The sequence below is a fragment of the Acinetobacter sp. C26M genome (genome assembly GCF_023702675.1).
Lineage (GTDB): Bacteria > Pseudomonadota > Gammaproteobacteria > Pseudomonadales > Moraxellaceae > Acinetobacter.
Genome location: NZ_CP098478.1, coordinates 288,358 through 346,028 on the forward strand (window position 1 = coordinate 288,358; position 57,671 = coordinate 346,028).

At 39.8% G+C, this 57,671-nt stretch carries 47 protein-coding genes and 1 pseudogene (2 of these 48 only partly in view); 39 read left to right on the forward strand and 9 right to left on the reverse strand.

What is annotated here, in order from left to right; all coding sequences use genetic code 11:
- The 7 genes and pseudogenes from rsmH to NDN11_RS01400 form a co-directional block, all read left to right on the forward strand.
- On the forward strand, positions 1-417 hold the 3' portion of the coding sequence (gene rsmH / locus NDN11_RS01370) for a 16S rRNA (cytosine(1402)-N(4))-methyltransferase RsmH (RefSeq protein ID WP_167248598.1). 504 nt of this gene lie to the left of the window's left edge; the window shows 417 of its 921 coding nt (coding positions 505-921); the start codon falls outside the window, past its left edge; it ends in the stop codon at positions 415-417.
- Between the two features lie 2 nt (positions 418-419).
- Positions 420-761: a cell division protein FtsL gene (gene ftsL, locus NDN11_RS01375; protein WP_167248599.1), complete on the forward strand. Its 342-nt coding sequence runs from the start codon at positions 420-422 to the stop codon at positions 759-761.
- Between the two features lie 10 nt (positions 762-771).
- Positions 772-2,605: pseudogene (gene ftsI / locus NDN11_RS01380) on the forward strand (penicillin-binding protein PBP3).
- A gap of 3 nt (positions 2,606-2,608) precedes the next feature.
- The gene (locus NDN11_RS01385; RefSeq protein WP_251110562.1) at positions 2,609-4,108 is read left to right on the forward strand and encodes a UDP-N-acetylmuramoyl-L-alanyl-D-glutamate--2,6-diaminopimelate ligase; all 1,500 of its coding nucleotides are present in this window, start codon (positions 2,609-2,611) and stop codon (positions 4,106-4,108) included.
- A 23-nt stretch (positions 4,109-4,131) separates the two neighbouring features.
- On the forward strand, positions 4,132-5,529 hold the full coding sequence (locus NDN11_RS01390) for a UDP-N-acetylmuramoyl-tripeptide--D-alanyl-D-alanine ligase (RefSeq protein WP_251110563.1): 1,398 nt from the start codon (positions 4,132-4,134) through the stop codon (positions 5,527-5,529).
- A complete protein-coding gene (mraY, locus tag NDN11_RS01395) occupies positions 5,530-6,648 on the forward strand; it encodes a phospho-N-acetylmuramoyl-pentapeptide-transferase (RefSeq protein WP_251110564.1) in 1,119 nt (372 codons plus the stop codon). It abuts the gene before it with no gap.
- 59 nt (positions 6,649-6,707) lie between these two features.
- Positions 6,708-7,526, forward strand: a complete 819-nt coding sequence (locus tag NDN11_RS01400) for a putative RNA methyltransferase (protein WP_251110565.1) — start codon at positions 6,708-6,710, stop codon at positions 7,524-7,526.
- A 15-nt stretch (positions 7,527-7,541) separates the two neighbouring features.
- On the opposite strand, the gene ponA is transcribed toward NDN11_RS01400, so the two are convergent.
- Positions 7,542-10,142 carry a penicillin-binding protein PBP1a gene (gene ponA, locus NDN11_RS01405; protein ID WP_251110566.1) on the reverse strand — a complete coding sequence of 867 codons (2,601 nt, stop codon included), beginning with the start codon at positions 10,140-10,142 and terminating at the stop codon, positions 7,542-7,544.
- Positions 10,143-10,304: 162 nt separating this feature from the next.
- On the opposite strand from ponA, the gene NDN11_RS01410 reads away from it, so the two are divergent.
- The 18 genes from NDN11_RS01410 (at position 10,305) to NDN11_RS01495 (ending at position 32,831) form a co-directional block, all read left to right on the forward strand.
- The gene (locus tag NDN11_RS01410) at positions 10,305-11,363 is read left to right on the forward strand and encodes a pilus assembly protein PilM (protein WP_004803903.1); all 1,059 of its coding nucleotides are present in this window, start codon (positions 10,305-10,307) and stop codon (positions 11,361-11,363) included.
- Complete coding sequence (locus NDN11_RS01415) at positions 11,363-12,013, forward strand: PilN domain-containing protein (RefSeq protein ID WP_251110567.1); 651 nt, start codon at positions 11,363-11,365, stop codon at positions 12,011-12,013. Before NDN11_RS01410 ends, NDN11_RS01415 begins: the two co-directional genes overlap by 1 nt.
- Entirely contained in the window at positions 12,010-12,744 is a 735-nt protein-coding gene (locus tag NDN11_RS01420) for a type IV pilus inner membrane component PilO (protein ID WP_251110568.1), read from the forward strand. Before NDN11_RS01415 ends, NDN11_RS01420 begins: the two co-directional genes overlap by 4 nt.
- A 2-nt stretch (positions 12,745-12,746) precedes the next feature.
- Entirely contained in the window at positions 12,747-13,274 is a 528-nt protein-coding gene (locus NDN11_RS01425; RefSeq protein ID WP_167248608.1) for a pilus assembly protein PilP, read from the forward strand.
- 61 nt (positions 13,275-13,335) lie between these two features.
- Complete coding sequence (locus tag NDN11_RS01430; protein WP_251111463.1) at positions 13,336-15,471, forward strand: type IV pilus secretin PilQ; 2,136 nt, start codon at positions 13,336-13,338, stop codon at positions 15,469-15,471.
- 19 nt (positions 15,472-15,490) lie between these two features.
- Positions 15,491-16,051 carry a shikimate kinase AroK gene (aroK, locus tag NDN11_RS01435; RefSeq protein ID WP_251110569.1) on the forward strand — a complete coding sequence of 187 codons (561 nt, stop codon included), beginning with the start codon at positions 15,491-15,493 and terminating at the stop codon, positions 16,049-16,051.
- Between the two features lie 20 nt (positions 16,052-16,071).
- The gene (gene aroB, locus NDN11_RS01440; RefSeq protein ID WP_167248609.1) at positions 16,072-17,154 is read left to right on the forward strand and encodes a 3-dehydroquinate synthase; all 1,083 of its coding nucleotides are present in this window, start codon (positions 16,072-16,074) and stop codon (positions 17,152-17,154) included.
- Positions 17,155-17,173: 19 nt separating this feature from the next.
- Positions 17,174-18,040 (forward strand): hypothetical protein, encoded by an 867-nt coding sequence (locus NDN11_RS01445; RefSeq protein ID WP_251110570.1) that lies wholly within the window; start codon positions 17,174-17,176, stop codon positions 18,038-18,040.
- A gap of 453 nt (positions 18,041-18,493) precedes the next feature.
- Positions 18,494-22,972, forward strand: a complete 4,479-nt coding sequence (gene gltB, locus NDN11_RS01450) for a glutamate synthase large subunit (protein WP_251110571.1) — start codon at positions 18,494-18,496, stop codon at positions 22,970-22,972.
- 71 nt (positions 22,973-23,043) lie between these two features.
- Entirely contained in the window at positions 23,044-24,465 is a 1,422-nt protein-coding gene (locus NDN11_RS01455; protein WP_251110572.1) for a glutamate synthase small subunit GltD family protein, read from the forward strand.
- 183 nt (positions 24,466-24,648) lie between these two features.
- Entirely contained in the window at positions 24,649-26,055 is a 1,407-nt protein-coding gene (locus tag NDN11_RS01460) for an MFS transporter (RefSeq protein WP_251110573.1), read from the forward strand.
- Between the two features lie 117 nt (positions 26,056-26,172).
- Entirely contained in the window at positions 26,173-27,063 is an 891-nt protein-coding gene (locus NDN11_RS01465) for a metal-dependent hydrolase (RefSeq protein ID WP_251110574.1), read from the forward strand.
- A gap of 172 nt (positions 27,064-27,235) precedes the next feature.
- A complete protein-coding gene (locus NDN11_RS01470) occupies positions 27,236-27,826 on the forward strand; it encodes a LemA family protein (protein WP_033132630.1) in 591 nt (196 codons plus the stop codon).
- Positions 27,827-27,862: 36 nt separating this feature from the next.
- A complete protein-coding gene (locus NDN11_RS01475) occupies positions 27,863-28,921 on the forward strand; it encodes a TPM domain-containing protein (protein ID WP_251110575.1) in 1,059 nt (352 codons plus the stop codon).
- The gene (locus NDN11_RS01480) at positions 28,915-29,475 is read left to right on the forward strand and encodes a TPM domain-containing protein (protein WP_251110576.1); all 561 of its coding nucleotides are present in this window, start codon (positions 28,915-28,917) and stop codon (positions 29,473-29,475) included. The genes NDN11_RS01475 and NDN11_RS01480 overlap by 7 nt, the downstream gene beginning before the upstream one ends.
- A 422-nt stretch (positions 29,476-29,897) precedes the next feature.
- Positions 29,898-30,332: a pilin gene (locus tag NDN11_RS01485; protein ID WP_502801363.1), complete on the forward strand. Its 435-nt coding sequence runs from the start codon at positions 29,898-29,900 to the stop codon at positions 30,330-30,332.
- Positions 30,333-30,386: 54 nt separating this feature from the next.
- The gene (locus NDN11_RS01490; RefSeq protein ID WP_251110578.1) at positions 30,387-32,243 is read left to right on the forward strand and encodes a hypothetical protein; all 1,857 of its coding nucleotides are present in this window, start codon (positions 30,387-30,389) and stop codon (positions 32,241-32,243) included.
- 159 nt (positions 32,244-32,402) lie between these two features.
- The gene (locus NDN11_RS01495; RefSeq protein ID WP_251110579.1) at positions 32,403-32,831 is read left to right on the forward strand and encodes a pilin; all 429 of its coding nucleotides are present in this window, start codon (positions 32,403-32,405) and stop codon (positions 32,829-32,831) included.
- Between the two features lie 5 nt (positions 32,832-32,836).
- Here the strand turns inward: NDN11_RS01495 and NDN11_RS01500 are convergent, their stop codons facing one another.
- Both NDN11_RS01500 and NDN11_RS01505 read right to left on the reverse strand, forming a co-directional pair.
- Complete coding sequence (locus tag NDN11_RS01500; RefSeq protein WP_251110580.1) at positions 32,837-34,459, reverse strand: hypothetical protein; 1,623 nt, start codon at positions 34,457-34,459, stop codon at positions 32,837-32,839.
- Positions 34,460-34,752: 293 nt separating this feature from the next.
- On the reverse strand, positions 34,753-35,607 hold the full coding sequence (locus NDN11_RS01505; protein WP_251110581.1) for a decaprenyl-phosphate phosphoribosyltransferase: 855 nt from the start codon (positions 35,605-35,607) through the stop codon (positions 34,753-34,755).
- Between the two features lie 793 nt (positions 35,608-36,400).
- On the opposite strand from NDN11_RS01505, the gene NDN11_RS01510 reads away from it, so the two are divergent.
- On the forward strand, positions 36,401-38,041 hold the full coding sequence (locus NDN11_RS01510; protein WP_251110582.1) for a PglL family O-oligosaccharyltransferase: 1,641 nt from the start codon (positions 36,401-36,403) through the stop codon (positions 38,039-38,041).
- A 51-nt stretch (positions 38,042-38,092) separates the two neighbouring features.
- On the opposite strand, the gene bfr is transcribed toward NDN11_RS01510, so the two are convergent.
- From bfr to gmk, 6 genes are all read right to left on the reverse strand, one after another.
- The gene (gene bfr / locus NDN11_RS01515) at positions 38,093-38,557 is read right to left on the reverse strand and encodes a heteropolymeric bacterioferritin subunit Bfr (protein ID WP_004657459.1); all 465 of its coding nucleotides are present in this window, start codon (positions 38,555-38,557) and stop codon (positions 38,093-38,095) included.
- Between the two features lie 245 nt (positions 38,558-38,802).
- The gene (locus tag NDN11_RS01520; protein WP_004776027.1) at positions 38,803-38,997 is read right to left on the reverse strand and encodes a bacterioferritin-associated ferredoxin; all 195 of its coding nucleotides are present in this window, start codon (positions 38,995-38,997) and stop codon (positions 38,803-38,805) included.
- A 171-nt stretch (positions 38,998-39,168) separates the two neighbouring features.
- The gene (gene ridA / locus NDN11_RS01525) at positions 39,169-39,549 is read right to left on the reverse strand and encodes a deaminase RidA (protein ID WP_004657462.1); all 381 of its coding nucleotides are present in this window, start codon (positions 39,547-39,549) and stop codon (positions 39,169-39,171) included.
- 165 nt (positions 39,550-39,714) lie between these two features.
- Positions 39,715-41,832 (reverse strand): RelA/SpoT family protein, encoded by a 2,118-nt coding sequence (locus NDN11_RS01530; protein WP_251110583.1) that lies wholly within the window; start codon positions 41,830-41,832, stop codon positions 39,715-39,717.
- Between the two features lie 328 nt (positions 41,833-42,160).
- On the reverse strand, positions 42,161-42,439 hold the full coding sequence (gene rpoZ, locus NDN11_RS01535) for a DNA-directed RNA polymerase subunit omega (protein ID WP_004803954.1): 279 nt from the start codon (positions 42,437-42,439) through the stop codon (positions 42,161-42,163).
- 73 nt (positions 42,440-42,512) lie between these two features.
- Entirely contained in the window at positions 42,513-43,136 is a 624-nt protein-coding gene (gene gmk, locus NDN11_RS01540) for a guanylate kinase (RefSeq protein ID WP_167248623.1), read from the reverse strand.
- Positions 43,137-43,239: 103 nt separating this feature from the next.
- Between gmk and ispH the strand changes: the two genes are divergently transcribed.
- The 13 genes from ispH to NDN11_RS01605 all read left to right on the forward strand — a co-directional run.
- Entirely contained in the window at positions 43,240-44,190 is a 951-nt protein-coding gene (gene ispH, locus NDN11_RS01545) for a 4-hydroxy-3-methylbut-2-enyl diphosphate reductase (RefSeq protein ID WP_251110584.1), read from the forward strand.
- A gap of 140 nt (positions 44,191-44,330) precedes the next feature.
- The gene (locus tag NDN11_RS01550; RefSeq protein WP_251110585.1) at positions 44,331-44,894 is read left to right on the forward strand and encodes a pilus assembly FimT family protein; all 564 of its coding nucleotides are present in this window, start codon (positions 44,331-44,333) and stop codon (positions 44,892-44,894) included.
- Complete coding sequence (gene pilV, locus NDN11_RS01555; protein WP_251110586.1) at positions 44,891-45,430, forward strand: type IV pilus modification protein PilV; 540 nt, start codon at positions 44,891-44,893, stop codon at positions 45,428-45,430. The genes NDN11_RS01550 and pilV (NDN11_RS01555) overlap by 4 nt, the downstream gene beginning before the upstream one ends.
- Positions 45,431-45,554: 124 nt before the next feature.
- Positions 45,555-46,481, forward strand: a complete 927-nt coding sequence (locus tag NDN11_RS01560) for a PilW family protein (protein ID WP_251111464.1) — start codon at positions 45,555-45,557, stop codon at positions 46,479-46,481.
- Positions 46,482-46,491: 10 nt separating this feature from the next.
- Positions 46,492-47,244, forward strand: coding sequence for a pilus assembly PilX family protein (locus NDN11_RS01565; protein ID WP_251110587.1), 753 nt, complete (start codon positions 46,492-46,494; stop codon positions 47,242-47,244).
- A 16-nt stretch (positions 47,245-47,260) separates the two neighbouring features.
- The gene (locus tag NDN11_RS01570; protein WP_251119299.1) at positions 47,261-51,742 is read left to right on the forward strand and encodes a pilus assembly protein; all 4,482 of its coding nucleotides are present in this window, start codon (positions 47,261-47,263) and stop codon (positions 51,740-51,742) included.
- 1 nt (position 51,743) lies between these two features.
- Complete coding sequence (locus NDN11_RS01575; RefSeq protein ID WP_285292130.1) at positions 51,744-52,289, forward strand: type IV pilin protein; 546 nt, start codon at positions 51,744-51,746, stop codon at positions 52,287-52,289.
- Positions 52,290-52,324: 35 nt separating this feature from the next.
- Positions 52,325-52,741, forward strand: a complete 417-nt coding sequence (locus tag NDN11_RS01580; protein ID WP_502801364.1) for a type IV pilin protein — start codon at positions 52,325-52,327, stop codon at positions 52,739-52,741.
- Between the two features lie 382 nt (positions 52,742-53,123).
- Entirely contained in the window at positions 53,124-53,750 is a 627-nt protein-coding gene (locus NDN11_RS01585; RefSeq protein WP_251110589.1) for a GspH/FimT family pseudopilin, read from the forward strand.
- Positions 53,747-54,235 carry a type IV pilus modification protein PilV gene (pilV, locus tag NDN11_RS01590; RefSeq protein ID WP_251110590.1) on the forward strand — a complete coding sequence of 163 codons (489 nt, stop codon included), beginning with the start codon at positions 53,747-53,749 and terminating at the stop codon, positions 54,233-54,235. Before NDN11_RS01585 ends, pilV (NDN11_RS01590) begins: the two co-directional genes overlap by 4 nt.
- Before the next feature lies 1 nt (position 54,236).
- Entirely contained in the window at positions 54,237-55,262 is a 1,026-nt protein-coding gene (locus NDN11_RS01595) for a PilW family protein (protein ID WP_251110591.1), read from the forward strand.
- Entirely contained in the window at positions 55,259-56,011 is a 753-nt protein-coding gene (locus NDN11_RS01600) for a pilus assembly PilX family protein (protein ID WP_251110592.1), read from the forward strand. Before NDN11_RS01595 ends, NDN11_RS01600 begins: the two co-directional genes overlap by 4 nt.
- A 12-nt stretch (positions 56,012-56,023) precedes the next feature.
- On the forward strand, positions 56,024-57,671 hold the start of the coding sequence (locus tag NDN11_RS01605; protein WP_251110593.1) for a pilus assembly protein. The gene runs 2,861 nt beyond the window's last position; only the first 1,648 of its 4,509 coding nucleotides appear in the window; the start codon lies at positions 56,024-56,026; its stop codon lies beyond the right edge, outside the window.

A 57,671-nucleotide genomic window follows, 5' to 3' on the forward strand; every position in this document is an offset into this window, starting at 1 on the left:
GCGGGTGAAATGACCACAACAGCACAATTGGCAGAAGTGGTTAAAACAGCACATCCAAAGTGGGAAAAGCATAAGCATCCTGCGACGCGTACCTTCCAAGCGATTCGCATAGCGATTAACAAAGAACTTGATGATATCGAGACTTTTTTGCCGCAAGCTGTAGACCTATTAAAGGCAACAGGGCAGTTGGCAGTGATTAGCTTTCACTCTTTGGAAGATCGTTTAATTAAGCAGTTTATTCAAAAAGAATCGAGTTTGCCTGAAGATTCAGGCTGGGGTATGCCCCAAGCACAGGTTGATACTCGACGTTTAAAGAAAGTTTCTCGTATTCGTGCGAGTGAAGCAGAAGTAAAAGCAAATCCTCGTTCACGTAGTGCATGGTTGCGTGTGGCAGAGCGTTTAGAGCAAAAAGGCTAACAATGAATAACAACAATGATGATGGCGATGTAGTAGCAAGCAGCAAAAAAGGTCTGAAAAAGCTTGCTGTCTATGCTGTACTTGTTGCACTGGTGTTCACAAGTGCAATGATGGTGGTATTTCAGGTATTTGAATATCGTCATGATTATCGTGACTTGAGTGCATATATGCGTGAAAGAGATGATCTAAACGCAGAATGGGGGCGTTTATTGATTGAGCAGCAAACCTTTGGTGCAACTGCACAGATTGGTTCGCGTGCAGTAACGCAACTCCGTATGTTCTCACCACCAGCGACGCAGACGGTCGTGATTTCTTTACCTATGACTTCAAAGCAAGATAAATAAGGCATGCTGTATGGCAGATAAGCGAAGCAAACCAATACGGAAAAAAAAGCAGTCCATTTCTGAAAGACCCACCCTTGCTTTAGATATGTGGCGATTTTATTTGCTTTGGGGCACAGTACTGCTGTGCTTTGTTGTGCTGATTGCGCGTGCTTTCTATGTGCAGGTAGTCAATAAAGACTTCTTACAAAATAAAGCCAATGCCAACATTTTAAGGACTGAGCGACTTGAGGCGATGCGTGGCGTGATTAGTGATCGCCACGGTGTTCCTTTGGCGATTAGCACCCCGATTATGAAAATCGTGATTGACCCACGAGATTATTGGGAAACCAAACAGCAGTTTGATGACATCACAGCAGAACTCAAAAAAGATCCGAATAATCGTAAATTAAAACGTCAATTGCCCGATAAGAATCTGAACCTAGATGAATTGGCAGATGTTGTTGGTGTTGATCGTGCAGATTTAAAGAAACAAATGCAGGCGCGTCCGCGTTCACGCTATTTGGTGTTGCAAAAAGAAATTCCACCGCAGCAAGCAGACTTAATTACCAAACGCAATTTCCAAGGTGTTTACGCCGAGAAAAGTTATAAACGCTACTACCCGCAACCGCAACCGAATGCCCAGATTATTGGTTTGACCAATAGTGAAGGGATGGGGATTGAAGGTCTGGAAATGCAACTGAATAAACAGTTGTCAGGCGTTGATGGTGAGCAAAAAATTATCCGAGATAAAAAAGGGAATCGCCTTAAAGTCTCGGAAGTAATTAAAGAAGTTGAATCTGGTGAGAATGTCACCCTGAGTATCGACTCTCGTTTGCAATATATTATGTATCGGGAGTTAACCGCTGCGGGTGTTGCCAACAATGCACGTTCAGCAACGGCCATTGCAGTGGATGTTAAAACGGGTGAAATCTTGGCGATGACCAGTTGGCCGTCGTATAACCCGAATGATAAAAATGGTCTTGGTAATAAAGATGCGATGCGTAACCGTGGCGCGATTGACATGTTTGAGCCTGGTTCAACCATGAAACCATTTACTGTGGCTGCTGCTTTGGAAAGCGGTAAATATACACCTAATACTATTGTGAATACATCACCGGGTTCAATGCGCTTAGGCTGGCATACTATTCGTGATACCCATAACTACGGTGCATTAACAGTTTCAGGCGTCATTATTAAATCTTCGAACGTCGGCTCAGCAAAAATTGCCTTGTCTCTACCAAAAGATACTGTGCCTTCATTCTTTAGACGTGCAGGCTTTGGTCATCGTTCAGCGGTGAAATTCCCGGGTGAAAGTGCTGGTTTGCTTTATTCTGGCAATAAACTGAACCCATCTCAGTTGGGAACCATGGCTTATGGTTATGGTTTGAATGCAACCATTCTGCAGGTTGCACAAGGTTATGCCATGTTGGCCAATCATGGTGTACAAATGCCATTGAGCTTGCGTAAGTTAGACAAGGCCCCTGAGGGTACGCAAGTATTAGCACCTAAAATTGCTGATCAAGTTCTGACTATGCTTGAACAAGTGACCATGCCAGGTGGAACCGCGAAACAAGCTGTAATCCCAGGTTATCGTGTTGGCGGTAAAACAGGGACGGCACATAAATTACGTGCAGACCGTAAAGGCTATTCAAATAGTGAATATCGTGCACTGTTTGCAGGCGTCGCCCCGATCAGTGATCCGCGTTTGGCTATGATTGTGGTGGTTGAAAACCCACAAGGTCGCTACTACGGTGGTTTGGTAGCAGCGCCTGTGTTTGCACGCATCATGCAAGAGTCCTTACGGTTACTGAATGTGCCTTTAGATAAGCCACTAGATACTTCTATAAAATCCAATCCGTAGGTAGATTATGTCGATTAGTTTTCAACAGATACATCCGATCAACATCGATGCGGTTTGGTATACACAGCCTTTTCAGGGTTTTTGTCTAGACAGTCGTAAGGTTGAGAAAGGGCAAATTTTTATTGCTCTGAGTAGTTATAGCCAACCTGAAAAAACACGTCAATTTGCCCAGAATGCTATAGATGCTGAGGCATTGGCGATCATTAGTGAGACTGCTTTAGGTTTCGAGAATGAATGGGTGTGTCCAGATGTGCGTTATTTGATGGGCCGATGGCAAAAGCAATTTTTGCAAGCAGTTGATCCTGTACAGCCCTTACGCGGTATTGCAGTGACGGGAACCAATGGTAAAACCACGATTTCGCGTCTGATTGCTGAATTGCTTAGTTCACAAGGTAAAGGTTGCGCTGTGATGGGGACCACGGGGAATGGGATTCTGCCGAATTTAACCCCATCAACACATACCACTTTAGACGCTTTACAATTACAACAAGCCCTACATGACTATGCCAAACAGGGGGCGAGCTTTGTCGCATTGGAAGCCAGCTCACATGGTTTAGAACAAGGCCGTTTGAACGGCTGCGACCTTGAAATCGCGGTTTATAGTAATTTAAGTCGTGATCATCTGGATTATCACGGTACTTTGGAGGCTTATGCTGAAGCCAAGGCCTTATTATTCAAATTCACGACCTTAAAAGCCGTAGTGATTAACTTGGATGATGCACATGCATATCTAATGGTAGATGCTGCGAAGGCTAATCCCGCACAACCTAAAATTTTGACTTATTCTTTAACTCAAACGACAGCGGATTATTATATTGAGGATTTGCAGTATCGTCTCAGTGGGGCAAGTTTTACACTGACCAGTCCGACTGGTACATATACAGTACAAAGCCCATTACTTGGGCACTTTAATGTTGAGAACTTATTGGCGAGCTTGATTGCAGCAGAGTATGCCGGCTTTGCCTTGGCTGATTTAGTTCAGTTTGTACCTCAGCTCATAGGTGCACCGGGTCGTATGCAAGTGATCCAAGACGCAGATCGTTTATTTGTAGTGGATTATGCACATACCCCTGATGCTTTAATTCAAGTATTGACGACCTTAAAGCGTCATGTCACAGGACAGCTTTGGGCGGTGTTTGGGTGTGGTGGAGATCGTGATCGCGGTAAGCGTCCATTGATGACGCAAGCTGCTTTAGATCATGCCAATCCTATCATTTTAACTTCAGACAATCCACGCACTGAAAATCCTGAACAGATTTTTGCAGACATGAAACAAGGGATTCATTTTGCGGAACATGTGATGCATGAAATTCATGATCGTCGTGAAGCGATTAAATTTGTAGTGGCTCAGGCTCAAGCAGGTGATATTGTGGTGATTGCAGGCAAAGGTCATGAAAACTATCAAGAAATTGATGGAGTTCGCCACTGGTTTGATGATGTAGTTGAAGTACAGTCTGCGATTGATGCACAACCACATTCTGTCGATTCAGCTTATCTTGCGCAATAATAAGGTTAAAAGGTAAATAGCGTATGCATACTTCAACCACCAGTACCGTTCCATTACAAGCTTGGAGCGCAGAACAATTACAACAAGCGACCCAAGGTGAGTGGTTTCAGCAAAATGTTCCACAAGGTGAAATTAAACGTATTTTAACTGACTCACGTCATGCAGAAGCAGGCGATGCTTTCCTTGCCTTAAAAGGTGAGCGTTTTGATGCGCATAATTTTGTCGCGCAAGTTGCAACGCAAGGTTGTCAGATCGCTATTGTTGAACATCCAATCGATGCAGATATTGCACAACTGATTGTAAAAGATACCCGTTTGGCTTTGGGGCAACTCGGTGCTTACCGTCGTCAGCAGAATCCGCAACTTAAGGTGATTGCTTTAACAGGCAGTAGTGGCAAAACCACGACCAAAGAAATGTTGGGCAGTATTTTATCTGGTTTGGCACCCACCTTAATTACCCGTGGTAACTTGAATAACGATTTGGGCGTGCCAATGATGTTGCTAGAGCTGCGCCCAGAACATCAATATGCTGTGATGGAGCTGGGTGCCAGCCATCAAGGTGAAATTGATTACACCTCGAATTTGGTGCAACCACATGTGGCAGGGATTTTGAATATCGGCACCGCACACTTGGGTGAGTTTGGTGGGCGCGAAGGCATTTCCCGTGCTAAATCGGAAATCTATGCGCATATTTTGCCTCAAGGCACTGCAATCGTCCCTGCACAAGATGATTTTAGTGAGACCATTCGTCAAAATGCACAAGCACATCCGATCTTGAGTTTTGGTGAAGGTGGTGATGTTTATGCAACAGAGTTGCAGTTACACCCACAATCGGCACAATTTAATTTGCATACACCACAAGGTATACGTGCGGTGAATTTGCCATTTGCAGGGGCACATAATGTGCAGAATGCAGCGGCAGCGACCGCATTTGCGCTCGCGCTTGGTATTGCTTTGGATGACATTGTGCAAGGTTTGGAGCAAGCGCAAGGTGCTAAAGGGCGTTTGAACTTTATCCAACATCAAAATCACCTTTTTATTGATGATACTTATAATGCCAATCCGACTTCGATGCGTGCAGCGGCACAGGTTTTGTTGCAGCAACAAGGCTTAAAAGTCATGGTGATGGGAGATATTGGTGAGCTAGGTGATAGTAGCTGGCAAGAACATCATGATCTTGGACAAGACTTGGCGAATATGCCGCTTGATCAATTGGTTGTGGTGGGGGAGTTTGCTGAAGCAGCGCAACAAGGTTCATCGCACTCAGAAAAGTTACATGCCTTTGTAACACAGGCAGAAGCATTGCCATTTTTAATTAATTTAGTCCAAACACATCAACCCCAGTCAATGAGTTTCCTGTTTAAAGGGTCTCGTTATACCCATATGGAAACGTTGATGGCTGACTTGATGGAGAAAATTTAAATGTTGTTATGGTTATTTGAGCAATTGGCGGACTATAACAGTTCGTTTCAGGTTGTTCGTTATTTAACATTGCGCTCTTTATTGAGTTTACTGACGGCCTTGACGATCGGACTGGTTTTAGGTCCAGTCATGATTCGTAAATTACAGGCATTAAAATATGGTCAGGCGGTGAGCTCTTTTGCGCCAGAAAACCATGCCAAAAAAATGGGAACCCCAACCATGGGTGGGATTCTTATTTTGCTCTCCATTGGGATTAGCACCTTGCTCTGGGCTGATTTATCAAATCCATATGTCTGGATCGTGCTTGGAGTGATGGTCGTATTTGGTGCTGTTGGTTGGGCGGATGACTGGATTAAAGTCCGTTATAAGGACAATGCAGGCTTACCCGCACGCAAGAAATTTTTCTGGACATCGGTGGCTTCTTTAGGTGCAGGTATTGCCCTTTACGTAATTGCAAAACAACAAGATAGCATTGAACATACAGCCAATATGCTGGATTTGTTGATTCCATTCTTTAAAAATCTTTCTATTCCACTTTCAGCTGTACCATTAGGTTTTGCATTTATTGTATTTACCTATCTGGTGATTAATGGCGCATCCAATGCGGTTAACTTGACGGATGGTTTGGATGGTTTGGCGATTATGCCAATTGTCATGGTCGCAGCGGGATTAGGCGTATTTGCTTATTTATCTGGTGATATTCGTTTTGCCAATTATTTGCATATTCCTTATGTAAAATATACTTCTGAACTGGTGGTGATCTGTTCTGCCATGGTTGGTGCTGGTTTGGCCTTCCTTTGGTACAATGCCCATCCTGCCCAAGTGTTTATGGGGGATGTTGGTGCGTTGGCACTTGGCGCGATGTTGGGTACGATTGCGGTCATGGTTCGTCAAGAAATCGTATTTGCGATTATGGGCGGTGTCTTTGTGATGGAAGCGATCTCTGTATTCTTGCAGATCGGTTCATTACGAATGCGTAACAAGCGTGTGTTCTTGATGGCACCGTTACATCATCATTATGAAAAGCAAGGCTGGAAAGAAACACAAGTAGTGATCCGTTTCTGGATTATTACCATCTTCCTCGTTGTATTAGGCTTAATGACGCTAAAATTACGTTAAACCATGATTCAAGAAAGAAGCTGGTGATGACCAGCTTTTTTTATGTTTGGAGAAAATAGATGAGTTTGTTGATGTGTCCTGTTTGTCGCCAATCCTTGAATTTGGTTGAAAACTCATGGCAATGTGAAAAAGGGCATCTCTATGATGTAGCTAAACAAGGCTATGTCAATTTGCATGTGGTGCAGCATAAGCACAGCAAAAGCCCAGGTGATACCGCAGAGTCGGTGCTGGCGCGTCGTGAATTTTTGCAAGCAGGTTTTTATCAGCCCTTGCAGCAAGCCGTGGTTGAAATTCTACAGCAACTTAAACCTCAAGCAGTTTTAGATATTGGTTGTGGTGAGGGTTATTACACCAGTGCTATGCAAGCACATACCCAGCAGTGTATTGGGGTGGATATTGCCAAAACAGCGGTACAGCGCGCAGCAAAATTAAATTCAAAAGTCACATGGGTGGTTGGAACAGGTGCAACCTTACCTGTGCAGGATCACTCACTGGATATCTGTACCAGCTTATTTAGTCCAATTCCTCAAGATGAAATCTTCAGAGTCTTGCGTGACGATGGATATTTAATTGTTGTGACCCCTGCACCGAAACATCTCTATGATTTGCGTGAAGCCCTATTTGAGCAAGTCAATTTACATGAGCCAGAGAAGTTTGTGCAGCAGCTGGATGCTCAGTTTGAGTTAAAGCAAGCACAGATCGTTGAAGCACCAATGCAGTTGGATCAGCAAGCGTTAAAGAATTTGATTGCAATGACCCCTTACGCCTACAAAGCCAATCCTGAGCGACGTAAAGCCTTGGAACAAGCGCAGATTTTTGAGGCCACAGCAGCCTTTCAAATTTATCTGTTTCAGAAAAGAAAGAAGCCATCAATGTGATGGCTTCATTTTTATTTACTGGATTTGATTGATCAAATGCTCAATCCCATCCTTTTCTTTCGGTGGTGGATTCTGCGAATTTGAACCCATTGCAGGTGGCTGCTTTTTCGCTGGGACAATCGGTTGTTCATCAGTTACTGGAGTGGTTCCAGGTAAATCTGAAAAATCATTTTGTGTTGAGCGAACTGGTGCAGGTGGTGCAGGGCGATAAAGCGGGCGCGCCAATGGTGGAGAAGCACGATACTCTTTTTTATCTTCGCTTTGCTGGATTTGTAACTTATCACGAGAGATAGGATCTTTCGCTTCTTTATCCAAACGGACCCATGCAGATGGTGTATCTTTTAAAGATTTGCCCATGAAGTTGGTCCAGATTGGAAGTGCAGCCACACCACCGTATTCACGACGACCCAGTGTACGTGGCTGATCAAAGCCAACCCAAGCAATCGCAACTAAGTTGCCATTGAAACCTGCGAACCAAGCATCTTTGGCATCATTGGTTGTTCCTGTTTTTCCGCCTAAATCATCACGACCAATTTTAAGTGCAGCTCGTCCTGTACCATGCTGGATGACATCACGTAAGATGTTAGCCATGTCATAGGCTGAGCTTGATTTTAAGATACGTTGTGCTTGACGATAATCACTATTGGCTTTTGCTGTCTGTACAGCATCAGCGGTCAATATTGGCGCTTCAGAAGCAGCTGTCACGTCATCTAAAGTCTGATTGCTAACTTCGGTTACTTGGTCTTTAGATTTATCTTTTTCTGCTTCAGCAGTTTGCTGTTCTTTACTTGCGTTTGGATTACTAATACATGGGATACATGCATAGTCAGGTTTTGCTTCATAAATAACTTTACCAGCGGCATCTTCAATACGTTTAATGAAGTGTGGTTGAATGCGATAGCCGCCATTGGCAAAAGTGGCATAACCTGTCGCCATTTGAATTGGTAGTACCTGTGGTGTACCTAAAGCGATAGTATAGTTACGCGGGATCTGATCTTCTTGTAAACCAAAGTCCATAAACAATTGACGAGTACGTTCAATCCCAACATTTTGTAATAAACGGACAGAAACTGTATTTCGGGATAAATAAAGCGCACGGCGTAATGGGATCATACCCAAATAGCGGCCATCAGAGTTTCTTGGAGACCACTTGCCAATAGTGATTGGACTGTCATTGACCATACTGTATGGGGTCATACCGCGTTCCAAAGCCAGCGCATAGACAAAAGGCTTAATGGTGGAACCTGGCTGTCTCCAACCTTGTATTGCACGATTAAACTTCGATTGATAAAAGTTATAACCGCCCACAACGGCTTCAATTGCACCATCATTGGGATTAATTGCAATAAGCTGTCCTTGGACTTTCGGCACTTGGACCAAAGACCAAACCGTTTTGCCTTCATTTGGACGTAGACGAATAATATCTTTGACTTTGACAATTTGTGAGGCGTTCGACGGTGCTCCACCGACGCTATTGGCATTACGGTACGGGCGAACCCATGACATTCCAGACCAGTTGACCGTTACTGTTGAGCCATCTTGCATCAAGGCATCAAAAGAATTGTTATTGACCTTGATTACTTGGGCAGGATAAGTGTTTGCATAAGCAATAAATTGTTTGAGTGGTTTGTCATGTGCTTCAGGACCACGCCAGCCATGACGACGATCATAAGCCTCTAAGCCATCTTGAATGGATTGCTCTGCATAACGTTGACGATTACTGTCAATCGTCGTGTATACCTTATAACCTGAGTCAACAGCCTGTTCACCAAAATGTTCAACCAGTTCTGAGCGAACCATTTCACCTACATAGGGAAAGACGTTGCTGACTGAGCGATCAATCATATTTAAGTTGATGGATTCTGCAACTGCTTGTTGATATTGGGTTTGGTTGATATAGCCCAGCTGTAACATACGCCCTAAAATCCAGTTACGACGTTCAAGCGCACGCTCTGGATTAACTACGGGGTTATATTTTGAAGGTGCTTTAGGTAGACCTGCAATCATTGCCATTTGTGCTATGGTTAGCTCGCCAATATTTTTGTTGTAATAGACACGTGCAGCGGCAGCAATACCATAGGCATTTTTACCTAAGAAAATTTTATTGACATATGCAGCTAGAATTTCTTGTTTAGTTAAGTTTTGCTCGATTTTTCGTGCCAAAAACACTTCAGTTAGTTTGCGACGAAGTGTTCGATCTGGACTTAAATAATAGTTCTTTGCAACCTGCATGGTAATGGTTGAGCCCCCAGTTTGGACATCAGACCCTGTAACAGATTCAGTTAGCGCTCGCCCAAGCCCTTTAAAACTAATACCGTTATGTTCAAAAAAGGATGAGTCTTCCGCTGCTAAAAAAGCATGAATAAATGTTGGTGGAATCTGCTCATACTTAACTGGTATTGATAATTTTCCGCCATATTCCGCAATTAACTGATTATCTGCTGTATAAACTTGCAAAGGTTTTAGTAAAGGCGCTTTTTTGAGTGAACTCATATCTGGCAGTGAAGGTGCGAGATAGAGATACATGCCATAAAATCCCATTGGAAGTGAGACTAAGATAATAATAACGATCAAAAAAAATGGGCGAACAATACCAGAACTGGATAGCTTTTTCATAATAAGTAAGTTTTAATAAGAGCGAATGGCAAACTAATTGTGGTCAGTATATCCTTTAGACATGCGGATTGTTAGATGAGTTATTGTATCCGTAGCAATTAAAGACCAAAACAAATTAGTGTGTTGTATTTTTGGGGATAAAAAAATAAATAGGAAAGTACTGTGCTCAGGTTATATCGTAAACCAAATAAGGGGTTAACGGGTGTCGATATTAGTTCGACAACTGTTAAATTATTGGAGCTCTCTGTAAAGAACGGTAGATATTGGGTTGAAAGTTATGCAGTGATGCCATTGCCTGAGAGCAGTGTGGTCGAAAAAAGCATACTGAATCCAGAGGCGGTAGGGGATGCACTTGAGAGAGTGGTAAACCTTGCGAACCCTCACACCATGAATGTTGCGATTGCAGTGCCGACATCGATGGTCATTAATAAGATCATCGAGATGGATGCTGACATGACGGATGAAGAACGAGAAGTTCAAATTCGTATGGATGCTGAGCAATACATTCCGTTCCCATTAGATGAAGTGAGCCTAGATTTTGAGGTTTTACCTGATCGTTTGGCCAATCCAAACCGGGTAAATGTGCTCTTGGTTGCAACGCGCACCGAGAATGTAGACACGCGCGTAGAAGTGCTTGAACTAGCGGGTTTAACTGCAAAAATTGCAGAAGTTGAAAGCTATGCAATGGAACGTGCCTTCAGTGTGTTTGCAGATACATTACCGATGGGCGCAAACACGGTAGGTATTTTAGATATTGGTCATACTATGACCACGTTATCTGTAATGCAAAAAGGCAAGATCATCTATACACGTGAGCAAGTGTTTGGTGGCCGCCAGCTAACCCAAGATGTTCAGAGTCGCTATGGTCTTTCTTTTGAAGAAGCTGGACGTGCCAAAAAAGAAAGAACCTTACCAGATGATTATGACACAGAGGTCCTTGAACCCTTCTTGGATGCCGTCGTACAACAAGCTGCGCGGTCACTTCAATTTTTCTTTTCATCTTCCCAATTCAATGAAATAGATCATATTTTACTTGCTGGAGGGAATGCCAATATTCCAGGCCTAGCTAAGCTATTACAACAAAAACTCGGTTATCGCGTCACTATTGCCAATCCATTCCTACAAATGGGTTTTTCTCCCCAAATTGATATTAAAAAAATTGAAAACGATGCTTCCTCTTTGATGGTTGCATGTGGTTTGGCATTAAGGAGTTTTGATTAATGGCAAAGATTAACTTACTCCCTTGGCGTGATGAGCTAAGAGAACAAAGAAAGAAACAGTTTGTCGCATTTTGTGTTGGGGTTGCTGCATTAGGGGTTGCATCGGTTTTTTCGGGGTGGATGTATTTTGATCACAAATTGAATGATCAAGAACAAGCCAATCAACTGATTGTCAGTACCAACCAAAATTTAGATACCCAGTTGAAAGCGCTTGATGGATTACAAGAACGACGTAATGCGATTATTGAGCGCATGAAACTGATTCAAGGTTTGCAAGGACAGCGGCCTGTTACTGTGCGTTTGGTTGATGAATTGGTTCGAGTTACTCCTCCAACCATGTATTTAACCAAGTTTACGCGTACTGGGGATAAATTCACGATTGAAGGTAAAGCTGAAAGTCCAAATACGGTGGCTGAACTTCTACGTAATTTAGAAGCTTCGCCTTGGTATCGTAATGCCTTTATGAATTCCTTCCTTGCTGTGGATGAAGATAAAAATAAAGAAAAAACAGCAAGTTCTTTGGTGCCTCGTGTTGAGGAAAATTATGGAAGCTTTGTTGTCACTGTGGATTTAGGTGAAATCGGGACAACTGCAGAAGCTGCACCAACGTCAGAAGCAGCGGCATCAGGGGTAGTCGGGGTGGCAAAATGAAATTAGATAAATCAGATGATTTAAATCAAGACACCGTTGCTACAAAGAAAAAGAAAATGACGGTAGACCAATTCTTCCAGCAATTCAATACGCTGGATATGAATAATTATGGCAGTTGGCCGTTATCGGTCAAAATTACCTGCTGGATTTTCGTTTTCTTGGCGGTTGCTGCATTGGGCTATTTTGTGGTGATTAAGTCTCAGCTTGAATCAATTGCAAATGCAGAAGCTCAAGAACAAAGTTTGCTGAATGAATTTAAAGAAAAAGATTCAAAATTGCGTAATTTGCAACAATATCAAGCGCAATTGCAAGAAATGGAAGCCAATTTTAATCAACAGTTAGAGCAACTACCAAAAGAAACAGAAATTCCAAGCTTGGTTGAAGACATTAACTTAACGGGCGTGAACTCTGGGCTGAAATTTAAAAATATTCGTCTTGAGAATGAAGTGAAGCAAGAGTTCTTTATTGAACAGCCAATCAGTATTGATGCGACAGGTGATTATCACGCCTTTGGTGCTTTTGTAACGGGTATTGCTGCTTTACCTCGGATCGTGACTTTGCATGATTTTACGGTTGAAGCAACAGCAGATACACAGAAAAAATCAGACATTCCTGTAGTGAACTATACCGTTAAAGCAAAAACATATCGTTATGTTGGGGCAGATGAGCAAACGAATAATGCTGCTGGTGCAGCTACAGCAACTACTCCACCTGCGCAAGGAGGAAAATAGTAGTGAATAATTATAAATTATTACTTGGTTTCTTGATTGGGGCGAGTTTGGTGGGGTGTGATTCACGTATTGATGCAGTGAATCAGAAGATGGCAGAAATTCGTAATCAGCCACCTTTGCCAATTGAGCCAGCACCCGTTTTTACCCCTGTGCCATTATTTAACTATTCAGCACATCAGCTTAAAAGCCCATTTATGCCAAGTTCATTGGCCGCTGAATTGAAAATTATGGCGGGTAAGCGGGTTTATCCGAATTTTAATCGCCAGCCACAGCCTTTAGAGAGTTATGCGCTGGAATCATTGAATATGAAGGGCAGTATGCGTGGTAAAACCAGCAATACGATTGCCCTGATTCAAACACCAGACGGTCAAATTGAACGTGTGCAAGTCGGAAGTTATTTGGGTATGAATCAAGGGCGTATTATTAAAATTAGCCCAACCCAAATCGATTTGGTGGAGATTGTACCTGATGGTCGAGAAGGCTATGTCGAGAGACCTCGTACACTCGTTTTAATTGGACCAGCGCCGTAAGATTAAGGGAATAAAAATGAAAAAACAGTTTAAAGATTCTTTATTTGGGGAAGCGAAGACCATGAATCATGCATTCCGTCAATTTTCTATGGGTGCGGTCGCTATCGCAGTGATGCAAGTTGCATCGGCGCAAGTGAGTATGACCAATATTGTACCAATGAGTTTGGCAGATCAAGGCACGGAAATTCGTGTGATGTTTGATGGTCTACCGCCACAACCACAGGCATATCAGCTAGAGCAACCTTCTCGTTTGATTTTGGATTTTGATAAAGCTCAGCAGAGCCTCAAGCAAAACTCGATTCCAGTATCAACTGCTGAAGCGAGCTCGATCGACATTGCATCAGATGATCAACGCTCCCGTGTGATTGTGAATTTAAAAGATGCGGGTGCCTTTACAACACGTGTTGAAGGCAATACCTTTGTTCTTAAAATTAACTCAGCCAAACCTGCTACTATAAATACACCTGCTGCCGCTGTTCGACAGGTACAACAAGGTGTTTCCAATATTGGTTTCCAAAGAGGTAATCAAGCTGAAGGCTTGGTTGTGATTGATTTGTTGGGTAATAACACCCCAGTGGATGTGCAGCAGCAAGGCAGCAAGATTGTGGTGCGTACTGCTGGTAATAAAATCCCAACACATTTAGCGCGTCGTTTAAATACCAATGATTTTGCGACACCTGTCGCGAGTATTGATGCTTATAATGATAAGGGGAATGGTGTCATTACTATTCAATCTGCGGGTAGCTATGAATATATGGCATATCAAGCGGAAAATAAGTTGACGATTAGCTTGAAACGTCCTGAAGATAAGTCTCCGACTAAAGCTAAGTCGCAAACATATACGGGTAATAAAATCTCTTTAGATTTCCAAGATATTGAAGTACGTCGTGTACTGCAACTATTGGCGGATTTTACTGGCATCAATATGGTTGCAGCAGATACCGTTCAAGGCAATATCACTTTGCGCCTAAAAGATGTACCTTGGGATCAGGCATTAGATATCGTCTTAAAAACTAAAAATTTGGATAAACGCCGTAATGGTAATGTGATCTGGATTGCACCTGTTTCTGAATTGATTAAGGCTGAAGAAGAGGAGGCAAAAGCGTTAGCACAGAGCGTTAAACTTGCACCGATTCAAACAGAATATATTAAATTAAGCTATGCAAAAGCCGCTGATATTGAAAAGCTCATTACGCAAGGTAAAAATGCAAATACAAGTAATATTGGTGGTTCAGGATCAATAAGTAATGATACTTTGGTTGGTGGTTTGTTAAGCCCAAGAGGAACTGTATCGACTGATCCGCGAACTAATACCTTAATTGTAAATGACACTTCACAAAAGATTGATCAGATCCGGAAGATGGTTGATTTACTCGATGTTTCAGTCAAGCAAGTGATGATTGAAGCGCGTATTGTCAGTGCTAGTACTGATTTTACCCGAGAAATGGGAGTCAAGTGGGGAATTTTATCGCAAGGGATTACCAATAATAACGACTTATTAGTGGGTGGTAGTGATACTACTTTATGGAACTTACGTAAACCAGAGAAAGATGGTGATACTGGTGGTTGGAAATATGAAATTGAACGACCAGATAACTTAAATGTGGATTTAGGTGCTGTTACACCAGGCGCAAGTCGTATTGCTTTTGGTTTGATTAGTTTATCTGATTTTATGTTGGATTTAGAGTTATCTGCAGTTCAAGCGGATGGTTATGGTGAGGTGATTTCAACACCAAAAGTTATGACTGCTGATAAGCAACCAGCAAAAATTGAATCTGGTAAGAAAATTCCTTATACCTCTTCTTCTGGTGGTGGTGCAAATGCAGTACCTAAAACAGAATTTATTGATGCAACTTTGAGTCTAGATGTCACACCAAGCATTACCCCTGAGGGTAAGGTCATGATGAAGCTGAACATTACCAAAGATTCACAAAGTACACCTACACCAACAGGACAGCTCACCATTAATAAAAATCAAATTGATACAAATGTATTGGTGGATAATGGTGAAACAGTGGTACTCGGTGGAATTTTTGAACAGGAAAATATCAGCTCTCAAGTTAAAGTGCCTTTCTTGGGGGATTTACCATATATCGGGCGATTATTCCGTAGAGATATGAAAACCGATAATAAACGTGAACTGCTTATTTTTGTGACGCCGAGAATTGTTAATGACACTTTGACTAGAAATCATTAATATATTTTCAATAATTGCAATGAATATAGGTGGCGCGTTGCCAAGCAAAGCGTTTGAAACCCTACCAAATATCTATTTGGTAGGGCCAATGGGGGCAGGAAAAACAACAGTTGGTCGGCATTTAGCAGAATTACTTGGTCGGGATTTTATTGATAGTGACCATGAGATCGAGCGTAAAACAGGTGCGACAGTTCCATGGATCTTTGAAAAAGAAGGGGAAGCTGGCTTCCGGTTACGTGAGACCAATGTTTTAAATGATCTCACTTCTCGTTCATTGTTAGTGTTGGCAACGGGTGGTGGTGCTGTTACACAACCGAAAAATCGTGAATTTTTAAAACAACGTGGAATAGTTGTTTATCTTTATACTCCTGTAGAGCTACAGCTGCAGCGAACCTACCGTGATAAAAATCGCCCATTATTACAAGTCGAAAATCCAGAGCAAAAATTACGTGATCTATTGGCGATCCGCGATCCTTTATATCGTGAGGTTGCACACTATATAATTGAAACGAATCAAGGCGCAGCACGGGATTTAGCACAGCGTATTTTGCAAGTCATTTTATCTAAACAAATTAAGTAGTTTCTGGTTGGTCTAAGTTTATGCAAACGTTACATGTTGAGTTAGGTGATCGTCGTTATCCAATCTTTATTGGCAGTCATTTAGATCCCAAAACCTTACTTGAGCCGTATCTACATGGTCGTCAAATCATGTTGGTATCCAATACAACGGTTGCACCACTGTATTTACAACATTACTTGGATGCATTAACCCAGCTAGATAAGCAAGTGGCGCAATGTATTTTGCCAGATGGCGAGAAATATAAAGACATCCAGCATCTGAATTTAATTTTTGATGCTTTGCTTGAAGCTGGCTTTAATCGTGATTGTACGGTTTTAGCTTTAGGTGGTGGTGTGATTGGAGATATGGCTGGTTTTGCATCTGCATGCTTCCAGCGTGGTGTAAATTTTGTTCAAGTGCCAACGACTTTATTGTCGCAAGTTGATTCCAGTGTTGGTGGTAAGACTGGAATTAATCACCCCCTAGGTAAAAATATGCTGGGTGCTTTTCAGCAGCCACAGGTGGTGCTTGCTGATATGGCACAGCTAGATACCTTACCTGATCGTGAGCTTTCTGCAGGTTTGGCTGAGGTGATTAAGTATGCCTTGCTTGGTGATGTTGATTTCCTTGTTTGGTTAGAGCAAAACATGGCTGCCTTGGTTGCTCGTGATGCAAATCTCTTGGCTGAAGCTGTCTACCGTTCATGTGCGCATAAAGCACGCATTGTTGCCAATGATGAAAAAGAACAGGGTGAGCGTGCTTTACTTAACCTTGGACATACCTTTGGTCATGCGATTGAATCTTATCTAGGTTACGGCACTTGGTTGCATGGTGAGGCAGTTGCAACAGGTATGGTCATGGCTGCTGATTTGTCACAGCGTTTAGGCTGGATCTCTACGGAAGATTTACAACGTACAAAAAATATCATTCAACGCGCTAATTTACCGATATCATGTCCAAAAATTCCATTAGATGAGTTCTTGGCTTATATGTCGCATGACAAAAAGGTCTTAAATGGTCAGTTACGTTTGGTTTTATTGAAAAAATTAGGACAAGCGGTGATTACCAAAGACTTTGATATTGAGCTGATGAAACAATCTATTCTTGCAAATCAATCTGCATAATTAATCATTTGGGAAAAGCATGGCTGTATCACGATCAATTTGGCAAAATATTCAACAATATAGCTGGCTGGTTTTTGCCGTAGCTTGTTTAATTGCTGCATTGGTATTTTGGGGTATTACCGACAGTAAGGCCTTGGTCGAAGAAGAACAGCCATCTCAAACTGAAACCCAAGTTCAGATTCAGCCAGAAAAGGTTGCTGCGACGGCACATTTGGGTGCGCTTTCGGATGAAGTTAAACCTTTGGATTTAACCACTCGTGTCGTCGTTTCCAATGATCATGCACCTGAGTTTCGTGGCACTAAGTTTATTAAGGAAAATCAGCGCCAATGGACCATGGAAGTTTTCCGTAGTACAGACGAAGCGATTGTGAAAAACTTTTTGTTAAATCGTGAAGATCGCAGAAAGTTTGTCTATTTCCGTTTGAGTGGTGAAGATCAGGTTGAGCAATATGTTCTCGCTTATGGTGTGTTTTCTAGCGCTGAAGATGCGAGTCGCCAATTTGCACAATTGAACTTGGAATTGCCTGAGACCATTCAGCCAACTGCTCATCAATTATCAAGTTACGCAGCTTTGGTGAATGATTTGGGTTCTGATGAAATGAAGTCGGCAACCAATCAACTCTATGCTGTTCAGTTAAGGCCTGCTGCATTGCCGCGTGTGGATGAGAGCTTACTCATAGGAAGTACGAGTTCTCAAGCAACGACAAGCGCACGTAGTGCAGATACATCAACGACAGTGAAAACCACAGTGACACAACGTGATGCACAGGGCAATGTGGTGAACGTGAAGCAAACTCAATCGGCACCAAAACCAGCTGCAACTACCGAAAAAATAAAAGAAAGTTCAGATGTTTCGAAGCGTGAAGTGAGTGATCCTTTTAATTAGCATTGCACCATAATTGCGCATTTATGGTTCTTTTTATGGCGGTGTGGTAGTTTTTGGTGCATTTTTACGCACAAAAATGCGTGCATTCATCCCCGTATCTTGATGTTATTTTAACTTTTTTAATGATTTAGTAAAAACATGCCTATATGGCATGTTTTTTGCTTTTTTGTGGTGCTAATTTGTCTGCTCATTGCCCTGTTTTGTGCTAAACAGTTCATTAATTGGGTGAAATGGAAAGTTTTTGTGCTTTACAAACATAGGTGAAGGTGTAATAACTGAAAACACTTTATAGGGTGCAATCTTGTAAAGGAAAGACGTATATTGCAAATTCGCCAAGAAAAATGTTTTCGCGAAGCATTGAACTTTGTATGAGTTAATCGGCAATATCGCAGAAAATGAATTGATTGTTTGTTGCTCGAAAGAGCCATGTTGAAAGAAGGGTACGCTATGCACATGCCATCGCCTAATACTGTAGCTCCCGCTCAAGGTTTATATCAGCCTGACGAGTTTAAGGATAACTGTGGTTTTGGTCTGATTGCCCACATGAAGGGTGAATCAAGCCATCATCTGGTCGAAACTGCGATTCACAGTTTAAGTTGCATGACGCACCGTGGAGGTATTGCCGCGGATGGTAAGACAGGAGATGGTTGCGGATTGTTATTGGCAATGCCGAAGCAGTTTTTCCGTGATGAAGCTCAAAAACTAGGTAGTAACCTGACCGAGATTTTTGCTGCAGGTACTGTATTTCTGAACATTGATCCTGCTTTAGCACAACATGCAAAAAGTATTTTGAATAAAGAAATTGCTGCTGAAGGCTTAACTGTTGCAGCATGGCGTATTGTACCAACAAATAATGATGCCTTAGGTGAGATTGCGCTGCAATCATTGCCTGCATTTGAACAAATTTTAGTAAATTGCCCAATGGGTTTAACTGAAGTTGAGTTTAACCGTAAGCTCTTCTTGGCACGTCGTCGTGCAGAACAACAATTACAGAACGATCCACTTTTCTACGTGACGACTTTGGCAACTACTGTCATCAGCTATAAAGGCTTGATGATGCCAGCTGCAATTGCTGACTTCTATACTGACTTGGCGGATGTACGTTTAAAGTCACATATTGTGGTGTTCCACCAACGTTTCTCGACCAATACCTTGCCACGTTGGCCATTGGCACAGCCATTCCGTTACCTTGCACACAATGGTGAAATCAATACCATTACCGCAAACCGTAACTGGGCATTGGCACGTACGCCAAAATTTGAAAATCCATTACTTCCAGGTTTAACTGAGTTAAATCCAATTGTGAACCGTACTGGCTCGGATTCATCAAGCTTGGACAACATGCTTGAAATCTTGGTTGGCGGTGGTATGGACTTATTCCGCGCGCTACGTATGTTGGTTCCACCAGCATGGCAAAACGTTGAAACTTTAGATGCCGACCTACGTGCTTTCTATGAGTTCAACTCTAAGCACATGGAAGCTTGGGATGGCCCAGCGGGCTTGGTAATTCAAGATGGCCGTCATGCGATCTGTATGCTTGACCGTAATGGTTTACGTCCAGCACGTTGGGTGATTACCAAGAATGATTACATCACGCTTGCGTCTGAAATTGGTGTGTGGGGTTACGAGCCAGAAGATGTTGTTTCTAAAGGCCGTGTTGGCCCAGGGCAAATTTTGGTGATCGACACTTTGACTGGAAAAGTGCTGGATACCAAAGATGTCAGCAACCATCTTAAAAACATGCGTCCATACCGTGAATGGTTACGTGACCATGCCATCCGTTTGCAAGCTAATCCTCAACTTGAAGAGCAGTTGCTTGATCAGGGTTTAACAGGTGATGCATTAAAAGCTGCGCAAAAAATGTTTATGGTGACATTTGAAGAGCGCGACCAGTTATTGCGTCCAATCGCGGAAAGCGGTCAGGAAGCGGTAGGCTCGATGGGTGATGATACGCCAATGGCAGTATTGTCTCGCCAAGTTCGTCATGTATCTGATTACTTCCGTCAACAGTTTGCGCAAGTGACCAATCCACCGATCGATCCATTACGTGAATCAATTGTAATGTCGTTGGAAACCTGTTTGGGGCGTGAACAGAATGTGTTTGAGCAAGGCCCAGAACATGCGGACCGTATCATCATTTCAAGCCCTGTATTGTCAAATTCGAAAATGCAGCAGCTTCGTGATGTTGAAAAAGAACGCGAAGGCTATGGTGTTGTTGATATCGATCTGAACTATGCAGAAGCTGAAGGTCTGCAAGCAGCAATCGCACGTATATGCGAAGAAGCGGCACAAGCTGTTCGTGATGGCAAAACTTTGATTGTATTAATGGATAAAAATCTCCGTGAAGGGTTCTTGCCTGCAAACTCTGCATTGGCGACAGGTGCAGTACACCATCATTTGATTAAAACTGGTTTGCGTACCGATGCAAATATTTTAGTTGAAACGGGTTTTGCCCGTGATCCACACCAATTTGCAGTCTTGTTAGGCTTTGGTGCAACAGCGGTGTATCCATATCTCGCTTATGATGTGATCAATGACTTGGTTGCGAAAGGTGAACTTTTGGGTGACCCAATCCACGCACAAGCCAACTTCCGTAAAGGGATCGAGAAAGGCCTATTGAAAGTCCTTTCTAAAATGGGTATCTCTACAGTTGCCTCTTATCGTGGTGGGCAATTGTTTGAAGCAGTGGGTTTATCATCTGAAGTTGTTGATAAGTGTTTCCTTGGCGTACCAAGCCGTATCCAAGGTGCAACTTTCGCTGACCTTGAAAATGATCAGAAAAAATTGGCAACCACAGCTTGGCAGCATCGTAAACCGATTGATCAAGGTGGTTTGCTTAAATTCGTATTTGGTAAAGAGTATCACGCGTTTAACCCAGACGTGATTAACGCTTTGCATAAAGCGGTGCGCTCTGGTCAATACATTGACTTTAAAGAATATGCAGAGCTGGTGAATAACCGTCCTGTTGCAACGATCCGTGACTTATTTAAGTTAAAAACAGCAAACTCGATTGCATTGGATCAAGTTGAAACGATTGAAGATATTCTTCCACGCTTTGACTCTGCAGGCATGTCTTTAGGTGCATTATCACCAGAAGCACATGAAGCAATTGCAATTGCCATGAATACCATTGGCGGTCGTTCAAACTCGGGTGAGGGTGGTGAAGACCCTGCGCGTTATGGCACGATTCGTAACTCGAAAATCAAACAGATTGCATCAGGTCGTTTTGGTGTAACTCCAGCATACTTAACCTCTGCTGAAGTATTACAGATTAAAGTGGCGCAGGGCGCAAAACCAGGTGAAGGTGGTCAGTTACCAGGGGGTAAAGTGAATGGCTTAATTGCACGTTTACGTTACTCAGTACCGGGTGTGACCTTGATTTCACCACCACCGCACCATGATATTTATTCGATCGAAGATTTATCACAATTGATCTTTGACTTGAAACAAGTCAATCCTCAGGCGATGGTATCGGTAAAATTAGTTTCTGAACCAGGTGTTGGAACGATTGCGGCAGGTGTTGCAAAAGCGTATGCCGACTTCATTACCATTTCTGGTTATGACGGTGGTACAGCAGCATCGCCACTTTCATCGATTCACCATGCGGGTTCACCATGGGAACTTGGTTTAAGTGAAGCACATCAGGCGCTTCGTGTGAACGATTTGCGTGGTAAAGTGCGTGTTCAAACTGATGGTGGTTTGAAAACAGGTTTAGACGTGGTGAAAGCAGCAATTTTAGGTGCTGAAAGCTTTGGCTTTGGTTCGACCCCAATGATTGCATTAGGTTGTAAATACCTGCGTATTTGTCACTTGAATAACTGTGCGACAGGTGTTGCAACGCAACAAGACCATTTACGTCAAGAGCATTATATTGGCGAGCCAGAAATGCTGATCAACTTCTTCAAGTTTATCGCAGAAGAAACACGTGAATGGTTAGCTGCATTGGGTGTTGCATCACTGAAAGACTTGATTGGTCGTGTTGATCTACTTGAAGTTTTACCGGGTGAAACAGACAAACATGCGCATCTAGATCTCAGTGCACTATTAACGTCGCATCCTTCTGCTGAAGGCAAGGCGCAATATTGCCAAGTTCAAGGTAATGCACCATTTGATAAAGGTGTGTTGGCGGAGAAAATGGTGGCAGAGATGTTACCTGCAATTGAAGCAGGTGCTGGCGGCTCATTCAACTTCACAGTAGGGAACTGTGACCGTTCGATTGGTGCGCGTATTTCAGGTGAAATTGCACGTCGTTATGGCAACTTGGGTATGGAAAACAACCCAGTGGTGATGAATCTAGTTGGTACAGCAGGTCAGTCACTTGGTGTTTGGAACGCAGGTGGTTTGCATATCAAACTGGAAGGTGATGCCAACGACTATGTCGGTAAAGGTATGGCTGGTGGTCGTGTATCGATCTTCCCACCAAAAGGTTCACCATTCCAAACCCAAAATACCGCGATCATTGGTAATACCTGTTTATATGGTGCGACTGGCGGTAAAGTCTTTGCTGCAGGAACTGCGGGCGAGCGTTTTGCGGTTCGTAACTCAGGTGCTTTTGCGGTGATTGAAGGTGCGGGCGACCACTGTTGTGAATATATGACAGGTGGTGTGGTGACAGTACTTGGTAAAGTGGGTCATAACTTCGGTGCAGGTATGACCGGTGGTTTCGCCTATGTACTTGATCTTGATAATGACTTTGTTGACTACTATAACCACGAACTTATTGATCTAAATCGTATCTCTACAGAAGCGATGGAAGACCACAAAGAAAACTTACTGCGTATTCTTGATGAACATATCCAAGAGACGGGTAGTGCTTGGGCCTACAAGATCCGTAATGAGTTCGACTTCTATAGTCGTAAGTTCTGGCTTGTAAAACCGAAAGCTGCTAATTTGCAAACGCTTTTGAAAACAACCCAAGCTGATCCACAATAATTCCACGACTGCATAGATATAGGCAGGTGCAGAGATGAATGACATCGCTGCGCCTACCCACGGAGAGAGACATGGCAGAGCGCCTTAATAATGACTTTCAATTTCTGGATGTAGCACGCCAAGATCCAGAGAAAAAAGATATTACTGTCCGCAAGGCAGAGTTTGTGGAAATTTATAAACCTTTTACTGCGGAAGTGGCTGCAAATCAGACCCACCGTTGTTTAGGTTGTGGTAACCCATATTGTGAGTGGAAGTGTCCTGTACATAACTACATTCCAAATTGGTTAAAGCTGATTGCAGAAGGTCAAATTTTCCAAGCTGCTGAACTGTGCCACCAAACTAATACCTTGCCAGAAGTTTGTGGTCGTGTCTGTCCACAAGACCGTTTGTGTGAAGGTGCATGTACCTTAAATGATGGTTTTGGTGCAGTGACTATTGGTAATGCTGAAAAATATATCAATGATACTGCGTTTGCTTTAGGCTGGCGTCCAGATATGTCGGGTGTCAAATGGACTAATAAAAAAGTTGCGATCATCGGTGCAGGTCCTGCAGGTTTAGGCTGTGCGGATATTCTGGCGCGTGGCGGGGTTAAACCTGTTGTATTTGATAAGCGCCCTGAAATTGGTGGCCTCCTTACATTTGGTATTCCAGAATTTAAAATGGAAAAAGATGTGATGAAACGTCGTCGTGAAATTTTCACGGGGATGGGCATTGAATTCCGTTTAAATACTGAAATCGGTGTGGATGTGACCATTGAGCAATTGCTTGCAGAATACGATGCCGTGTTTATGGGTATGGGAACTTATACCTATATGAAAGGGGGGTTCCCAGGTGAAGACCTTGATGGTGTTTACGATGCCCTAGATTTCTTGATTGCCAACGTCAACCGTTGCCAAGGCTGGGAAAAAGATCCAAGCGAATACATCAGTGTCGATGGTAAAAAGGTGATCGTGCTTGGCGGTGGCGATACCGCAATGGACTGTAACCGTACTTCATTACGTCAAGGTGCGCATGATGTCACTTGTGCTTATCGTCGTGATGAAAGCAACATGCCAGGTTCTGCACGTGAAGTGAAGAATGCCTATGAAGAAGGTGTAAAATTCCTATTCAACCGCCAACCAATCGAGATTGTTGGCGAGAACGGTAAAGTGACTGGTGTTAAAGTGGTAACTACACAAATGGGTGAGCCTGATAGCCGTGGCCGTCGTAGCCCTGAACCTGTTCCAGGTTCTGAAGAGGTTCTACCAGCAGATGCCGTATTATTGGCATTTGGTTTTCGTCCAAGTCCAGCGGATTGGTTCGGTGGTGCAAATGTGAGTTTAGATGGTTCAGGTCGTGTCGTTGCGGCTGAACAGCAAGAGTTTAAATTCCAGACTTCGAATCCGAAAATCTTCGCAGGTGGGGATATGGTACGTGGTTCTGACTTGGTAGTGACTGCAATTTGGGAAGGTCGTCAAGCTGCTGAAGGCATTTTGGACTACCTTGGCGTGTAAGCTCTCTTTAATATTTAAGTTCTAAAAGCCCAAGCCTTGTGCTTGGGCTTTTTTTATTTTGTTGATGGCCTGAGGCATTTAGCTTGATGACTAGAGGGAATAAAAACTTTAACAAGTGTTCAATAAATTGCTATTCTATTATTGATAATGATTATCAGTTGTTAAGAATAATTAGAGAAACTTATGACATCAAAACTCAATGACAGGCTGTTAATTGCGGCACTCTATACCAGTACTTTTCTCTGTTTAGTTGATTTAAGCAGTGTCAATTTGGCTTTAAACGCAATCCAGACACAGTTCAATAGCCATCTCGCAGATTTACAGTGGGTGATTGATAGCTATGCGCTGAGTATGTCGAGTTTAATGCTGGCAGTGGGTGCTTTAAGTCAGTGGTTAGGACGTAAACGTCTGTGGTTGACGGGGGTGGTGATATTTATCTTTGGCTCGGTGATTTGTGCCGCAGCGCCTGATTTTAGTTTATTGATAGCTGGGCGAGTGATTCAGGGTGTTGCGGGAGCAATGCTGATTCCATTGACTTTGGCGATCATTGTGCATCATTTTACCCAAGTCGATCGCAAAGCACGAGAAATTGGTAACTGGAGTTCATTTAGCGCTTTTGCCTTGATTATTGGACCATTGATAGGTGGCCTCATGGTGCATTATTGGGGGTGGAAAAGTATTTTCTGGTTAAATCTACCCGTTGGATTGTTGGCATTGTTTTTAGGTTGGAAAGGCATTGTTGCCGATGAGGATCAGCAAAAAATGAGTTTTGACTATTTAGGGCTGATTTACAGTGTAGTGGCAATTGCAACCTTGACCTATAGCATTATCATGGTACAGCAAGCACATATGGGTTATCTGATAGTTTTTAGTTTTCTACTTTCGATTATCTTTACTCTGATTTTTATTCGACATCAAAATAAAGTTTTGCATCCTTTGGTTCCACGCCATTTACTTCATAACCGCATGTTTTTGCAGTTTAATTTGATTTCATTTTTATTAGGATTTGCGGGATATAGCTCTTTATTTGTTTTTGCGCTGTTTTATCAGGAGCAAGTTCATTTAAGTGCAGCGCAAGCAGGTTGGTTGATCGCTCCGCAATTTCTGATGCAGGCGTTAGTTTCCATTTGGTTTGGGCGATTGCAGCAAAGCTATGGTGTGTTGTCATTGCTTCGAATCGGTTTACTGATCTCAGGCTTTGCATTGATTGCGATGGTCAGTTTCCAGAGTAATTCATCTTATCTGTTATTTATTGGCTTAAGTGGCATGATGGGAGCAGGTATTGGCTTGATTGTACCGAGCTCCAGTACCTTGAGCCTACATGCGGTATCGCAGGCAGATGCAAGCTTTGCTGCGGCAATTTTAAATATGCTCAGACAACTTGGGCTGACTTTTGGGATTGCGGTATTGGGAACGCTGACTGCATTTATCATTGAATGGACAGTTGGGGTACTACATTATTCCATGGCCCAGGCTCAGTTATTGGCCTTTCATATTGTGGTCGCAATCATGGGTGGGCTTTTTATAGCAGCTATGCTAGGCCTGAGGAAAATTAAACAACAAGAATGTGTCGCCCCGATATCATCGTAATAGACCAATCATCATTTTGGTAGTTTTGGCAAACTTTATAAGCTTTTTTGCCCTGTCTTTGCCATTTTCCCAGCGCAATACTCGAACCCAGTCTAGGAAATGATGCAGGCAATCGAGATGGCTCTTGCAAATGTGAATGTGGAAAAAAATTATTTAAATCGCCCCAAAGCATTGGGAATTACAGTACGACGTTTGCAATTTAACCCGAAGAAAATCAAACGACATTATTTTGCTAATTCTCCTGTCATGTCGCATTTACTCACGGCACTGTCTTCAACATTTCCGATAGGAGAACAGTATTTTGTGAATAGTGTGCGCAATGTCCGCGATAAAGTACAAGATCCACAATTACAAGCACAGATCGCAGCCTTTATTGGACAAGAGGCGATGCATTCGAAAGCGCATACCGAATTTAATGATGCATGGCGGCGTGATGATTATAATCTCGATCGTTTTCAGGCGTGGTTGGCGAAGCGGGATGATATGCTGCGAAATATTCATCCGAAATTACAACTGGCCTTGACCTGTGCCTTTGAGCATTTTACTGCAATGTTAGGTGGCTATATTTTAAAACATCCAGAAATACTCAGTACGCTAGACGATGATGCAATGAAACTTTGGGTCTGGCATGCAATTGAGGAAATCGAGCATCGTTCGGTGGCTTTTGATGTCTACCAAGAAGTATATGGCGATGATCGTATTCGACGGTTGCTGATGCGTAGCGTGACTACAGGCTTTGCTAGCCTGACTTTTTACGCAACTACTCGTTTGATTTGGCAGGATAAATGGAAGAGCTTACCGAAATTGGGTGGTAATCTATTTGGGATGTATTTACTGAGCAAAATGTTATTACAGTTGATTCCTGAATATTTATCTTATTATCAAGCCGATTTCCATCCAGCGAAACATGACTACACTGCATTGGTAAATTACTGGAAAGGGCGTATGGCAGATGAATATGGTATGGTAAGTTTCCAAGAAGACACTGCATCTAAAATCTATAGTTAATTCAAAATTAAAACTTTGTGCTTAGCATGGCATTACATCAATATTCTTGAGTAATGCCTTTTTTGTTTAAAATCAGATAAAGCAACTTTAATAAATGTTACACAGCTGTCAAAAAATCTCATTACAATGAATTATAGCAAAAATATAAAGAAAAACCTGAGGATAAATTTTTATGAAAATCATCAAACAGACAGCACTCGCAACAGTATTGGCAAGTACATTGTTATTTACTGGTTGTGGTTATAACACTTTGCAAGTTAAAGACGAAGCTGTGATTGCTTCTTGGTCTGAAGTTCAAAACCAATATCAACGTCGTGCTGATCTTGTGCCAAATTTAGTCAATGTGGTGAAAGGCTATGCCAAACATGAAGAGCAAGTTTTGGTTGAAGTCACTCAAGCACGTTCTAATGTTGCGGGCTTAAAAGTTGATAAAGAAGTGTTGGAAGATCCAGCACTATTCGAGAAATACCAACAAGCGCAAAGCCAATTAACAGGAGCGTTGTCGCGTCTCATTGCGGTTTCAGAAAATTATCCTGATTTAAAAGCCAACGAGCAATTCCGAGATTTACAAGCTCAACTTGAAGGTACTGAAAACCGTATCGCGGTTGCACGTAACCGTTACATTACAACGGTTCAAGATTACAACGGCTATGTCCGTCAATTCCCTCAAGCGTTGACTGCTAAAGTCATTGGCATGAAAACCAAAGAAAACTTTAAAGCGGAACAGTCTGCACAGCAAGCTCCAACAGTTTCATTTAATTAAGATCTGAAATTGTTTCGAACTGTGAGGAGTCACCGTATGTTGAATGTGTTTAAGCAGAGAGTCTTGCCTGTTTTTACCATCGTTTTTGCGACATTGTTTTTCCAACATACGGTTTGGGCAGAAGTGGCGACTGCAACTGATCAAAGTGACTTGATCGTTGCGGGAAAAATTATTCAAGAACAGCAAAAGAATAAGCCCACTGCTGCGCCAGCGACGCAAAATGCAGAAACTCCTGCATTGCCACAAGTGGCCAATGACATGGCAGAAGGCGAATCAATCCGCGATTTGCCCACATTAAATCAACCTGTGATTGATCAGGCCAAAGTCTTGAGTGATGCTGAAATGCAGCAACTCAATCAGAAAATCCTTAGTTTGTATCAGCAAGGTAAAGCGCAAATTGGGGTGATTATCGTACCAACGACTGGGCAAGAAGCAATTTTTGATTTTGCTTTGAGAACAGGTGAAAAATGGCAGCTTGGCTCAGCAAAACGTGATAATGGCTTGTTAATGGCGATTGCAGTCAATGATCGTAATATCCAGATCTTGACGGGTTATGGTTTGGAGGGCGTGCTGCCTGATGTGGTATTGAGTCGGATTATCCGCAATCAGATCACCCCTTATTTTAAACAAGGGCAATATGCACAAGGTATTTCTGCTGGGTTGGATGAAATTAGTCGTATCGTTAACTTAGATCCTGAGATTGCGCAGCAAGCCGCACAAGAGTTGAAAGATCGGCATGAGCAAGCGATACAAGCCCAACAAGCCAAAGATAATACACTCACTATGGCACTATTTATCCTGATTGCAGGTGTAGTCGGTTCATTTATCGTGGGTAATCGTCTAAGTGCTTCGACCGCAGCCGTGGCTGCAACCGTTGCAGGTTTGGTCAATGGTGCTGGCCTAGTGATGAGCTTACTGCTTGGTGTCGGGATTTTCTTTTTATTGATTACTTCACTCGCACAGTTGATCTTCCAGATGTTCTTGTCTGGTGGTGGCCGTGGTGGTGGTGGCGGAGGATTTGGTGGCGGCAGCGGCGGTGGTTATAGCGGCGGTGGCGGTAGCTTTGGTGGGGGAGGAGCATCAGGCTCATGGTAACCAAGACAGATACAACACAGATTATTACTCAACCTAAATTGGATGAGCAGGTACAGCCGAGTTTAAAACGTTGGTTTAAGCATTTCCTCTATGTCTCTTCGGCACATCGGTACTTTAGTAAGCAGGATCGTATCGAGATTGCCAAAGCAGTACAGCAAGCGGAAAAGGGGCATGTAGGAGAGATTCAGGTGGTGATAGAAGGACATATTCCATGTTCACAAGCCTATCATCAAAATACACGCTTACGAGCGCAGCAATTGTTTGCTGAGCTTGGGGTCTGGGATACTGAATTAAACAGTGGTGTATTGCTCTATCTCAACCTATGCGAGCGTAAAGTTGAAATCGTGATTGATCGTGGCTTAAAAAATGCTACATCTACTGAAACATGGAATGAGATTTGTCAGCGTATCGTGCTGCAATTGGCCCAGAAGCAGTATCTACACGCAGTGAATAATGGAGTTACGGAAATTGGGCAAGTGTTAGATCAGTATTATGTGAAAACTGAGTTTGATGACCAAAATGAATTGCCGAATGAACCGATTATTCTAAATTAGACGCTATCTTGCCAATTTAAAATTAAGGCTTGTTGTTTTGTTTAAAATCAATTAATGTGCAGAATGTTCTGTATATAAATTCGCTTATCGGTCGATTGTTGCAAATATCTTCTGATAAGCGGTAAAAAAAATATCATTAAATTTTCTGTGAATTGAGTCGCTCAATTTACATACAAGTAGAAAATAGTCAAATTCGTTAGCAAAGAAAATGAATAATTAAGCAGTAAAGATGACGTTATTTGTCATTTTTTTTCTGAAAATGTCTGATTTGATCTTCTTTTGTACAGTGTGAATTTCTTTTAAGTCTCTGTTTTTTTAAGCTAAAATTAGATAAGCTAAGGACTGGCATAAAACATGCTAATTACTAAATAGCTGAAAAAAGCTTATAAAAAAATATCCATTGGAGAAATGTTATGAAATCAATGCAAAAGGGTTTTACTCTTATCGAATTGATGATCGTTGTAGCGATCATTGGTATTTTGGCTGCGATTGCGATCCCTGCTTATCAGGATTATATCACTCGTTCTCAAGTAACAGAGGCGGTAACATTAGGTGGTGGTCTTAAGGCTCCATTATCTGAATATGGTGCCGATAAAAATGCTTGGCCTACAGCTTTAGTTGCACCCACTGTTACCCCGACAACTGGTCAATTAAATGCAACATTAGGTGGCAAATATGCCGCAGTAACGACAACGATTGGTGGAGGATACCCATCAGGTACTGTAACCATTACTATGGGTACTGGTAAAGCTTCTGGTAGCACCTTATTGTTCACTACGGCTGATGGTGGTTCAACATGGTCATGTAATGGTGGAACAATCGATGCTAAATATCGCCCAAATGCATGTAAAAACTAATTGAAATTATTTAAAAAATTGGGACATATGTCCCAATTTTTTTTAGGGGTTATTGTGAAAAAAAATATATTTTATTCTTTAAATATTTTTCTTTCTTTCTTTCTGGTATTACTCTTATATTATAAAGTTTTCTATTATGATTACATCTGGGATGACTTTATTTTATTTGTTAATAATACAAGTCTTTTAAATGAAAAGTTGTCTTGGGAAATAATTTCTAGGCCAGTTTTAGATGGAAGTGCATATTTTCGCCCTTTAGTATTTTTGTCATGGTTTTTAGAGTTTAAGCTGCTAGGACAGTCTCCATTTTACTCTCACTTATTTAATATTTTATTTTTTTATTTAAATTCTTTAATGACTTTTTCTTTGGCAATTAAGTTGTTTGGATTTAAAAGGAAGTATTTAGCTTCTTTTGTACTATTTCTTTATGTGATTAACCCAATACTAATTGAATCTACAGTTTGGATTTCAGGGCGATTTGACCTATTAGCAAGTTTTTTTATTCTGATAGCATTAAATATTTACATTTACTTTAATTCAAGAAAATTTTTTACTTCTTTTTTTGTTGTGTTTTTTTCATTTTTAGGTCTTCTTTCTAAAGAGGTAGCAATAGTTTTTCCTGTACTTCTTTTTTGTTTTTGGGCGTATAGAGAGAATTTGGAAATTCTTAATATCAGTGATTATAAAAAATTCTTTTATGAGAATAAAATAATTTTAATTTTAATTGTAATTTCTTATGTACTTTATTTTATATTAAGGAAAAATGCATTAGGAGTGATTGGTTCCACAACCTATAATGTCGTAACTTTTTCTGAACTTTTAAGTCTTTATGTGCCATTTCAGGCTTTTGATTTTTATGTTAAAAATTTTATTTTACCTGTGTTTTTCATTAAACCTATTAATCCATTGAATTATAACTTATCTTTTGCAGACAAGATTTACTATTTATTAACATTTTCTGTATTTTTTGTGTTTTTATTTTATCTTATTTATAAAAGAGTAAAAGATGTTTGGATGCTAATAGCCACTTTAGTAACAATTTCTTTGGTCTTATATGTTATTCCATTTAATAATGGTGTAAACGTGGGTAATATGAGGTTTATGACTTTAGGTGTTTCATTTTATTCTATATTTCTAGTAGGTTTTTTGAATTTAATATTAAGTTTTGTTAAAGGCTTGAAAAAAAGGATTTTGTTTATTTTTGTTATTATTGTCTTTATATTATTAATGTTAGTTAATTTTTTCCAAAGTATAAAAATATGGCAAAATGAACTTGTTTTATGGAAAAGTGCATATCTTATCGACCCGAGTGATGAAACATCTAAATATAATTATTTAAACTCTCTAATATTAACTGGAGATTTTAAAACAGTAAAAAAAATTTTAGACTCAAATAAGAATGGAATGTCAGGAGGGGAGCAAGCTTTATATGCACATTCATTACTTAATATGAAGGATAAAGAAGGAGTTTTGTACTATCAGGGGTTGGTGGAAAGTTTGCCTAAATATCATGAAAGATATAAATCTATTAGTGATGTAAACACGTTGAGAATATATGCTGATATTGGTTTAACTACGAAAGCTCTCGCTGCAATATATAAAAACTATGCCATGGCACTATTGTTATTTAATAATGATTTTGAGAATGCATATTATTATCAAAATATATCTAAATGGTACTATTCAAAAAATGAAAATTCAGATCTAATTGCTGATGAGTTTGTAATTAATTATTTATCTGGAAATTATGATAAAGCAGATTTAATTTATAGAGAAATCGAAAAATCTAAAAATTTCAAAAAAAATGATAATAAAAATATTCGATCTAACTTTATTGAACAATATTGTCTTAGATTTAGTGGAGAAAATTTATCATGTAATACTTGGAAAAATGATAAGTTTAAGTATTAGAAGATATACAAGTTGACATTCTTTGAGTATAGAGTGCTCAAGAATGTCAACTTGTATCATTTTTTTTTACAATTATTGTTTAAGTATTTGATATTGTTGATCTATTTTTTTGGTATGAATCCTGCTAGTTAATAAGTATATTTACGAAAGGATTAATTCATGAAAGGTTTTACTTTAATTGAGCTGATGATCGTGATCGCAATTATCGGGATATTAGCAGCTGTAGCACTTCCTGCTTATAAAGATTATATTACTCGTTCTCAAGTAACAGAAGCTGTAGCATTAGGGGCTGGGTTAAAATCGTCATTAGGTGAATACGGTTGGAATAATGCCTCTTGGCCAACTACAATACGCCCACCAAATAGTAGTATTAGTTCAACTGAAATTTCCGCAGTATTATCTGGAAAATATGCAAGTGTTTCACCAAGTGTTCAAGGTGTTTATCCAATTGGTACAGTTTCTATAATGATGACAACTGGTGTTACTAGTGGACAAACAATTTTATTTGAAACAGCTGATGGAGCGGCCTCATGGAGTTGTGTAGGAGGAACATTGAATCCAAAATATAGACCCAATGCCTGCCGTTGATTTCTTTAATTTGAAGTGTAAAAATTATTAGGAACCCATAAATTTTTTAAGTTCTTCTCATCATAATTCATCATAAAGTGATGCGGGTAATGTTGAAATGCTTTTTTTGCAACCTCAAAAGTGTTTCCATTATTCCAGTTTAATATAGCTTTAAATCTTCTCTTATCATTTAAGTCTGCTCGGGTAAGTAAATAAACTTGATCTAATACATATCTATCTTCTCTTAATTTTATAAGGTTAGTATTTTTTTCAATACTAGATATATATTCTGAACTAACTGCACGTCTAAAGTGTCCTATTCTCCAATAGCCATAACTCATAGGATGAGCCGCAAGAAAGGCATCAGTTAATCCTAGGCGATCAATGATATGTTTTTCAGGGAAAACTTTACTTGCTATGTAGCCATTAAAGCCCATTGTATATAAGAGTGTAGGTTTTTTTATTGGTTCGTGGAATAATATCCCAGTTTCTAAAAAATGGTTTGCTATAGATATATTTTTCCCTGTTAAATTTGGCCATAGACCAGTTGTTTTATAATAAAAAGCACGCTCATCAGTAAGATCTGAGTTTTGAAGTTGAAAACTTTCTATATCTTTTATGCTATATTGATATAAGTTAAAAAATATTAAAAAAGATGTTATTGTAATTAATTTTATTTCATTGTTATTAATGATTTCTTTGTTTTTAATGATAATAAATATACTTATTACAAAAGGAATTGTCAAGAATCTGCCATACATATAATCTGCACCAACAGAAATTAGATAAATTAAATATAAAAATAAGCCTAGCCCTAGAAGCTTGTTTTTCGTTTTCTTTGATAGAATGGTATATATTAATACACAGTATATAATAAGTGAGGTAAAAGGGTCGTATAAAATATTGCTATATAGGTATTGAAACCCTTGTATTTGTAAATGTGAAGTTGGTATTCCAGTGTTTGTTTTTGCTATAACAGAGTTTGGAAAAAATGATCCATAGTAATATGTAGAGAAAAAACACCAGAGCAAAACAGGTGTAAATCCTAATAATCCTTGTTTGATAGAAATTTTTATTTTCTTTAGCTTGTATGACTCTATAAAGAATATGTAAAAAATTAAAGGAAGTAGTGGTATTATAAGATCCATCCTATTAAGAAACATAGTAGAAGCTATTAAGCTTAAAATTAAGTAAAACTTATTGTTTTCTTTGAGTTTTAGAAATGTATAGAAAAAACAAGCAATTAAGAAAAAACTTGCACTGTTTTCTAGCCCTGAAGAGGAGAAGTCTAAAAAAGCTTTGGAGCTTAATAATAGAAATGCAGTTGATATAAATAATATTTTTTCTCCTTTGGTTAATTGATATAAAATAATTAATGAAAAAAAAGTATAAACAAATCCTATTGTCAATGATAAATAATATAGGTCACTTATTATGTACTTTCCAATGAGTAAATTAAGCATCCAAAAAGGGTGGGTGTAGCTTTGTACTCGTTCATCTATATTCCATCTTAATCCGTAGCCATTGTGAAAATTTTCAATTGTTCTAAATGTAATATAAGCATCATCAGCGACCCAGGCTGAAAATAAATATAGAATTGAAAAAATAGTTAAAACTAACATTAATAAAAATCTTTGATTAAATAGCATCTTTACTCTCAATTATAAATATTAATCATATAACTTAAAAAACAATGATAAAAAGCTTCATTTATAACTTACCTTATTCTCTTGAATGCTAGAGCATTATTTTCCTCCAGAAAAGCCATGAGGCTCACCATATTTTTAACAATCGCGTCATGTTGGCTGCTCAATCTCATATATCTGGTAGGATCAAAAGTAAATCGTTCAGTTTTGATGCTGCTGATAGGGCGGTTAGTGCTGCTGCATACTAACCAAGTTAAAGTAGGGGGAATTAAACAATAATCCATATTAGATCTCCTTTATTTTGTAAATAATAGTCCATAGATACATGCAATTATCCATAGAATTCCTGTGAATAGTATTTGTTTGTCTGACAAGATTGCATCTGTTGGGGATTCACCTTTATTATGTATATCAATGATGTACCAATAGCGGAACATTCCAAAGATTACTAAGGGAATCGTAATAACTAGTTTAGGGCGTTCTAACATTACAAATATGCTATAAAATAGTAATGCACCAATTGCAGACATTTCAGCGTAACGATTCAATAAATAAAGCGAGTAGCCTTCTAATACTTTTCGAGTGGTTGAACCATGTGATGTTAATTCTTGACGACGTTTGATCGATGCTAAATATAATGCGAGGCATAATGTAGTGATAAACATCCAGCTTGAAACGGTTACATTAATTGCTATTGCACCAGCATATACACGGAGCACAAAGCCAATAGCGATTGTAAAAATATCCAGTAAAGGTTGGTGTTTGAGGTAGTTTGAATAAAAAAAGTTAAGTAACATATAGCTCATTATTATTGCGATAACAATAGGAACGAAAAATGCAGCTAAAGTTAGAAATGCATATAAAACAGCCATTAAAATTTTTGCTTTTCGGATAGATAATATGCCAGAAGCAAGTGGGCGTGTTTTACTTTTAATTGAATGTAGACGATCTTTTTCAATATCTTTTAAATCATTTAGGATATAAGTCGCAGAAGAGGCAATACAAAAAAGAAGCATAGCTGTGAAAGCTTGAACAACATTATTTAGGTTTGTAAATAGCCCAGAAAAAAGAAGTGGGGCAAGTACAAATAAATTTTTAATCCATTGCTTGGGCCGACAAAGCTTAATAAGCCCCCAAAAAGTTGAAGACATTAGATGTTTTCCCCAGAAAATTTGTGTAAATTTTTATAAATTTATTTAATAAGAACAAAGTATAGATGAAATTTGTTACTTATTATAGTCTTTTACTCTCATTGCAATTGGTATAAATTTTTTTAGTGTAAGTAGTAAGTTTAACAATTTGTAACGAGTTCTATGGGCTTTGGATTGGTATTTTTTAGAACGATATCAAATTTTCTAATTAAGTATCCTTTAGACAACAAGACAACAAGACAACAAGACAACAAGACAACAAGACAACAAGACAACAAGACAACAAGACAACAAGACAACAAGACAACAAGACAACAAGACAACAAGACAACAAGACAACAAGACAACAAGACAACAAGACAACAAGACAACAGGCATGTTTTGTATAGAAAGAATGCTTTCTAGCGGTATCAATGTCTTTTTATTTGTGAAAAATTGAAGTATGTTTTTGAAAAATAAAGCTATATACATTATCACAATGAAGCTTTTTTAATTGTTACTAGTATCTTTGGAAATATTAAGAGTAAGGGAATTTAGTTTCCCAATCCAAGGGATTACTTTAACACTTGATTTCCCTGATTTTAGGTCAAGAAACTTAAAAATTATTTAATCGACTAGATTGTTAGAGGATATCAAGGTGTGTTGTATTTAGTAAAAGATATTAGGATGATGGAAGACTTTGATATAGATAATACTAATGTAAGTAATACAAAATGTAGTTTTTTCTACTGGAATAAGAGCTGCACAAAATCACTTCAGGCTATAATGGTTCAAATTTTCTTTTAAGATAAATATGCAAGCTTTGTGTTTTTTAATTGTTGGACTTTTGCTCAGCTTTGCTTGGCTTTCTCCATTTCATACGTATCCTTGGGTGACTTTTTCCAGTGAATTGGCGAGCTTTGGCGCAGCCTTGGCTGTAGGTGGTCTATTCTTTAATAAAAGCATAAAAATCCCAAGACCTCAAATTTTGATGTTGGGGATCGTCATAATTCCAATGTGTCAGTGGGCTTTGGGTTTGATCACTGATTTCAGTACGGCATTTCTCAGCTTCGCTTATCTATTTATGTTCTGGTTCATGATTATTGCAGGATATAACTTAAGCCTACAGGCTCGGCACCGCGAAAGGATTATGCTGGGTATAAGTTATTTATTACTCAGTATATCGTTTATCAGTGCCATTATGGCGATATTGCAGTGGCTGAATCTTGAAGCTTACTTTGATGCAGTCATGAAGCTGAGAGGAAACAGACCGTATGCTAATTTTGGGCAACCGAATAATCTGGCAACCTTCTTAATTATGGGCTTAATGGGAGGCTTATATTTATATGAGAAAAGAAGGCTTACCTTGTGGTTGTTAATTCCTACAAGTTTAGTCACGCTATTTGCAATTACACTGACTCAGTCGAGAACATCTTGGGTAGTCTGTATTTTTCTGTTCTTTTACTGGATTTTTAAACAATATAAAAACTCACCTCGATTTAATTTTCCGAGATTACTGCTCTGGGTAGGACTGTACTTTGTTATTGCGAGTTACTTACTCCCGCTGGTAACCCAATTACTCACCTCAAGTATTGATACTGGTGTCACACAAACAGCCTCAATTGCTCAGCGTGCAGGATCGGGGCATGAGCGAATCGGAATGTGGACACAAATTTTACATGCGATTGCTGAGAGACCTTGGTTTGGCTATGGTTGGAATCAAACCAGTATTGCTGTTTTTGAAAGTATTGATTTTAATACGGTGCAGGTTTGGTTTAACAGTGCACACAATATATTTCTGGATATTTTAGTCTGGAATGGTATCCCCCTTGGGTTTCTCATTATTGGGTATATTGGCTTATGGCTCTTCTGGCTGAATAAAAATGCCAAAGATACGACCTCAGTTCTTGCTATTTTAATGGTCTGTGCAATCCTGATTCATGCCATGTTGGAGTTTCCACAACGATATGCTTATTTTTTGCTTCCAATGGGTTTCCTCTTGGGGCTGATTCAAGCACAAACCCCGAATCTAAAAGCAATTGTTTTACATAAAAATGTGATTCGCTGTATTTGGCTCGTTGTAATTGTGATCTTGCTATTGATGTGGCGAGATTATAAGCTTTTTCAGGAAAATAGCAGTTTGGTTTTTAAAAAGCAGCAACCCACAGTTGAAATATTAGGAAGCTCAAAAATTTTACTGCTTACACAGTTTCAGCAGCGTTTGGATTGGATTGTCTTAAATCCAAAAACAATCATGTCTGAGGCAGATTTAACGCAACTTGGGGAAATGGTGAAGAATAAGGCGACACCTTATAACTTAAAAAAGTATGCGCAATTGCTGGTATACAATAAAAAGATCACTGAGGCAGAGCGGCAATTGGTTGTACTAAATCAGCTATATAAGCAGAAGCTGAGTTTGGCTGAGATTATCGAGCTGAATCATAAAACTCAGTAAAAATAAAAGCCCTAACGAGGGCTTTTATTTTTTAGATTTGGTCTAGCTAGATTAGATTTGGCTTTGAATATAATTTTCAATGCCTACGTTTTCAACTAGATCAAGCTGGGTATCGAGCCAGTCCCAATATTCTTCTTCTTTCTCTAGAATCTCTTGGACTAAGTCTCGGGTCACATAATCTTGTTCTGCTTCAGCAAGTTCAACCGCTTGCTTGATTGCTTCAATATTTTCTTTAACTTTACGAATATCGCAGTTCAGAACTTCTTCAGTATGCTGACCAATATATAACTTACCTAAATGCTGTAAGTTAGGTAAACCTTCGAGAAATAAAATACGTTCAATTACTTTATCTGCATGTTTCATTTGACGAATAGATTCTTTGTATTCGGCTGAACCGAGTTGCTCAATTCCCCAATCATTAAACATACGAGAATGTAAGAAATATTGGTTGATCGCAGTTAAATGATGGTACAGCACCTGATTAAGCTGATTGATAACTTCGCGATTGCCTTTCATTGCTCTTACTCCAAAAACACCAGATGATGCCCTAGTTGCTAAGGCAATTTATATTATATTAATCAACAAACAATAATCTGGCGAGTAATTTATAGAACGGCAAATGAAAATCACAATCAAAAACATCCTAATATGATTCTGATTTTTATAAAAAAACCGCTTTGATGAGGAACTTTTAAGGTTCTACAAGAAGCGGTGGAGTCGTAAAATGTGAATTGAATCTTATGGATTTTTTTATAAATAAACTAAGCAGCTATAGAGATGCGTGCCGCAATTTCAGCAAGTTCATCACTAATAATTGCACGAGCTTCAGGAGCACAACGACCACAACATGTACCTAGGTCGAGTAGATCACGGATTTCACGATAGCTTTCAGCGCCATTTGCAACGGCGTCTTTGATATCTTGATCTGTAATTCCACGACATAAACAAACATACATGGGAGTGAGCCACAAATATAAATGCGATAATTGATATTATTGATAATTATTATCGTTTGTCAATGAATTTCATTCTAACAATGCATATATTCTTATTGAGAATTTGAATAAAAAAATACCACATCATCGGTGGTATTTTTTAAAGTTTATATCTTTTTGATAAATATCAGCTTATGGAATGATGACAATCCCATCCATTTCAACTAAGGCACCTTTCGGTAGGCTGGCAACACCCAATGCTGCGCGGGCAGGATAGGGTTGAGCAAAGTATTCACCCATGATCTGGTTAACTAACTGAAAGTGAGACAGATCGGTAAGGAAGATGTTCAGTTTGGCAATGTCAGCTAAACTACCACCCGCAGCAGTACATACTGCTTTTAAGTTATCAAATACACGACGGATTTGGGCTTCAATGCCTTCTACAAGTTCCATACTGTATGGGTCTAAACCAATTTGTCCTGAAAGGTAGAGTGTATTGCCAACCAGAATTGCTTGAGAATATGTTCCGATAGCAGCAGGGGCGTGTTCAGTATGAATAACTTGGCGTGACATTTAGCTCTCCTAGGTCGTTTTTCTATCTTAAACCATGCGACTTTAACACAAAAATTCAAGCACGAAAGTCTTGAATACTGTGTAGTCGCTCTTGTATAGATATATTGTTAGAACTTTTATGTCTATAAAATGCTTTAGATATTGATTTCACCACTGCGCTGGCATTTAGTTTGTCGTTGCTAATTTTGAGACTTCAGGTTGCACACTGGGCATATTTAGACGTTCAATACGTGGGAAACCGAAGTGCATGCGTAAGTCTCGAATGATTTGTGCAATTTGATTTCGGTTACTGACCACGATGTTAACATAGGTTTTTTGGTCTTGAGAGTGAACCATTTCTACACCCGTTTTGGCTTTACGGCATTGATAGATCAAATCAGAGATTTGTTCATCATTCATGCCCATATGAATACATAAGTAAGCACTAAAACGAACATCATCAATTTCTTCGGATTGCCAATGCAACGGCATGATGTTTTCTGGATGTAGATGTTGTTCATGCAGTAAATTACGACAACGTGAGCGATGCACGATTAAACCGCGTCGAGATAGGTGTCCTTGGATTGGATCACCAAGAACAGGGTTGCAGCAATGCGCATATTTTACATCAACACCTTCTGTACCTAAAATCAGACGATCTGATGCTTCATTATGTTGTGAGTGGTAATCCTGTGCAAATAAATGATTTGCAACCAACTGTGGTAATAGATCACCCACCGCAATCTGTTCGAACAGCGTATCTTTACTACTTAAATGTCGCCACTCAAGTACATTCATCCAGTCGGTTGGTGATAGATCATCAATTGAACGCTGGAATAATTTTAAAGCACGATTTAGAGCTTGTTGTCCAACCAAGCGTTGCTCATCAATATCTTGCTCTCTAAGCATGTTTTGCAGCGCACGACGTGCTTTTTGGGTATTAATAAAGCTGAGCCAGTCTGGGTTTGGTGTTGCTAATACATCAGTAATGATTTCAACCACTTGTCCACTGTGCAATGGTGTCGATAGTGGACGGATTTCTCCATCAACTTTGGCGCCAACAGCGTGGTTGCCTAAAAACAGGCTGGCTGAATAAGCAAAATCAACTACGGTTGCACCTTGTGGTAATTCATGTAGTTGACCATGAGGGGTATAAACCCAAATTTTTTCTTGGTGCAAATAATCGAGCAGATCACTAAAGGTGGTCTTCGCACAGCCACTATCAATTAAGGTATTCAAGTTCTGCATAGACGCTTGAATGGCTGAACGACAGGCTTGCGGTGCATTTTCACCAAGCACCACACCAAAACGGGCGGCTTTACGCATCAGTTCGGTTTGAATGGTCAATGAAAGTGTGGTTTTTTCACCTTTAAGTTTGATCATTAATGACTGATTGCCACCGGGTAACGGGCGGCGAATATGGTCGCTATATTGTAAGACTTGGAAATTATCTTTCAGGGCTTCAATTAAGCGGTCACAATCTGCGATGCTTTGTAAAATAATTTCAAAGGCATGGCTGTGACTGAGCTCATTTAAGTCAATTTCATTTTTAATAAAATGGCGTAGTAATTCGATATTGTTGTTTTTCTTCTTGATTCGGCCTTTTAGGTCATATGCTTTTAACAGTTCAGAGAGCTTCTGTTCCCATACAGCCTGATATTCGCAACGTTTAGGCTTGGTTTCCAGCAATGCAGTTTGTACATCATTAAACATATCTAAATCGAGATTTTGATAACACAGATGCTCAAGGTTATCTGCCATCTCATTCATACCAACAAGCCGAGCCATAGGTACAAAAATATCTAATGTTTCTTGTGCAATACGGGCGCGCTTATCTGGACGCAGTGCGCCTAAGGTGGTCATGTTGTGATAGCGATCGGCTAATTTAATGATAATGACACGAGGGTCTTGTAGCGTCGCTTGTAAAATTTTTCGGAAGGATGCGGCTTTGTTATATTCCTTATCGCTGGAATGGCTGAGTTTAGTAACACCATCGACCAGTTCTGCGACCACTAAACCGTATTTTTGCCCAATTTCATCTTTAGTAAATTCAGTGTCTTCAATCACATCATGTAATAAGGCAGCCATCAGTGTATCGGCATCGAGACGCATATGCGCCAAAATACAACTCACTGCAATAGGATGCAGTACATAAGGTTCACCACTTTTACGGGTAATACCGCTATGCGCTAAATCAGCAAAATCACAGGCCGCAAGCACTCGTTGAACGTCACTATCTTTGAGATAGGCTTCAATAATTGCTCTGAGCTGCTGCTTGGCTTGGCTGACCTCTTCGCCTGGCATATGACACCTTTTATAACCTAAATTCAGAAATGCTATGTCTGCTGATACTTCAGCGATATATTGCGTTGATAATTTACGTATTCAATGCATGATGAATGTCGTAAACCTCATTTGATCCACTGAAAACTTACTTTTAACCTAAATATTCGCAAACATTACGTCTATCTTCTAATGAAAAGCAAATTGAGAAACTTGTCAATTTGTTCATTATAAAAACTCGTAAATTTTTTCAATCACGGATATTGCTTTTATCAATATGTACTGAATTTTGCAAGAAAGAAAAAAGCCCAAAGTCTTCACAATGGGCTTTACGCGTAACAAATTCGATTTAGAAAGTGAAACCTTCTAAGTTTAATGAATTTGTAGACAGTACCATATCAAGGTTTGATGTCTGGTAGTCTTGATCGCGTTGTTTTAAAATTTCTTTAGTGACATGACCAATTGCAATTTCACGCAATGCAACGACTGTTGGTTTGTCATTGTCCCATTCTACAGTTGGTTCCATACCTTGACGTGCTAATTGACGTGCACGTTTACTCGCTACCAGTACTAACTCGAAGCGGTTATCTACATGGTCTAAACAATCTTCAACGGTTACACGTGCCATAAGTTGTCTCGTTTGATGAACATTACATTTGAAAAGACTGAGTAGTATAAAAGGCTTTTAGGCTAGACTCAAGTTATTCGCGATCAAGGGTAAGCAAGTTTTCGATTAATTGTTGATGGCGCGCACTTTGTTGCAAAGTGACTAAACGATTTGCAGCAATAATCGCTTCTAAATCATGAACCGCTTTATTGAAATCATCATTAATAATGACATAGTCAAAACTTGCATAATGACGCATATCTTCAACTGCACAACTTAAACGATGCTCAATCACCTCAACAGAATCTGTACCACGATTTGAAAGGCGCTGTCTTAAATCATACTGTGTTGGAGGTAGGATAAATATTTGTTTTGATTCAGGGAAAAGTCGACGAACCTGTTCAGCACCTTGCCAGTCAATTTCAAGTAAAACATCATGACCTTGTAGTAGTTGTTCTTTTACTTTGGCTTGGGAGGTACCGTAATAATTTCCGAATACTTCCGCATATTCAATGAAACCGCCTTCATTAACCTGTGCTAAAAAGCTTTCTTTATTGGTAAAATGATAGTGAACACCATCGAGTTCACCAGGGCGTTGACCGCGTGTAGTGTGTGAGACAGAAACGTGTAAGTTGCTGACTCGATCGAGTAGGGCTTTAACCAAAGATGTTTTGCCTGTTCCTGAGGCTGCAGAAACGACAAACAATAGACCCGACATGATATTTTTCCTGAATATGATAAAATATCTTGGCTATTGTAGTGTAGCGTGCCATTAAACGAAATAGTTTGGTGTAAAAATTCAGTTGATGAGAGAGGATGTTATGGAAATCGTGTTGGCCAATCCACGAGGCTTTTGTGCTGGTGTTGACCGTGCTATAGCAATCGTCAATCGGGCACTGGAGTGTTTTAACCCGCCTATTTATGTACGCCATGAAGTGGTGCATAACAAATTTGTGGTCGATGATTTACGTCAGCGTGGTGCTGTTTTTGTCGATGAGTTGGATCAGGTTCCTGATGATTCTATTGTGATTTTTAGTGCACATGGCGTATCTAAAGCGGTACAACAAGAAGCTGATCGTCGTGGTTTAAAAGTATTTGATGCGACCTGTCCATTAGTGACTAAAGTTCATATTGAAGTGACGAAATATGCACGTGAAGGGACCGAAGCCATTCTGATTGGTCATGAAGGCCATCCAGAAGTTGAAGGTACCATGGGTCAGTATGATAAAACCAAAGGTGGCGCAATTTATCTAGTCGAAGATGAACAAGATGTTGAAGCCTTAATGGTAAATCATCCAGATAAGGTCGCTTTTGTAACGCAAACTACACTTTCAATCGATGATACCGCCAAAGTAATTGATGCGTTGCGGACCAAATTCCCAAAAATTCAAGGCCCACGTAAAGATGATATTTGCTATGCCACCCAGAACCGTCAAGATGCGGTACGTGATTTGGCAGAGCAGTGTGATGTAGTTCTTGTTGTTGGTTCTCCAAACTCGTCAAACTCGAATCGCTTACGTGAATTGGCAGAGCGTATGGGGAAATCTGCTTACTTGGTTGATAATGCAGATCAGCTGGAAAAAGATTGGTTTAAATCGGAAAGCAAAATTGGTGTAACTGCGGGTGCATCGGCACCAGAAATTCTAATTAAACAAGTGATTCAGCGTTTACAAGATTGGGGTGCAACACCACCCAAAGAGTTACAAGGACGAGAGGAAAATATCACTTTTAGTCTACCAAAAGAGTTGCGTATCCAAGTGATACAAGCCTAATTTTATTAGAAAAATGTGAAATGGAAACGGATGGATTGCACTCCATCCGTTTTTTTTTGGTGCTTATCTGCTTTGTATTGGTTCTGTAAAAATAAAATTTAATATAGAGTAGTGAATTTTAATAATAGGGTGCTGGGGAAATGGGGAAAACTCGGGGATTCACCTTAATTGAGTTACTAGTGACGATTGCGGTGTTGGCTGTGATTGCGATGATGGCTGTTCCTTCGTTTGGTAATTTAATTGCGAGAAAGAAACTAGAGACAAAAGCGAAAGAATATGCTTTGTTTTTTGGTGAGGTGAGAGGTAAGGCAATTGGATTGCAAAAAGAAATAACAATCAAAAAGTGCCCTATAGTCAGTCAAAATGAAGAATGTCCGTTGAATACAGCAACGACATATTATCAGTCTGTGAAGGTAGGGAATTTGAATCTCACAAGTGATTATATGGATCATGGAGATGTGATTTTAAAATTTGGTGCAAATGGTTTAACGAGTTCTTTAAATACACGACCTATTCCTAATCCTAATTACATCGCTAGTAATCCGACAGATTTAACAACAAATCCTCCAACAAATCCTCCAACTATAGATGAGATTGTGCCAATTAAATTTACGTTGTGTGATTCAGTGCTAAAACAGAGCAAAATAATTTTAATTTCAAAAGTAGGTACTGTTGATAGTATTACCTCGGGGACTTGCACATGATAAAATTTTCTCAGCAAGGTGTTGGTTTAGTTGAGGTTTTGGTTGCACTTGTAATTTTGGCCTTAGGTGTACTCGGGTTCTCAGCTTTACAATTAAGAGCTTTAGATGCAGCACAAGAGGCTACAGAGCAGTCTATTGCAATGAATACCGCACGAGATTTAGCTGAAAGAATACGTGTAAATAGAACTGCTTTAGCTGCGTATAAAACGGCAATAAATACAAAAGCAGCCGATGACAGTAAGTTAACTTGCATTGGTACAGAAACTCGGAATGCTAGTCCAGCTACTAAAAAAATAGATGTACCTAAATGTAATCCCACAGTGATGGCACAACATGATGCGGCTGAAATTCTTAAGAAAATAAATGCCCAAGGACAGACAATTATTATTGCAAATTGTGTAGGAAGCTCTTTGAACTGTATTTATGTTGCTTGGGGTAAGACAATTATTACAGCGAGTAATATTAGTCAATGTGTTGATACTGGAACAGGTGTTTATCAAGCCGATACCAAGTGTTTAGTTATGGAGGCATTCTAGAATGCGGTGTCGATTAACTAAATATAATTTAGAGAATAAATTTATCTCTACTTATGAGGATGATACTTTGCAAGTAAAAGCGCACTTTGCTCAGCGTTATTCTGGGTTTACTTTGGTTGAATTGATGGTTGCACTTGCTTTGGGGTTATTAGTGAGTGCAGTAGCAATTCAGCTATTTTTGACAAGCCAACGCAGTATTACGACTCAACAGGCAATGATGAATTTGCAAAATTCGACATTATTTGGTTTGGGTACAATGATTAATGACATTCGCTTAGCAAATTACAACTCATCCCAACCTTATGTTAATGACAGGGTTTTATATGGTGGTGTTGTACTTGCTGCAAATAATATATCTGCAAATTTACCTACTTTTACCATAAATTCAGGCTTGTTAACTCGGGGTTCAGTTGGTCCTTCAAATTTGAAAGACCAGCAAAGTGATCAGTTAGTTATTCAATATCATGTTAGTACGGCAAATCAATATGATTGTGAAGGTCGGGGCTTAGCTTCGGGTGACTATGTGGTGGAGCGCTATTTTTTAAGAGCTGATAACAATCGGAGTGATCCAAATCAACCTCTTGCCTTGGCCTGTAAGGCAGCTCGCTATACTGCGGCAAGTGCAAAAACGAATACGACATTAAATTTGGCTGGAAATGGTGAAATTATTATTCCTCGGGCTGATCACTTTAGTGTGAGATTAGGTGTTGCATTTGATGGAGCAAATTCGAGCTGTGATGCGGTTACAGAAACAGCTGCCAGTAGTATAGCTAATATTGCTCCTGATACTCGATTAGATTGTTTTAGTTATATGAATATTGAAAATTATCGAGCTTTAACAGGTGAAAAGCCTCAAATTGTTTCACTACAAATAGGTTTGCTTGTACGTTCAACAGATACTGGCGGAAATAATCAATTTTTTGATGCTGATCAAAAATATAAAGTTCTTAATGTTGATGAAAAGTTAAAGACAGATGATAAAAACAAACTTTATTTGCGTAGTGTAGTTACACAAACCATCGCGATACGTAATGGCTTTGGTATTCAGTAAGGAAGCTAGTATGAGAATGCAAAAAAGAAAAAAATCACAGTCTGGCTCGGTCCTTATTGTCGTATTAATTATGCTCGTTCTTGTTACTTTAGCTGGGACGTGGGCGATACGAGGGAGTATTAATTCTTTAAAAATTGCAACGAATGCCCAAGCTCAGGCTTTACTCAAACAAACGAGTGACTCTGTTTTTTTTACTTTGGAAAATAAAACAGATAATGAGCTTTCCTTTGCTCAAATGCGTATTGGTGATGGTATGTTGAATTATACCTTAAGACCTGAAAATAAAGGAAAAGAGCTTGTGTTTTGTATTCGTGGAGGGACCACGGATAACTTTGAAGGCAGTCGTTTGGCAAGCGTTGTTTATTGGGATGGAGCGACGATTAAAAATACAGAAATGGGGAAAAATGGTTTCTGTCAAATGAGTCGCATAACAGATTTTTTGAGTAGCCGTAATGCTGTAATGACACAAGTAACGGTGCGGGCAGCTGCGAATGATCGCGATTGGGAACATATGATGGAAGGCGATGATAAAGAAAGTTCAAAAAGTACAGGTATTCAAAAGGTCACCATTACTGCTACTTCGCTTTTACCAAATTTGAGTGATAGTTCTCGCTCGGATATCAATACTTGCTTAACAGATTATACAAGTTTTGTTGATGATGGTGCTTCAAATGATACGGTTACTGATTGTTTGTCGAAGAAAAATGTTCCATATAGTACGCAAGAAATGGAATACACCATCAAGACTGTACGTGCATCCTAAAAAAGGAAAATAAATCATGAAAAAACTAGAAACTAAAAAAGTTTACCAAAATGATGCACGTTTAGAGGTGCAACAGAACAATTGGCTGAATCAGACAAAAGTAGGTATGGCGACTGCTGTAATTACATCGTTGATATGTACAAGTATACCAACTTACGCAGCTGACTTGGAAATTTATAAAGTTCCAGAGGATAGTGTTGGGGCAACAACACTTATGATGATGTTGGATTTATCAGGGAGTATGGGATACGGGCTCGGCTATTCAAATACGTCGATGAGTATTCAGGAAGATTATAATGTTTGTGTTGGTTCACGGACTAATGTTAAAGAAGATTCATCCTCAACTTCATATTATTCTCGTTATTATTGTGCTGTACCTGCCAACACTACAAGTCAAAAAGTTACGGGGTATTGGTCCCCTTCAGCAACAGATGCAAATCGAAAATGGGTAGCAGGTTGTGAAAAACAGTCTGATAATTCGTATAGATGTTATGACCGCTTAACTCGTTTAAAAGATGGTTTACGTCAAGTATTGGAAGGGACGTCAACAGTTCCACGAATTGATGATAAAATCATTATTGGCCTTTCTAGTTTTGCCTCAAATAATGGTTATATTCGCGTGCCAGCAAGAGCATTAAATGCTGAATCTGGAGTAACAAAACAGGTGCTGGTAACAAAAACAAGAACCGTTTATGACACTGTGCCAATTTATGAGACTCGACAGGAAGAATATGTTATCACTCCAGCAGTACCTGCATATAACCGCCTTTATTGGCGTCGAGTAACACTAACTTCTACTGGTACAAATTATCGTTATAGTACATGCTCGTGGAATACTACAACGAAAGTGTGTACGTCTTGGTCAAATCTTACATCAACCGTACCTAAGAACCCCAACTTTGATAGTAGTAAATTATCTACCTCATGTTCAATTAGTGGATATTATAATTGTCGGGAGTTCTATGATGTGATCCCAGCTGTTCCAGCTGTTATGGGAACAAGACCTATACAAGTTCAAATAGGTACTGAACAAGTGCCGCGTATAGAAACGTATACAGAATGGGAAACACAAAATGTATTACAGCGTGAATTATTACTAAACAGTTTAAAAAATCTAGATGCTAGTGGCGGTACGCCTACACCCTACGCATATGCAGAAGCTGCCGCTTATTTAATGGGGACAACAACTGTCACGACTATGCCAAATAATCTACAAGTCTATTTTGGTATGGATGATAATAGAGTGGGTAATAGTACAAGATATTATGCAAATTGTACGGTCTGGAGTGAAACTAACTGTACAAGTTGGAGTTATTGGAATAATGCTGGTAGTGCTTTTACACCGCCACCAGGGTATACAAAAGCCACTAATAAATCTACCTTTGTTACTAGTGACGGAAATTCTTATACTGGGTATTACTATACTGGCCCTAGTCCCTATAATTATTCTGGTTTTGCTCTATCGTCATCAAATACACAGAAAGATGGATTGTATGAAAGTCCAGCTTCTATTACATCTCAGAAAAATAATTCAGCTAAAAAAGAGTGTAGTGGACAAGGTATATATTTCTTAACGGATGGACAACCTCAGCCTGGAGGAGTTGTTACTGGTTCAGATGGGAAGAGTGGCACAGCATATAGTTTGATGAGTACTGCTCTAGGTTCAAAATCAAGTTTATTTAGTTGCTCAGCAAGTCCTTTAGGCAAAAGAACTGGATATGATGCTCCGGCAAATGGCTGGGCTTGTGTTGGTAAATTTGCTCAAGCATTACTTGATCCAAATCAGAATCCAACAGCGCTGAAAATTCAGACAGCAGTGGTTGGCTTTGGCAGTAGCTTTGGTGGAGGAGCTACAGAGTCTGATGACATTAAGGATGCGAAAGACTGGGGTGTTGTTGGGGATGGTGGTTGGATCGCAGGTTCAAGTCCAGAAGACGTTTCTAAAAGTATTAATGACTTTATTAATAAATTAAATAAAGATGTACCAAGTATGAGTACAGGTTCATCAACAATTCCTATGGATGCTTTAAATCCTAGTATCATTCAATCTTATGCCTATTTCCCGCAATTTGAACCTAAAGTAAACCCTGCTGATCAACAACAACTTTGGTTTGGTAATTTAAAAAAATACTATGTTGTAAATAATGGGGTTTATTCCAGTGCAAGTGGTGGTACTACTAATACGGTTGTTTTGAGGAGTCAGTTGCAAGATTTGGCTGATATCTGGGCGAAATCAGGTATAACCTATCCAGAAAATACTCCAATTTATAAGAAAGGTGGTGCACTAAGCCAATTACTGTTAGGTACAGTAACTACAACGAATGATGACGGAGAGTCTAGCACGACAGCAGGACGTAAACTCCTAACGGATTACACATTTGATGGAACAAAAGATGAAGCTAATAGAGTCAGTCGGAATTTTTCTTTAAATCGTATTGATTATAATTACACCACTAATAATACAACGAAAACGGATGTTGCTTCTCGTGTAAGAGGGTTAATGGCACTGTTGGGATATAATATTAGTGCTGAAACTGCAACAAATAGTTTGGACTTAACTACAGCACCTGCAAATTTACGCCAAATGGGGAGTGTCTATCACTCACTTCCTATCCTTTTAACTCAAGAGGGTAAGGCGGTTGCGGAGACGAATGCAACGACAAATAAAGTGCAGATTAGTACAGTAGGGCGTAAAGACTATGTCATGTTCGGTACGACTCAAGGTTTATTAAGTGTCGTGGATGCTTCTAGTGGGGTTGAAAAATTTAGCTTTGTTCCAAAAGAAATGATTGAGAAGCAGTCTGAAACATTTAAGGAGAATGCTGGAAGCTTAGCTGGTGGAAAGAATGCTCTGTACTATGGAATGGATGGTGAATGGACAGCACATACGGTTTATGTCACTAAATCAGATGGTACTTTAACAGTTAAAGGAACTGTGCGTAATGTGATTGGCTCCACTAAAGAAGAAAAAGAGAACTTAAGTGGTAAACAATGGGTATATGGTGGTATGCGCATGGGTGGTCGGAGCTATTATTCATTAGATCTAACAGATATTGATACCCCTAAACTAAAATTCCATATCGACCCAAGCACAGGAAAAGTTTATTCTGCAGCACATCCTGAAGGTAAATCTTTTTCAGCAATAGAAAACATGGGGCAAAGCTGGTCTAAACCAAAAATCGATTATGTTAACTGGAAGGGTAAGCGGAAACTGGTGATGTTTGTTGGTGGGGGATACGATGCTGGTGGACCGCAGGGAGATGGTACTTGGGCTAATGGTATTCGTACCGGTTATACTGGTTATGAAATATATAACTATAAGCAAGGTAACAAGCGTGGTGCTGGTGTGTATATGTTTGATGCTGATAATGGTGATCTGTTATGGTATGCCGATGCAAATGCGGAACCTGATACTGAAACACCTACTTCTGGAGCAGGGACATCCACGACTGAAGCCATTCCCCATTTAGTTAATAATGATTTAACATACAGTATCGCCAGTGAGATTAAAACAGTAGACCGTAATAATGATGGTATGGTTGATCACATTTATTTTGGTGACTTAGCTGGACAAGCATTCCGTGTAGACTTTGCTCGTAGTAAAGAAAAATTTAATACTCAAGGTACAAAAATTTTAAACTTACACCAGACAGATGGAACGAGTCCTAGGTTCTATTTGCCGCCAGTATTTACTGCTCATCATAGTGCTGGTAAAAAAGAAGGAGCAAATGTAGTCGTTGTTAGCTTTATATCAGGAAATAAAAGTTCTCCATTACTAGCGACGAGTGACTCTCCAACAGCAACAGGTAAAACAGATCCATTAGGTTTGCAATTTGATGGTGTATATGCAATCTATGATTATGAAATTCATCCAGATGGGACTTTTTACCCAGCTTCACATGTTGCAGCGAGAACATTGGCTGCAACAGATATGGGAACAGCTTCGACAAGCCAGTTAAAATATATAAGTAATAATGATGTAGTTCGTAATGATACAGCTACTACTCTGGTGAAAGGTGCGGATGCAAATTCAGAATCAGGTTGGGGGGGCTGGTATTATCTTTTCGAGAAAAAATTCAGTTCAACAGGAGTGAACCGGGTAGATGCTGGACCAAGTATCATTAAGGGATTAGCACCCCTCATAGCAATGGAAGGTAACTTATATGTCACAATGTATGATGCATCGAATAATGGTACCTCATCAAGTTGTGGGGCTGGAGTAAAAGGACATAGCTTTACTCAACGTATATGCTTGCCGACAGGGGTTTGCTCTGAAGATGCAAATTATATGTATAACTTAGGCGCTGGTATTAATTCTTTAAATGTTGGCTCAGTTAGCGGGGGAGAAACGAAATCTATTGTTGTTCAAGACCCAGCAGATATTGGTGTAGGGTGTGTTGGAACTGCATGCAAGGCAGGACAGAAGTATATTACCGCTGGTGGTTCAATGCGTTTTATTCCAAATCGTTGGTATGAACGTTATGCCAAGGCGAATTAAGATGATAAATATACCGCATCGCTCAGGATTTACCTTTATTGAATTGATGATTGTAGTTGTAATTGTTGCAATTTTTGCAGCAATTGCAATTCCTAGTTATCAGCATTTTACACGTCGAGCAATAGCAGCACAGGCACAGCAAGAAATTCAAAAACTTGCTGAGCAATTGGAAAGACATAAGTCTAAAAATTTTACTTATAAAGGTTTTAATGCAAGATATTTATATGCAACACCACCATCCCCAAGAGTTGATAGTTTTGATTCTGTAACTCAAAAACTCTCTCTACCTTTAGAGAGTGCTAATCCGATCTATACAGTTACTATTTTGGATGGAGGTAATGCTAATCCCTTATTAACAGCATCTAGTGCAGAAGGGCAGAGCTGGGTAATTACTGCAATAAGTAGTGATATAAAAAATTTTTCTTTTGTCCTTACGAGTGCTGGTATGAGATGTAAAACAATTACGCCAACCAATATTAATATTAACCCTGGTGCAAGCATCCCACCTGCCAAGGTGGAGTGTGGTGCAGGAAGTGAGGACTGGTAGTGAATTATAAAAACGGATTCACACTGATTGAATTGATGATTGTAGTGGCGATTGTGGCGATACTTGCTGCAATTGCTTATCCTTCCTATCAGGAATATGTAAAAAGAACAAAGCGGACAGATGCACAGTCTGAAATGATGATGATTGCACATACGCTCAGTCAGTTTAAAGTTACTCGAGGGACCTATACTGATGCAGCATTGACAGGAGCATTTGGCGTATATGGTAGTTCAGTGACACCTAGGTCTGGAACACCATTATATGATTTGACGCTGACAACAACAGCATCTACTTGGGCATTAACTGCTACACCTAAAACAGGTACTTCACAAGTAGGTGATGGTCATCTTGTGCTCAACCATCACGGTGAAAAATGTTGGGTGAAAGGTTCTGATAAGAATAATGGCTCTGCATGTACTCCATCAGCAACGACAAACTGGGATGGCCGTTAATTTCATTAACACATTTATGATGAATATTTTAAAAAAGCAAACATTACAATGTTTGCTTTTTTTATGTAGATCCATTTTGTGATCTGTTTAATATTTTTAACAACAATAATTAATAAATGTGAGCTATTTATCATTTATCTGCCCTTACCTACCTTTTATCTCTTAAAGGTGGATTTTGGTGTATTTTAGACGGAAATTGGTATTAAACATGAAAACAATCACGAAAATAGCGTTCATTTCATTAATATAACGATTTGATTTTACTTACTTAACAAAGAAACACCTTTAAAGGTGCAGCGAAAATAATGTGTAGAGTCAAAGTTTATTAAAAATAATTGAAATGCTCGTTAAAACAAAAAGATTTGTGCATATGGAGGACTGTATGCAACAAGCACATGATGACTTACAGTCTTGCGCTCAGAAAGAGCATAGCTTTACCGATTCTTCTACTCGAAGCATAGCTTCTCGTCTTGCGGTAGTGGCGAGTACGGCTCAAAATCATCCGTTCAACTTCGGGCATAGCTCTTCGTCTTGCGCTCAGACAAAGCCTAGCTTTGTTCATCTTCGCTCAGGATTTACGTTGGTAGAGTTGATTATCACGATTGCTATTTTTGCGATCATTGCTTTGCTTGCAGCACCTTCATTTGCAACCATGTATAGCCGCCAAAAGCTAGAATCTTCTGCTCGTGAACTGGTGATGAAAATTTCAGAAGCGCGCAGTCAAGCTGTTTTGTTACGACAAAGTACGGGAGTCTGCTTAGCTTCTTTATCGGATGACGATTGCTCTACAGCCATTGCCATTCCAAAAGCAGAAACACAACGAATTTTTATTGTACGTTTAGATCGTGGTGTGACCAGTGCTAATAGCTCCTCGACCAATCTTAGCTTTAGACGTAATGGCAGTCTTGCAGCACAAAAGGACTTTATATTACAGAGACAAAATCTTTCTTATTGTATTCAGGTTGGGGTGATTGGAGATACCACAATCAAAGAGGGAGCTTGCACATGAATATTCAAAAACAACAAGGTGTTGGACTCGTAGAAGTATTGGTTGCTCTGGTTTTATTGGCAATCAGCGTACTCGGTTTTGCTGCTTTACAGTTACGGGCTATTGATTCCAGTTTTGAGGCGAGTAAACAGGTTCTGGCGACAACTATCGCGCGGGATTTAGCAGAACGTATGCGAGCGAATCCTCAAGCAACTCGCGCTGGAAAATATAAGGTGAAAGCGGTCGAGGTTCCTAAAACGGATGTCTCAATGGTAGCTGACAAACCTGAAAAAATTGCCCTACAAGATTTACAGAATGCGGCATTGGAAGCAAAAAATAATGGGATGAACCTTGCGATTGATCAGTGTCCGACTGGAAATAATCGACAATGTATTTATGTCGCTTGGGATGAAACCAATCTAGCAAGTGACCAAGGCATCGCAGCATGTATCAAAGACGGTGCTTATGTTTCTGGATCACATTGCTTGTTCTTGGAGGCATATTGAAATGGAAACGAGCCTCTTTAATCTAAAATATAGTAAGACTCAGGCTGGATTTACCCTGATAGAACTGATGATTTCGCTGACATTAGGTTTGCTTATTGTGGCGGCAGCTATTCAACTTTTTATTACAGGAATCACCAGTTATAAACTACAAAAAGCAATGGCGCATATCCAAGATAATGCCAGTCTAGGACTGAATTTTATTGTAGATGATATTCGTAAATCCAATCTAAGCTCACCAACCCCTGCAATTAATGATCAAACAACTTATGCCGGAATTTTACTCAGCTCAACTAATGTGGGTGAAAAGATTGACCTCAATTGCACTGATTGTTTTTCGAATAATCAGATTGCCAGTTTTGGGAATGCCAATGTCACTGGACTGACCAATGACCAATTGCTTATTCGCTATCAAGCTCCTCAGGGAGGAATTGATTGTTCTGGCCAAGATGTTGCAAGCGGAACCTTTGTGGTACAGCGTTACTATGTTGGTTCAACTTCAACTGATTTGCGTCAATCATTGCGCTGCCAAGCCGCTCAATATACACAAACATCTCTAGATGCAAAAACAACAACAGACCGTTTGAAACTATCTTGGGGGACCAGTCAGGTCATTTTGCCGAATGTGGATCTTTTCCAAATTCGTTTGGGCTATATGGATGGTGATCTCAACAGTGCGAATAGTGTATTGGCCTATACTGATGTTAAAAACTATATGGCATTAACCGCAGCCAAAAAGAATGTTGATGGTGTTACACAGACAGTTCGCCCTTATGTTCATGCGATTCAAATTGGAGTTTTAGTTCGCTCTGATGATAAAACGGGCAATCAGTCGGTTATTAAACAAAGAAATAAAGAACCATTTCAGATTCTCGGAACAAAAGTCAATCTCACACCTGCTTCTCAGGATAACTATTTACGGCAGGTAGTTGATCAAACCATTGCTTTAAGAAATGCGATGGGATGGGTTTCGGAAGGCTGTGACAGTAGTAAAAGCACGAGCTGCACAAACGGGGGGGCTGGCACATGAGATATGTTCAACGAGGCTCAACATTGATTGTTGTACTGATGATCGTATTGATGATCACGATTGTCGGGACGCTGGCGATTCGTCAAAGTATCAGTTCGCTCAAGTTGGTGAGTAATCATCAAATACAGGCACTACTGGCACAAAATGCGGATGCCGCACTGATGTATTTTCAAGATCCCAATACGCAGCAGAATTTGGCTTCAGCCAATGGTGTAGTCGGGTTCTTTAAAAATGAAAATAACAAAAATGCTGAGTTGGTATTTTGTTTTTCTGGTCCAAACCCATTTGCATTAAGTAAAGCTGCTTATCGCTTAAATAGTACGGCTTTTGAGCCAATAGCTACTAATGGTGGTGCCTGTAAGATTGATCCAAATAATGCAACTAATGATACAGCATCTCAGTCAAGTGGCCGTAAACAGGTGGTTACACAGGTTTATATTAAAAGAGAAATTGGATCTACAGCCCCTTTTGCAGATTTGTCTCGTGGCACAGAAGTGTTGGGTGCAAAAACTGAAAATAATATTCGCTTACGCGTCTATGTTGTATCTGTGATGCAGGGCTTACTTACCTCTGATGCTTTATTTACAGCAGATAACGATATTAAAAAAGGTTGTTTAACCAAAAGTATCGACAACAACGGCGCCAACGATGTTGCCACTTGTTTAAAACAAAATACAGAAAAACCGATATATAACATACAAGTCGCAGAATATCGTTTCTTGTCTGACTTTGAACCTTCGAGTTCATAAGGGAGAAATGTCATGAATAATAATAAGATAAAAAGCCAGATTAAACATGATCATCCAAAAGAAAAGAGAACCAAAGCATTATTGTTGGGGTGTACGATCGCATCTAGTTTTTTGATTCTTTCATCAGTCGCCTCTGCCAGTGATATTGAGATTTACCAACCAGCAGTGGGCAATAAAAAACGCCTAATGTTGATGGTTGATCAGTCTCGGAGCATGGGTGGAGCAGGTCTTTTAGATTTAGTGAAAGATTATCCATTGTGTATAGATCAGGGTGTTACCGACGTATTAGGTAAAAATGGCTTGAATTTGGGGATTAAGGTCGCAGGCCAAACAGATCTGATTGATGTAACCAAAGAAGCGACTGATTTAGTCAATCAGTTGATCTTGAAAGGGTTGCTTGGTAACGGGCAAGGTCAGGGAATACTAGACTCCATTGCTGAGATTAAAACAGAACAGCCGAGCACGGCTTATCCCTTTCCTCGGCAGTCGTGTACGGTGGTGACTACAGATGCAACGGTTAAGTTGTTAGATAACTTACTCAATGGTTTATTGGGGGTAAAAACGGGGTTATCTGCTGAACAATACATCCGCGAAACTTGTGATCCGCTCATTGATATTAGTTTGCTTAAATCAGTGACCAATTCATCTACTGTGGGAATTTATCGTTGTTATGATAAAAACTCACGTGTCCGCATGGCACTTACTGATGTTTTGAAAGGGAAAAAAGGTGAGGCTGGTCTGCCTAATATAGATCAAATACCTGACAGCACTATGGTCGGCTTATCGGTCTCACCTTATAACCAAACCGTGAATGATCGTGCTGGTGCAATTGTATTTGAACCTAAACTCCTCAGTGATACTTATCTCTATAACGGGAAAACCCAGACGCATCGTCAACATATGATTGACTATATTGCTAGTGCAAATATGGATTCAAAAGGTGAATTCAATTTACAAAGTCTACTTTTGATTGTGCCTAAGTTAATCAATGGATTACTCAATGATGTGTTTGCCACACTGGGGAAAATATTAAGTAATCCACTTGATGCGGTCAGTGAATTATTAAATCTTGAAAATACCAATAATGCCTTAAATGATGTGCTTACTATGCTCGGCCTTGGTGGTAATAATCCAATGGCGAGTACCTATGCAGAAACAGGCGCCTACTTGTTGGGTAATACCACCAAGGGGACGGGTGCAAGGCAATATGCTAAACGCAATGCTTTATTAGGGATTGGTGGGATATCCCTGCTATGGACTGATTATGAGTGTAATGCTTGGAAAGCCGATGGCATGACCTGTGCTGATTGGAAATATGCTGGTCTGTTGGGAGTAAATACCAATGGTTATAAAAAAGTCGATGGAAACCTATTAAATTTGTTGGGAATATTACAAGTCGGCAAACAAGAGATATTTTATGAATATCGTGCCGATGTTGATGCCAAATATAGTGGTTTTAAAGATAGCCAAAAAAATAACAGTACAATTAATCCACTGATTAAAACTAATGGCAATTTTTACCAAGCGCCATCTACGGCCCCACAATGTGATGCCAATGGTTTAATGGTGATTGCAGGTGGTGTGCCAACGATTGCCCCGACATTAACAGACTCTTTATTGCAACCTCAAGGCAGCCAGTCTGATGCGACCAAAGTTGCGA

What these genes read in the sequence shown, in the direction of transcription:
- ftsL (WP_167248599.1), top strand. Translation starts at nt 420, where the DNA reads ATGAATAACAACAATGATGATGGCGATGTAGTAGCAAGCAGCAAAAAA.
- NDN11_RS01385 (WP_251110562.1), top strand. Translation starts at nt 2,609, where the DNA reads ATGTCGATTAGTTTTCAACAGATACATCCGATCAACATCGATGCGGTT.
- NDN11_RS01390 (WP_251110563.1), top strand. Translation starts at nt 4,132, where the DNA reads ATGCATACTTCAACCACCAGTACCGTTCCATTACAAGCTTGGAGCGCA.
- mraY (WP_251110564.1), top strand. Translation starts at nt 5,530, where the DNA reads ATGTTGTTATGGTTATTTGAGCAATTGGCGGACTATAACAGTTCGTTT.
- NDN11_RS01400 (WP_251110565.1), top strand. Translation starts at nt 6,708, where the DNA reads ATGAGTTTGTTGATGTGTCCTGTTTGTCGCCAATCCTTGAATTTGGTT.
- ponA (WP_251110566.1), bottom strand. Translation starts at nt 10,142, where the DNA reads ATGAAAAAGCTATCCAGTTCTGGTATTGTTCGCCCATTTTTTTTGATC.
- NDN11_RS01415 (WP_251110567.1), top strand. Translation starts at nt 11,363, where the DNA reads ATGGCAAAGATTAACTTACTCCCTTGGCGTGATGAGCTAAGAGAACAA.
- NDN11_RS01420 (WP_251110568.1), top strand. Translation starts at nt 12,010, where the DNA reads ATGAAATTAGATAAATCAGATGATTTAAATCAAGACACCGTTGCTACA.
- NDN11_RS01430 (WP_251111463.1), top strand. Translation starts at nt 13,336, where the DNA reads ATGAATCATGCATTCCGTCAATTTTCTATGGGTGCGGTCGCTATCGCA.
- aroK (WP_251110569.1), top strand. Translation starts at nt 15,491, where the DNA reads ATGAATATAGGTGGCGCGTTGCCAAGCAAAGCGTTTGAAACCCTACCA.
- aroB (WP_167248609.1), top strand. Translation starts at nt 16,072, where the DNA reads ATGCAAACGTTACATGTTGAGTTAGGTGATCGTCGTTATCCAATCTTT.
- NDN11_RS01445 (WP_251110570.1), top strand. Translation starts at nt 17,174, where the DNA reads ATGGCTGTATCACGATCAATTTGGCAAAATATTCAACAATATAGCTGG.
- gltB (WP_251110571.1), top strand. Translation starts at nt 18,494, where the DNA reads ATGCCATCGCCTAATACTGTAGCTCCCGCTCAAGGTTTATATCAGCCT.
- NDN11_RS01455 (WP_251110572.1), top strand. Translation starts at nt 23,044, where the DNA reads ATGGCAGAGCGCCTTAATAATGACTTTCAATTTCTGGATGTAGCACGC.
- NDN11_RS01460 (WP_251110573.1), top strand. Translation starts at nt 24,649, where the DNA reads ATGACATCAAAACTCAATGACAGGCTGTTAATTGCGGCACTCTATACC.
- NDN11_RS01465 (WP_251110574.1), top strand. Translation starts at nt 26,173, where the DNA reads ATGGCTCTTGCAAATGTGAATGTGGAAAAAAATTATTTAAATCGCCCC.
- NDN11_RS01470 (WP_033132630.1), top strand. Translation starts at nt 27,236, where the DNA reads ATGAAAATCATCAAACAGACAGCACTCGCAACAGTATTGGCAAGTACA.
- NDN11_RS01475 (WP_251110575.1), top strand. Translation starts at nt 27,863, where the DNA reads ATGTTGAATGTGTTTAAGCAGAGAGTCTTGCCTGTTTTTACCATCGTT.
- NDN11_RS01480 (WP_251110576.1), top strand. Translation starts at nt 28,915, where the DNA reads ATGGTAACCAAGACAGATACAACACAGATTATTACTCAACCTAAATTG.
- NDN11_RS01485 (WP_502801363.1), top strand. Translation starts at nt 29,898, where the DNA reads ATGCAAAAGGGTTTTACTCTTATCGAATTGATGATCGTTGTAGCGATC.
- NDN11_RS01495 (WP_251110579.1), top strand. Translation starts at nt 32,403, where the DNA reads ATGAAAGGTTTTACTTTAATTGAGCTGATGATCGTGATCGCAATTATC.
- NDN11_RS01500 (WP_251110580.1), bottom strand. Translation starts at nt 34,459, where the DNA reads ATGCTATTTAATCAAAGATTTTTATTAATGTTAGTTTTAACTATTTTT.
- NDN11_RS01505 (WP_251110581.1), bottom strand. Translation starts at nt 35,607, where the DNA reads ATGTCTTCAACTTTTTGGGGGCTTATTAAGCTTTGTCGGCCCAAGCAA.
- NDN11_RS01510 (WP_251110582.1), top strand. Translation starts at nt 36,401, where the DNA reads ATGCAAGCTTTGTGTTTTTTAATTGTTGGACTTTTGCTCAGCTTTGCT.
- bfr (WP_004657459.1), bottom strand. Translation starts at nt 38,557, where the DNA reads ATGAAAGGCAATCGCGAAGTTATCAATCAGCTTAATCAGGTGCTGTAC.
- NDN11_RS01520 (WP_004776027.1), bottom strand. Translation starts at nt 38,997, where the DNA reads ATGTATGTTTGTTTATGTCGTGGAATTACAGATCAAGATATCAAAGAC.
- ridA (WP_004657462.1), bottom strand. Translation starts at nt 39,549, where the DNA reads ATGTCACGCCAAGTTATTCATACTGAACACGCCCCTGCTGCTATCGGA.
- NDN11_RS01530 (WP_251110583.1), bottom strand. Translation starts at nt 41,832, where the DNA reads ATGCCAGGCGAAGAGGTCAGCCAAGCCAAGCAGCAGCTCAGAGCAATT.
- rpoZ (WP_004803954.1), bottom strand. Translation starts at nt 42,439, where the DNA reads ATGGCACGTGTAACCGTTGAAGATTGTTTAGACCATGTAGATAACCGC.
- gmk (WP_167248623.1), bottom strand. Translation starts at nt 43,136, where the DNA reads ATGTCGGGTCTATTGTTTGTCGTTTCTGCAGCCTCAGGAACAGGCAAA.
- ispH (WP_251110584.1), top strand. Translation starts at nt 43,240, where the DNA reads ATGGAAATCGTGTTGGCCAATCCACGAGGCTTTTGTGCTGGTGTTGAC.
- NDN11_RS01550 (WP_251110585.1), top strand. Translation starts at nt 44,331, where the DNA reads ATGGGGAAAACTCGGGGATTCACCTTAATTGAGTTACTAGTGACGATT.
- pilV (WP_251110586.1), top strand. Translation starts at nt 44,891, where the DNA reads ATGATAAAATTTTCTCAGCAAGGTGTTGGTTTAGTTGAGGTTTTGGTT.
- NDN11_RS01560 (WP_251111464.1), top strand. Translation starts at nt 45,555, where the DNA reads ATGGTTGCACTTGCTTTGGGGTTATTAGTGAGTGCAGTAGCAATTCAG.
- NDN11_RS01565 (WP_251110587.1), top strand. Translation starts at nt 46,492, where the DNA reads ATGAGAATGCAAAAAAGAAAAAAATCACAGTCTGGCTCGGTCCTTATT.
- NDN11_RS01570 (WP_251119299.1), top strand. Translation starts at nt 47,261, where the DNA reads ATGAAAAAACTAGAAACTAAAAAAGTTTACCAAAATGATGCACGTTTA.
- NDN11_RS01575 (WP_285292130.1), top strand. Translation starts at nt 51,744, where the DNA reads ATGATAAATATACCGCATCGCTCAGGATTTACCTTTATTGAATTGATG.
- NDN11_RS01580 (WP_502801364.1), top strand. Translation starts at nt 52,325, where the DNA reads ATGATTGTAGTGGCGATTGTGGCGATACTTGCTGCAATTGCTTATCCT.
- NDN11_RS01585 (WP_251110589.1), top strand. Translation starts at nt 53,124, where the DNA reads ATGCAACAAGCACATGATGACTTACAGTCTTGCGCTCAGAAAGAGCAT.
- pilV (WP_251110590.1), top strand. Translation starts at nt 53,747, where the DNA reads ATGAATATTCAAAAACAACAAGGTGTTGGACTCGTAGAAGTATTGGTT.
- NDN11_RS01595 (WP_251110591.1), top strand. Translation starts at nt 54,237, where the DNA reads ATGGAAACGAGCCTCTTTAATCTAAAATATAGTAAGACTCAGGCTGGA.
- NDN11_RS01600 (WP_251110592.1), top strand. Translation starts at nt 55,259, where the DNA reads ATGAGATATGTTCAACGAGGCTCAACATTGATTGTTGTACTGATGATC.